The organism is Paeniglutamicibacter sp. NPDC091659 (assembly GCF_044756805.1).
Classification (GTDB): Bacteria; Actinomycetota; Actinomycetes; order Actinomycetales; family Micrococcaceae; genus Paeniglutamicibacter.
The window spans coordinates 1-55,679 of the sequence record NZ_JBIVTO010000013.1 but is presented as its reverse complement, the minus strand read 5'-3'; the positions used below and the strand labels follow the sequence as shown (position 1 = coordinate 55,679).

The 55,679-nt window shown below is 66.5% G+C and carries 52 protein-coding genes and 1 pseudogene (1 of these 53 running past the window's edge); 35 read left to right on the top strand and 18 right to left on the bottom strand.

Translation table 11 applies throughout. From position 1 onward, the window contains the following. Positions 1-271 carry the 5' end (the start) of a transcriptional repressor LexA gene (gene lexA / locus ACIQLF_RS19170; protein ID WP_400302053.1) on the bottom strand. Its footprint begins 449 nt before the window's first position, so 271 of the gene's 720 nt are visible here — the first part of the coding sequence; the start codon lies at positions 269-271; the stop codon falls past the left edge of the window. A gap of 285 nt (positions 272-556) precedes the next feature. On the opposite strand from lexA, the gene ACIQLF_RS19165 reads away from it, so the two are divergent. The 8 genes from ACIQLF_RS19165 (at position 557) to ACIQLF_RS19130 (ending at position 6,887) form a co-directional block, all read left to right on the top strand. Then, positions 557-937, top strand: coding sequence for a LysM peptidoglycan-binding domain-containing protein (locus tag ACIQLF_RS19165; protein WP_400302051.1), 381 nt, complete (start codon positions 557-559; stop codon positions 935-937). A gap of 111 nt (positions 938-1,048) precedes the next feature. Then, a complete protein-coding gene (locus tag ACIQLF_RS19160) occupies positions 1,049-2,164 on the top strand; it encodes a histidinol-phosphate transaminase (RefSeq protein ID WP_400302048.1) in 1,116 nt (371 codons plus the stop codon). Positions 2,165-2,261: 97 nt separating this feature from the next. Then, positions 2,262-2,882: an imidazoleglycerol-phosphate dehydratase HisB gene (gene hisB / locus ACIQLF_RS19155; RefSeq protein ID WP_387533554.1), complete on the top strand. Its 621-nt coding sequence runs from the start codon at positions 2,262-2,264 to the stop codon at positions 2,880-2,882. Further along, on the top strand, positions 2,883-3,521 hold the full coding sequence (gene hisH / locus ACIQLF_RS19150; protein ID WP_400302045.1) for an imidazole glycerol phosphate synthase subunit HisH: 639 nt from the start codon (positions 2,883-2,885) through the stop codon (positions 3,519-3,521). Next, positions 3,522-3,671, top strand: coding sequence for a hypothetical protein (locus tag ACIQLF_RS19145; protein WP_400302042.1), 150 nt, complete (start codon positions 3,522-3,524; stop codon positions 3,669-3,671). A 67-nt stretch (positions 3,672-3,738) separates the two neighbouring features. Then, entirely contained in the window at positions 3,739-4,482 is a 744-nt protein-coding gene (priA, locus tag ACIQLF_RS19140) for a bifunctional 1-(5-phosphoribosyl)-5-((5-phosphoribosylamino)methylideneamino)imidazole-4-carboxamide isomerase/phosphoribosylanthranilate isomerase PriA (protein ID WP_400302040.1), read from the top strand. 153 nt (positions 4,483-4,635) lie between these two features. Continuing rightward, complete coding sequence (locus tag ACIQLF_RS19135) at positions 4,636-5,550, top strand: SseB family protein (RefSeq protein WP_400302037.1); 915 nt, start codon at positions 4,636-4,638, stop codon at positions 5,548-5,550. Continuing rightward, on the top strand, positions 5,547-6,887 hold the full coding sequence (locus tag ACIQLF_RS19130; protein WP_400302035.1) for an MFS transporter: 1,341 nt from the start codon (positions 5,547-5,549) through the stop codon (positions 6,885-6,887). Before ACIQLF_RS19135 ends, ACIQLF_RS19130 begins: the two co-directional genes overlap by 4 nt. A 99-nt stretch (positions 6,888-6,986) precedes the next feature. Here ACIQLF_RS19130 and ACIQLF_RS19125 read toward each other — a convergent pair whose 3' ends face one another. Continuing rightward, positions 6,987-7,343 (bottom strand): DUF1844 domain-containing protein, encoded by a 357-nt coding sequence (locus tag ACIQLF_RS19125; protein ID WP_400302032.1) that lies wholly within the window; start codon positions 7,341-7,343, stop codon positions 6,987-6,989. Positions 7,344-7,666: 323 nt separating this feature from the next. On the opposite strand from ACIQLF_RS19125, the gene infC reads away from it, so the two are divergent. The 7 genes from infC (at position 7,667) to ACIQLF_RS19090 (ending at position 12,969) form a co-directional block, all read left to right on the top strand. Continuing rightward, positions 7,667-8,626 (top strand): translation initiation factor IF-3, encoded by a 960-nt coding sequence (infC, locus tag ACIQLF_RS19120; protein WP_400302029.1) that lies wholly within the window; start codon positions 7,667-7,669, stop codon positions 8,624-8,626. Between the two features lie 123 nt (positions 8,627-8,749). Next, the gene (rpmI, locus tag ACIQLF_RS19115; RefSeq protein ID WP_400302026.1) at positions 8,750-8,944 is read left to right on the top strand and encodes a 50S ribosomal protein L35; all 195 of its coding nucleotides are present in this window, start codon (positions 8,750-8,752) and stop codon (positions 8,942-8,944) included. Positions 8,945-9,050: 106 nt separating this feature from the next. Then, positions 9,051-9,737: a 50S ribosomal protein L20 gene (rplT, locus tag ACIQLF_RS19110; RefSeq protein WP_400302024.1), complete on the top strand. Its 687-nt coding sequence runs from the start codon at positions 9,051-9,053 to the stop codon at positions 9,735-9,737. An 85-nt stretch (positions 9,738-9,822) separates the two neighbouring features. Further along, the gene (locus ACIQLF_RS19105) at positions 9,823-10,731 is read left to right on the top strand and encodes a TrmH family RNA methyltransferase (protein ID WP_400302022.1); all 909 of its coding nucleotides are present in this window, start codon (positions 9,823-9,825) and stop codon (positions 10,729-10,731) included. A gap of 212 nt (positions 10,732-10,943) precedes the next feature. After that, positions 10,944-11,891: a cation diffusion facilitator family transporter gene (locus ACIQLF_RS19100; RefSeq protein ID WP_400302020.1), complete on the top strand. Its 948-nt coding sequence runs from the start codon at positions 10,944-10,946 to the stop codon at positions 11,889-11,891. Positions 11,892-11,893: 2 nt separating this feature from the next. After that, positions 11,894-12,328, top strand: coding sequence for a (deoxy)nucleoside triphosphate pyrophosphohydrolase (locus ACIQLF_RS19095; RefSeq protein WP_400302017.1), 435 nt, complete (start codon positions 11,894-11,896; stop codon positions 12,326-12,328). Next, positions 12,325-12,969 carry a pyroglutamyl-peptidase I gene (locus tag ACIQLF_RS19090; protein WP_400302014.1) on the top strand — a complete coding sequence of 215 codons (645 nt, stop codon included), beginning with the start codon at positions 12,325-12,327 and terminating at the stop codon, positions 12,967-12,969. Before ACIQLF_RS19095 ends, ACIQLF_RS19090 begins: the two co-directional genes overlap by 4 nt. Here the strand turns inward: ACIQLF_RS19090 and ACIQLF_RS19085 are convergent. Next, positions 12,966-13,613, bottom strand: a complete 648-nt coding sequence (locus ACIQLF_RS19085) for an SIMPL domain-containing protein (RefSeq protein ID WP_400302011.1) — start codon at positions 13,611-13,613, stop codon at positions 12,966-12,968. The genes ACIQLF_RS19090 and ACIQLF_RS19085 overlap by 4 nt on opposite strands. Continuing rightward, complete coding sequence (locus ACIQLF_RS19080; protein ID WP_400302008.1) at positions 13,610-14,107, bottom strand: hypothetical protein; 498 nt, start codon at positions 14,105-14,107, stop codon at positions 13,610-13,612. Before ACIQLF_RS19080 ends, ACIQLF_RS19085 begins: the two co-directional genes overlap by 4 nt. A gap of 149 nt (positions 14,108-14,256) precedes the next feature. Here ACIQLF_RS19080 and ACIQLF_RS19075 point away from each other — a divergent pair, with 149 nt between their 5' ends. Beyond that, the gene (locus ACIQLF_RS19075) at positions 14,257-14,919 is read left to right on the top strand and encodes an LppM family (lipo)protein (RefSeq protein WP_400302005.1); all 663 of its coding nucleotides are present in this window, start codon (positions 14,257-14,259) and stop codon (positions 14,917-14,919) included. 130 nt (positions 14,920-15,049) lie between these two features. Here the strand turns inward: ACIQLF_RS19075 and ACIQLF_RS19070 are convergent, their stop codons facing one another. Next, on the bottom strand, positions 15,050-16,954 hold the full coding sequence (locus ACIQLF_RS19070) for a penicillin-binding transpeptidase domain-containing protein (RefSeq protein WP_400302002.1): 1,905 nt from the start codon (positions 16,952-16,954) through the stop codon (positions 15,050-15,052). A 152-nt stretch (positions 16,955-17,106) separates the two neighbouring features. Between ACIQLF_RS19070 and pheS the strand changes: the two genes are divergently transcribed. Then, a complete protein-coding gene (gene pheS / locus ACIQLF_RS19065) occupies positions 17,107-18,195 on the top strand; it encodes a phenylalanine--tRNA ligase subunit alpha (RefSeq protein ID WP_400301999.1) in 1,089 nt (362 codons plus the stop codon). 3 nt (positions 18,196-18,198) lie between these two features. Continuing rightward, positions 18,199-20,739 carry a phenylalanine--tRNA ligase subunit beta gene (pheT, locus tag ACIQLF_RS19060; protein WP_400301997.1) on the top strand — a complete coding sequence of 847 codons (2,541 nt, stop codon included), beginning with the start codon at positions 18,199-18,201 and terminating at the stop codon, positions 20,737-20,739. Positions 20,740-20,824: 85 nt separating this feature from the next. On the opposite strand, the gene ACIQLF_RS19055 is transcribed toward pheT, so the two are convergent. The 4 genes from ACIQLF_RS19055 to ACIQLF_RS19040 all read right to left on the bottom strand — a co-directional run bounded on the left by ACIQLF_RS19055 (position 20,825) and on the right by ACIQLF_RS19040 (position 27,675). Beyond that, positions 20,825-21,361 carry an OsmC family protein gene (locus ACIQLF_RS19055; RefSeq protein WP_400301994.1) on the bottom strand — a complete coding sequence of 179 codons (537 nt, stop codon included), beginning with the start codon at positions 21,359-21,361 and terminating at the stop codon, positions 20,825-20,827. A gap of 115 nt (positions 21,362-21,476) precedes the next feature. Then, on the bottom strand, positions 21,477-22,361 hold the full coding sequence (ppk2, locus tag ACIQLF_RS19050) for a polyphosphate kinase 2 (protein ID WP_400301991.1): 885 nt from the start codon (positions 22,359-22,361) through the stop codon (positions 21,477-21,479). A 92-nt stretch (positions 22,362-22,453) separates the two neighbouring features. Continuing rightward, entirely contained in the window at positions 22,454-23,875 is a 1,422-nt protein-coding gene (locus ACIQLF_RS19045; protein ID WP_400301988.1) for a M1 family metallopeptidase, read from the bottom strand. Next, entirely contained in the window at positions 23,872-27,675 is a 3,804-nt protein-coding gene (locus ACIQLF_RS19040; protein ID WP_400302215.1) for a Pls/PosA family non-ribosomal peptide synthetase, read from the bottom strand. The genes ACIQLF_RS19045 and ACIQLF_RS19040 overlap by 4 nt, the downstream gene beginning before the upstream one ends. 475 nt (positions 27,676-28,150) lie before the next feature. On the opposite strand from ACIQLF_RS19040, the gene ACIQLF_RS19035 reads away from it, so the two are divergent. Then, positions 28,151-28,912 (top strand): 4'-phosphopantetheinyl transferase family protein, encoded by a 762-nt coding sequence (locus ACIQLF_RS19035; protein WP_400301985.1) that lies wholly within the window; start codon positions 28,151-28,153, stop codon positions 28,910-28,912. Between the two features lie 51 nt (positions 28,913-28,963). Then, entirely contained in the window at positions 28,964-30,172 is a 1,209-nt protein-coding gene (locus ACIQLF_RS19030) for an IS1249 family transposase (protein WP_400302212.1), read from the top strand. Between the two features lie 148 nt (positions 30,173-30,320). Here the strand turns inward: ACIQLF_RS19030 and ACIQLF_RS19025 are convergent, their stop codons facing one another. From ACIQLF_RS19025 to ACIQLF_RS19010, 4 genes are all read right to left on the bottom strand, one after another. Next, complete coding sequence (locus ACIQLF_RS19025; protein WP_400301982.1) at positions 30,321-31,211, bottom strand: carbohydrate ABC transporter permease; 891 nt, start codon at positions 31,209-31,211, stop codon at positions 30,321-30,323. After that, the gene (locus tag ACIQLF_RS19020; protein WP_400301979.1) at positions 31,211-32,116 is read right to left on the bottom strand and encodes a carbohydrate ABC transporter permease; all 906 of its coding nucleotides are present in this window, start codon (positions 32,114-32,116) and stop codon (positions 31,211-31,213) included. The genes ACIQLF_RS19025 and ACIQLF_RS19020 overlap by 1 nt, the downstream gene beginning before the upstream one ends. Positions 32,117-32,209: 93 nt before the next feature. Beyond that, positions 32,210-33,502, bottom strand: a complete 1,293-nt coding sequence (locus tag ACIQLF_RS19015) for an ABC transporter substrate-binding protein (RefSeq protein ID WP_400301976.1) — start codon at positions 33,500-33,502, stop codon at positions 32,210-32,212. Positions 33,503-33,632: 130 nt separating this feature from the next. Next, a complete protein-coding gene (locus ACIQLF_RS19010) occupies positions 33,633-34,829 on the bottom strand; it encodes an ROK family protein (protein ID WP_400301973.1) in 1,197 nt (398 codons plus the stop codon). A gap of 261 nt (positions 34,830-35,090) precedes the next feature. On the opposite strand from ACIQLF_RS19010, the pseudogene ACIQLF_RS19005 reads away from it, so the two are divergent. Next, positions 35,091-35,359: pseudogene (locus ACIQLF_RS19005) on the top strand (IS110 family transposase); the annotation flags it as partial. A 304-nt stretch (positions 35,360-35,663) separates the two neighbouring features. On the opposite strand, the gene ACIQLF_RS19000 reads toward ACIQLF_RS19005, so the two are convergent. Both ACIQLF_RS19000 and ACIQLF_RS18995 read right to left on the bottom strand, forming a co-directional pair. After that, complete coding sequence (locus ACIQLF_RS19000) at positions 35,664-37,004, bottom strand: hypothetical protein (RefSeq protein WP_400301970.1); 1,341 nt, start codon at positions 37,002-37,004, stop codon at positions 35,664-35,666. Positions 37,005-37,463: 459 nt separating this feature from the next. Continuing rightward, on the bottom strand, positions 37,464-38,432 hold the full coding sequence (locus ACIQLF_RS18995) for a quinone oxidoreductase family protein (protein ID WP_400301968.1): 969 nt from the start codon (positions 38,430-38,432) through the stop codon (positions 37,464-37,466). Between the two features lie 149 nt (positions 38,433-38,581). On the opposite strand from ACIQLF_RS18995, the gene argC reads away from it, so the two are divergent. The 8 genes from argC to ACIQLF_RS18955 all read left to right on the top strand — a co-directional run bounded on the left by argC (position 38,582) and on the right by ACIQLF_RS18955 (position 45,490). Further along, positions 38,582-39,613 carry an N-acetyl-gamma-glutamyl-phosphate reductase gene (argC, locus tag ACIQLF_RS18990; protein ID WP_400301966.1) on the top strand — a complete coding sequence of 344 codons (1,032 nt, stop codon included), beginning with the start codon at positions 38,582-38,584 and terminating at the stop codon, positions 39,611-39,613. 11 nt (positions 39,614-39,624) lie between these two features. Then, positions 39,625-40,788 (top strand): bifunctional glutamate N-acetyltransferase/amino-acid acetyltransferase ArgJ, encoded by a 1,164-nt coding sequence (argJ, locus tag ACIQLF_RS18985; RefSeq protein ID WP_400302210.1) that lies wholly within the window; start codon positions 39,625-39,627, stop codon positions 40,786-40,788. A 95-nt stretch (positions 40,789-40,883) separates the two neighbouring features. After that, positions 40,884-41,804, top strand: a complete 921-nt coding sequence (gene argB, locus ACIQLF_RS18980) for an acetylglutamate kinase (RefSeq protein ID WP_400301964.1) — start codon at positions 40,884-40,886, stop codon at positions 41,802-41,804. After that, on the top strand, positions 41,801-43,045 hold the full coding sequence (locus tag ACIQLF_RS18975; protein ID WP_400301962.1) for an acetylornithine transaminase: 1,245 nt from the start codon (positions 41,801-41,803) through the stop codon (positions 43,043-43,045). The genes argB and ACIQLF_RS18975 overlap by 4 nt, the downstream gene beginning before the upstream one ends. A gap of 5 nt (positions 43,046-43,050) precedes the next feature. Further along, on the top strand, positions 43,051-44,019 hold the full coding sequence (gene argF / locus ACIQLF_RS18970; RefSeq protein WP_400301960.1) for an ornithine carbamoyltransferase: 969 nt from the start codon (positions 43,051-43,053) through the stop codon (positions 44,017-44,019). Continuing rightward, entirely contained in the window at positions 44,016-44,531 is a 516-nt protein-coding gene (locus ACIQLF_RS18965) for an arginine repressor (protein ID WP_400301958.1), read from the top strand. Before argF ends, ACIQLF_RS18965 begins: the two co-directional genes overlap by 4 nt. Positions 44,532-44,693: 162 nt before the next feature. Then, positions 44,694-45,134, top strand: a complete 441-nt coding sequence (locus ACIQLF_RS18960; protein ID WP_400301955.1) for an ATPase — start codon at positions 44,694-44,696, stop codon at positions 45,132-45,134. Continuing rightward, positions 45,131-45,490 (top strand): ArsR/SmtB family transcription factor, encoded by a 360-nt coding sequence (locus ACIQLF_RS18955; RefSeq protein ID WP_400301952.1) that lies wholly within the window; start codon positions 45,131-45,133, stop codon positions 45,488-45,490. Before ACIQLF_RS18960 ends, ACIQLF_RS18955 begins: the two co-directional genes overlap by 4 nt. 137 nt (positions 45,491-45,627) lie before the next feature. On the opposite strand, the gene ACIQLF_RS18950 is transcribed toward ACIQLF_RS18955, so the two are convergent. From ACIQLF_RS18950 to ACIQLF_RS18940, 3 genes are all read right to left on the bottom strand, one after another. Continuing rightward, positions 45,628-46,188 (bottom strand): O-acetyl-ADP-ribose deacetylase, encoded by a 561-nt coding sequence (locus ACIQLF_RS18950; protein ID WP_400301949.1) that lies wholly within the window; start codon positions 46,186-46,188, stop codon positions 45,628-45,630. Positions 46,189-46,437: 249 nt separating this feature from the next. Then, positions 46,438-47,112, bottom strand: a complete 675-nt coding sequence (locus ACIQLF_RS18945) for a hypothetical protein (RefSeq protein ID WP_400301946.1) — start codon at positions 47,110-47,112, stop codon at positions 46,438-46,440. A 248-nt stretch (positions 47,113-47,360) separates the two neighbouring features. After that, on the bottom strand, positions 47,361-47,771 hold the full coding sequence (locus ACIQLF_RS18940) for an ankyrin repeat domain-containing protein (protein ID WP_400301943.1): 411 nt from the start codon (positions 47,769-47,771) through the stop codon (positions 47,361-47,363). Positions 47,772-47,964: 193 nt separating this feature from the next. On the opposite strand from ACIQLF_RS18940, the gene argH reads away from it, so the two are divergent. From argH to tyrS, 6 genes are all read left to right on the top strand, one after another. Continuing rightward, positions 47,965-49,380 (top strand): argininosuccinate lyase, encoded by a 1,416-nt coding sequence (gene argH / locus ACIQLF_RS18935; RefSeq protein ID WP_400301940.1) that lies wholly within the window; start codon positions 47,965-47,967, stop codon positions 49,378-49,380. A 93-nt stretch (positions 49,381-49,473) separates the two neighbouring features. Beyond that, positions 49,474-50,211 carry a maleylpyruvate isomerase family mycothiol-dependent enzyme gene (locus tag ACIQLF_RS18930; protein WP_400301937.1) on the top strand — a complete coding sequence of 246 codons (738 nt, stop codon included), beginning with the start codon at positions 49,474-49,476 and terminating at the stop codon, positions 50,209-50,211. Between the two features lie 30 nt (positions 50,212-50,241). Further along, positions 50,242-50,886 carry a DNA-3-methyladenine glycosylase gene (locus ACIQLF_RS18925; protein ID WP_400301935.1) on the top strand — a complete coding sequence of 215 codons (645 nt, stop codon included), beginning with the start codon at positions 50,242-50,244 and terminating at the stop codon, positions 50,884-50,886. 49 nt (positions 50,887-50,935) lie between these two features. After that, complete coding sequence (locus ACIQLF_RS18920) at positions 50,936-51,442, top strand: adenine phosphoribosyltransferase (protein ID WP_400302207.1); 507 nt, start codon at positions 50,936-50,938, stop codon at positions 51,440-51,442. A gap of 85 nt (positions 51,443-51,527) precedes the next feature. Beyond that, on the top strand, positions 51,528-53,810 hold the full coding sequence (locus ACIQLF_RS18915; RefSeq protein WP_400301932.1) for a HelD family protein: 2,283 nt from the start codon (positions 51,528-51,530) through the stop codon (positions 53,808-53,810). Positions 53,811-53,845: 35 nt separating this feature from the next. After that, positions 53,846-55,162, top strand: coding sequence for a tyrosine--tRNA ligase (gene tyrS, locus ACIQLF_RS18910; protein WP_400301929.1), 1,317 nt, complete (start codon positions 53,846-53,848; stop codon positions 55,160-55,162). The last annotated feature ends 517 nt before the right edge of the window (positions 55,163-55,679 follow it).

Genomic DNA, 55,679 nt, shown 5'->3' with positions numbered 1-55,679 from the left:
GTTTCGTGTCGGTCTTGAGCTGCAATGGCAGCAGGATTTCCATGGCGCGCGGACGGCGGGGGTCGCGGCGGATGTAGCCAAGCTTTTCCAGCTGGCTCAACTGATGGGTCACGCTCGAGAGGCTGGCCAGGCCCACCGCGTCACCGATCTCTCGCATGGAAGGCGGGTAGCCGTTGGCACTGACCGAGCGCTGGATTGTTTCGAGAACCTTTTTCTGGCGAATTGTCAGGCTCTTCGCGTCACGTCGAGGGGTTCGTTGTTCGGTCGTCATTCTTTGTGCCTCATCCCGATCGTCGGCGGTTGGCCCGCGCGTTCCGCAATTTGTCGGTGCGGAGTGATGAAGTGAATTCACCGTTCCACATCACTCATGTTAGTGGACGGAAGCGGCGCTTTCAAAGATTTGTTCGAACCGATCTGGACACGTGTCGTTGAAAAGTGCTAGAAATAACTTACGAACTACGAACACATATTCGAAAGACGTGTTCGAACAATAGAAGCTTGTTCGACTCGCGGCCCGCTTGCATCGGCCCGTCGTACTCAAAGGAAAGGCAAAGACATGGCAAACGCTGCTCTCTCGGCCCCGCTCCACCTCGTTCCAGACCCCATCGCTTACCACGCCCCGCAGGAAGCTCCGCTGCGGTTGACTCGCCGGGGGAAATTCGTTTTGATCGCCATGCCGATCTTCCTGGCCAGCGTGGGCGTGCTCATGATTCTGGGCTTGTTCCTGTCGCCGGCCAAGGCCTCGGCCGATGTGCCACTGGGTGTAGAAGCCGTCAGCGTCACCGTCATCGAGGGCGACACCCTTTGGGGTCTGGCTCGCGAGTTCGCGCCCCAGTTGGACCCCCGCGAGGCCGTGCGCCAGATCACCGAGATCAACAACCTTGAGGGAAGCGTCCTGTTCCCGGGAACCGAGATATACGTTCCATCGGCACGGTAACTGCCGCGTTGCTGACGGCGGGTGTGACCCCCGCTTCATTGCGAACCGATTGTTACCCCGTTCCACATTGCTGATTCTGATGCCTTGCACCGAGCGCCCTAGACTTATGGGGTGAATGAACGGCTAAATCGCCTGGCAAAATTGCCCCTGCGAGAGAATCTTCAAGGTCTTGAACCATACGGCGCACCCCAGATCGACGTTCCAATCCAGCTGAACGTCAACGAAAACACCCATCCGCTGCCCGAGGCCGTTCATCGCGCAATCGTCGAAGAGGTATCCGCCGCTGCGCTGGGACTCAACCGCTATCCGGACCGTGAATTCACCGAGTTGCGCGAGCGCCTGGCGGCCTATCTCGGCCACGGCCTGAACGCCGAGAACATCTGGGCGGCAAACGGATCCAACGAAGTGCTCCAACAAATCCTGCAGGCATTCGGCGGACCGGGTCGAACGGTCATGGGATTCCCTCCCACCTATTCGATGTACCCGCTGCTGGCCAGCGGAACCGACACCGCCTACATCGCGGGTGTTCGCTCAGAGGGCTATGCCCTGTCCGCGGCCGACGCCGCGGAACAGGTGCGGGCCGCGGCGCCCAACATCGTTTTCCTTTGCTCACCCAACAACCCGACGGGCACCGCCTTGGGCCTGGACGTCGTCGAAGCGGTCTACGAGGCCGGTGCTGCAAGCAACGCCATCGTCATCGTGGATGAGGCCTACGCCGAATTCGCCCACAACGGGACCCCGTCCGCGTTGTCCCTGTTGCCGGGCCGTGAGCGCTTGATCGTCTCGCGCACCATGTCCAAGGCCTTCGCCCTGGCCGGTGCCAGGGTCGGTTACCTCGCCGCCGCTCCGGAGGTCACCGATGCCATCCGTTTGGTCCGCCTGCCGTACCACCTTTCGGCGGTGACCCAGGCAACGGCCAACGCCGCGCTCAAGCATGTCGAGGCGTTGCTGGCCAACGTCGAGGACATCAAGTCCCAGCGCGATCGGATCGTCAACGAGCTGACCCGCATGGGCTTGAACCCTGCGTCGTCGGACTCGAACTTCGTGTTCTTCGGCGGACTGGAAAACCCCCGGTACATCTGGGAAGGCCTGCTGGAAGCGGGAGTCATCATCCGCGATGTAGGCATCCCGGGCCACCTGCGCGTCACGGCAGGCACCGAAGCCGAAACCACGGCATTCCTGGTCCGCCTGGAAGAGCTGCTCAATCAGGGTCCGCACGGGCACTAACGCTAAACTCATAGGTGCGGGGTTGTGGCCGACACATCCGTGTCCCCATCCCCGTGCTTCACATCCTCGTCTAAACGCCTGATCAAAAGGAATGTGCATGTCTGCCGAAAAACTCACGGGTCGTCGCGCTCGCCTCGAACGCACCACCAGCGAGTCCTCCGTCTTTGTCGAACTCGATTTGGACGGCACCGGCCGCTCCGAAATCAGCACCAGTGTTCCGTTCTACGACCACATGCTGACTGCACTTTCCAAGCATTCGCTGATCGACCTGACGGTCCGCGCCACCGGCGACACCCACATCGACGTGCACCACACCGTCGAGGACGTTGCCATCACCATCGGCGAGGTCCTGCGCACCGCGCTGGGCAACAAGGCAGGCATCCGCCGCTTCGGCGAAGCCACCGTTCCGCTGGACGAGGCACTGGCAAACGCCGTTGTCGACATCTCCGGGCGCCCCTACCTGGTGCACACCGGCGAGCCCGCGGGCCAGGAATACCACCTGATCGGCGGCCACTTCACCGGTTCGCTGACCCGCCACATCTTCGAGGCACTCACCCTGCACGCGCAGATCTGCCTGCACATGACGGTGATCGGCGGCCGGGACCCGCACCACATCGTCGAGGCCCAGTTCAAGGCCTTCGCCCGCGCACTGCGCGAAGCAGTGGAGCCCGATGCCCGCATCGGCAACGCCATCCCTTCCACCAAGGGTGCGCTGTAAATGGCCGAGCGCAAGAAAGTCACGGTTCTTGACTACGGATCCGGCAACGTCCGCTCCGCCGTGCGCGCTCTCGAGGCGGCCGGGGCCGAGGTAACGCTCTCTGCCAAGCCCGACGACATCCTCAACTGCGACGGGCTTTTTGTCCCGGGCGTCGGCGCCTACGCCGCCGTCATGAAGCAGCTCAACGAGGTAGGGGCCATCCGCTGGATCGGACGCCGCATCGCCGGCGGCCGCCCGGTCCTGGGCATCTGCGTCGGACACCAGATCTTCTTTGAAGAGGGCGTCGAACACGGCGTGCGAACCCCGGGCATGGGCGAATGGCCCGGCACCGTGGAACTGCTCAAGGCACCGGTCGTCCCGCACATGGGATGGAACACCGTCACGCCTCCTGAAGGCAGCAAGCTCTTCAAGGGAATCGAAAACGAACGCTTCTACTTCGTGCACTCCTACGCGGTGCAGGAATGGAACTTCGACGTGGCCCAGCCCAAGATGCTCCCGCCGCAGGTGACCTGGTCCGAACACGGGGTCCCCTTCGTGGCAGGCGTGGAAAACGGCCCGCTGTGCGCCCTGCAGTTCCACCCAGAGAAGTCCGGAGAAGCCGGTGCGCAATTGCTGCGCAACTGGTTGGAGACCCTCTAAATGTGGACGATCCTGCTCATGCTGTTGGCCGGGCTTCTGGCCGGCGGCGCAATTTCCCTGCGCCAGCAACGGGCACACGTCTCCTGGATCATCGCCTGCTGGATCATCGCCGGCATGGCCCTGCTCGCCGGATACCTACTGACCTTCTGAGAACCCCGAGCCGGCACCCACGCGGTGCCGGCAGGGCCAACGGCCCGGAAAAACCTAAGGATTGATCATGACCAACACGCAAAACCCCATCCTCGAACTGCTCCCGGCCGTCGACGTGGCGGACGGCCAGGCGGTTCGCCTGGTCCAGGGTGAAGCCGGCTCCGAAACCGGTTACGGCGACCCGTTGGAAGCCGCACTTGCCTGGCAGAACGCCGGCGCCGAATGGGTCCACCTGGTGGACCTGGACGCAGCCTTCGGCCGCGGCCACAACACCGAGATCCTTCGCCGCGTTGCCGAGGAGCTGACCATCAAGGTCGAGCTTTCCGGGGGCATCCGCGACGACGAGTCGCTTGAACGGGCGCTTGAATTCGGCGCCACCCGCGTGAACCTGGGCACCGCCGCCCTCGAGAACCCGGAGTGGACCGCCCGCGCCATCGCCCGCCACGGCGACAAGATCGCCGTGGGCCTGGATGTTCGCGGAACCACCCTGGCCGGCCGAGGCTGGACCAAGGAAGGCGGCGACATCTGGGAGGTCCTGGCGCGCCTTGAGGACGCCGGGTGCGCCCGATACGTCGTCACCGACGTGACGAAGGACGGAACCCTGCGCGGCCCGAACGTGGAATTGCTGCGCGAAATGTGCGCACACACCTCCAAGCCCGTCATCGCCTCCGGCGGCATCTCCAGCCTCGAGGACCTTCGCGTGCTGCGCGAACTGGTCCCGTTGGGCGTTGAGGGAGCCATCGTGGGCAAGGCGCTCTACGCGGGCAAGTTCACCATGCCCGAGGCGCTGGACGTTGCGGGCCGCCGCTAGCATCCACCCGCGAGCCCGTCATGTGCGGGCGAGTTGCACCACACTACCCACCCCGCCGCCCGCGCCAAGTTCTGCGCGGCAGTAGGGAATCAGGGCCGGTCACCATGCGAATGGCGACCGGCCCTTGTGCGTGCCGCACGATAGCATTTGGCTATGAGCGCGAATTCACCTTCTTCCCACGGGGCACCCGAAAGCCCCCGACACCTGCCCGGACACATCGCCGCGGCGCTGGCCCGGGCCGGATCGCAGACCGATTCCGCCGGGCAAAGTTGGGAAGGCCGCGACCTCAGCGGGGAGGGCAACCCCCTGCATAATTTCGACAACGACAACGGGCTCATCGACGAAAAGCTCGCGGCCGCCATCGACGCACTCGTTGCCGGGACCGGCAGCGAGCAGGGCGTCCACGCGGCACTTGCCGAATCGCGCATCTACATTGCCGTGGTGGCCCAGCTGGCCGAGGGCGGGCTCGGCGAACACGGCTTCACCGAGGACAAGGAAGCCGACATGGCCCTGGTGACGCTCAACGCGCCCGACGGCCGCAAGGCGCTGCCGGTCTTCAGCAGCGTCGAACGCCTGCAGGCCTGGCACGGCGAGGCCCGCCCGGTTGCCGTGTACGCCCCGCGCGCGGCGCTTTCCGCAGTCGCCGAGGAGGCCCAGATGCTGGTCCTGGATCCCGGGGCCGACTTCACCTTCGTGCTGCGCCGTCCCGGAATGTGGGCCCTGGCCCAGCAGAAGGACTGGACCCCCAGCTACCTCAACGAGGAACTCGCGGCCATCGTCGCACGGCAGGCGGGAACCGAATCGGCCCTGGCCTCGATCCGAATTGCCCCGGGCCAGGGCGTGGGAAGCCGCACCGCGCAGGGGACCAGTGTGCCCGGCGGGGGATCGGGCCCGGAACTGCGCCTGGAGTTCACCTTCCAACCGGGGGTCGACGAGGCTTCGGCACGTGCCTGCGTGACGCGCATCCACGCGGCGCTGGCCGCAAACGCGGACTTCGCCGAAAACGTCGATTCGCTGGAAGTCGCGCTGAAGGCCGGCGCGCCGACGCAGGCGGGCCCGAACGCATGAAATTCGGGCGCTACGGCGAACTGCTCCGGCAACCCGGGGTGGCGCCGCTGCTGCTGGTCGGCATGGTGGCCAGGCTGCCGCACGCGGCCGTCGGCATGCTGTTGCTGCTGCACCTGGTCAACGTGCTTGACCGTGACTGGGGATCGGCCGGACTGGTCGTGGCGCTGATGACCATCGGCATCGCCCTGGGCGCACCCTGGCGCGGCCGCGTGGTCGACATGTACGGGCTGCGCCGCGCGCTGCTGCCCTCGATCATCGTCGAGGCGGTGGTGTGGAGCATCGTGCCGCAGGTTTCGTTCGCGTGGGTGCTGCCGTTGGTGTTCCTCGGCGGGCTGTTCTCGTTGCCCGTCTTCTCCGTGGTGCGCACCGCCCTGGGCGTGATGACCACGGGGGAGACCCGGCGTTCGGCCTTCGCGCTCGACGCGATGGCCACCGAGCTGGTGTTCATCGTCGGGCCGGCCACGGCCGGGATCGTTGCCACCAGCCTGAACACCACCATCGGCATGATCGGGATCGCGGTTGCGGCATCGCTCAGCGGCCTGGTGCTGATGATCCTGAACCCGCCCACGCGCAGCGGCCAGCCGGGCGCCGTCGCCAAGAAGGCGAACCCGCACGAGGAACGCCTGGCCGCCGAGGCGTCGCTGATCGCCTCCGGCCCCGGCGGGCTGGCAAACGTCGAGGGTGAACTGATCCTGGCCGGCAGCAAGTCGACCCAGGCCCGCATCGCGGCACGCGGCAAGGCCTTCCGCAACAAGTTCGGCTGGGTCAGCGCCTCGGTGGTCGCCGTGTTCATCGCCGCGTCCGGTGCCGGGCTCGTGCTCTCGGGCACCGAGGTGGGCATGCTCTCGCTGCTTGACGAGAAGGACAGCTCGGGCCAGTTGGGCATCGTGTTCTTCTTCTGGTGCGGCGCCTCGCTGGTCGGCGGCCTGATCTACGGAAGCCTCAGCCGGCGCATCTCGCCGATCGTGCTGCTGCTGGCGATGGCCGTGTTGACCCTGCCGATGGCCTTTGCCACGGACACCTGGTCGCTGGCGCTGCTCTCGATCCCGCCGGGCATGCTCTGCGCCCCGGTGCTCTCGGCCGCCTCGGAATGGCTCACCGACCTCGTGGCCGAGAAGCGCCGCGGCGAGGCCATGGGCTGGTACGGCTCGGCACTGACCAGCGGCACCGCGTTGGGTTCCCCGGTCACCGGCGCAACGGTCGATGCGCTGGGATCTGCTGCCGCCTTCATCGCTGTGGGCTGCATCGGCGCTGCCGTCAGCGTTGCCGCTTTGGTCGCGCAACAGGTGCGCCGGCGTCGCCGCGCGCGGGTGCGCACGCTCATCAGCGAGGCCTGAACACGCCGTGGCTTAGGCGCAAAAGAGCAACAAAAAAGTGCGGGTCCCGTTTCGCTTGAAACGGGACCCGCACTCCTTCTTGAGGATGGAGCTGAAGTGTTAGTTCACCGGGCCGGTGAGCTTTTCGCCCGGGCCCTTGCCCGGTTCGTCCTGGATGAAGGACGCTTCGCGGAAGGCCAGCTGCAGCGAGCGCAGGCCGTCGCGCAACGGCCCTGCGTGCTGGGATCCGATCTCGGGTGCTGCGGAGACGACCAGGCCGGCCAGCGCGGTGATCAACTTGCGTGCCTCGTCGAGGTCTTTCAGTTCTTCGGCGTCTTCGCCGGCGGCAAGGCCGCACTTGACGGCGGCGGCGCTCATCAGGTGAACGGCGGCGGTGGTGATGATTTCAACGGCTGCCACTTCGGCGATGTCGCGAATTTCGTTGGTGGCGTCCGGATTGGTTTCAGGAGTACTCATGATGCTAAGCTTTCCATAGACCGACTGAATCTGTGTATTTGGTAGCGTCACCCAAGCGGTGAATGTGACCAACCAGCCTGGATCCAGTAAGCAAGTGGAGGCCACTCCCACCCGCAGCAGCCGAATCAGGCGGCCGGGTACATTCGGTACCTGTCACCTCGTGTGGCGGGTTTAGATGAGCAATCATCGATCGAATATCGAGGCCTTCGCCTGCACCCGCAGCCGAGGGCCTTTCTCTTTGCTGTGGTGGCCTGAAACTACGAACTACTCAGGAGCTACACATCAGCGATCCACGCATTAATGATCGAATCCGCGTCCCAGAGGTGCGGCTCGTCGGCCCAGCCGGTGAACAGGTTGGCATTGTCCGTATTGAGGATGCTCTTCGTCTTGCCGTGGAGTCCGATCTTGATCTCGTTGAGGTTGCGCCTACCGCAAAGCCTCCCGTGTGCAAACTGATGGACTTCGGAAAGTACAAGTACGAGGCTGCGGTCAAGGCGCGCGAAGCGCGTAAGAACCAGACCAACACGGTCCTCAAGGAAATTCGTTTCCGCCTGAAGATCGACACCCACGACTACGAAACCAAGGTCGGCCACGCGCTGCGCTTCCTCGGAGCGGGCGACAAGGTCAAGGCCATGATTCAGTTCCGCGGCCGTGAGCAGCAGCGTCCAGAGATGGGCATCCGTCTGCTGGAGAAGTTTGCAGCAGCAGTTGCAGAGGTCGGCGTTATTGAGTCCAGCCCCCGCATCGATGGCCGCAACATGGTCATGGTTGTTGGACCGCTCAAGAACAAGGCAGAAGCCAAGGCTGAAGCCCGCCGCCTGGAACAGCGTGAAAACGACAAGGCCAAGGCAGCCGACTCCAAGAACCGGATCGACACCTCGGAACCCCAGGGCGACCTGGGCGGCTCCGTTGCAGACGTCATCGAATCCGACATCATGGAGAAGCTTGCCAAGGTTCGTGCCGAAGCCGCAGCCGAAGAGGCAGCCGCTTTGCTCGCTCCCAAGGTTGCCCCGGTAAAGACCGCTCCGGTCGTCACCAGGGCTCCGGCCAAGGCAGCGCCGGCACGCGACACCGCTCGCCCGGCAACGGCGAAGGCCCCGGTTCGTCCGGCCGCCGCTTCCAAGCCGGCCGTAGCAGCACAGGCCCCGAAGCCTGTTGTTGCCAAGCCTGTTGCAGCACCTAAGCCAGTGGCCATGCCGAAGCCGATGGCCGCTCCCAAGCCTGCGGGCAAGCCGGGTCCAAAGCCCGCAACCCGCGCAGCCAAGCCCGGGACGACCAAGTAAGGTCGCTCCGAGCATGGCACGCTCGCAAGAGCAACACTAGAACAACGGATTCCCTCAAACGCGGGAGTGCGCAAGATCCCCGGCCCGAAAGGACCCCGGGAGCAAGTAAGGAGAACGGCGGATATGCCGAAGTTCAAGACCCATAGTGGCGCCAAGAAGCGCTTCAAGCTCACCGGTAGCGGCAAGCTCAAGCGCCAGCAGGCTAACCGCCGCCACTACCTGGAGCACAAGTCCTCCCGCATCACCCGTCGCCTGGCCTCTGACCAGTTGGTCGCCAAGGCGGACGTCAAGACCATCAAGCGGATGCTCGGTATCTAACACCACTCCGTCTTGGGAATCCAGTCTTGGAGTCCCGACCACTTAAAGCATTTTTGCCTGGCCCAATATTTGAGGCCAGGTGGAACAGAACCAAAGGAGTACACACGTGGCACGTGTGAAGCGGGCAGTAAACGCCCATAAGAAGCGTCGCGTTATTCTTGAACGCGCCAAGGGCTACCGCGGTCAGCGTTCGCGCCTGTACCGTAAGGCCAAGGAGCAGCTGCTCCACTCGTACGTTTACAGCTTCAACGACCGTCGCAAGCGCAAGGGTGACTTCCGTCGCCTTTGGATCCAGCGCATCAACGCTGCATCCCGCGCCAACGGCATGACCTACAACCGCATGATCCAGGGCCTGAAGGCTGCCGCGGTCGAGGTTGACCGCCGCATGCTGGCCGAGTTGGCAGTGTCCGACTCCAAGGCTTTCGCCGCACTGGTCCAGATTGCAAAGGGTGCCCTTCCGGCTGACGTCAACGCCCCAAAAGCATCTGAGGCAGTAGCAGCCGCACCTAAGGCAAAGGCCCCTAAGGCCGCTGCCAAGGCTACTGTCGTTGAAGGCTCCACCCCCGCCGAAAAGGCAGTGGCAGCCGGTGCTTACAAGGTTGTAGATGGCGAAGCGGCTCCGGCCGACTTCATTGTCAAGGGCAACGCTCAGTCCAACAAGTACCACGTACCGGGTTCGACCTGGTACGAGCAGACTGTTGCTGAGTTCTGGTTCAAGGGCATCGAAGATGCCAAGGCTGCAGGCTTCGAGCCTGCAGGTGGCGAAGCCCGCCAGCAGATCAAGGACGCCTAGTCTTTGAGCCGCTAATGCTCTAAGTCAATGGGACGGAATCCTCGCGATTCCGTCCCATTGCCGTATCCCCGGTAAAGTCATAGGCATGAATCTCCCCGCAGACAACGAAGAAACCATGACAAACGTGCGTGCCGAGAAGGTTCGCGAGGTCGCCCGGTTGGCAACCCGCACCGGTCGTGCCCGCAGCGGAGAGTTCCTGGCCGAGGGCCCGCAAGCGGTCCGCGAAGCAATGAAGGCTCACATCTCGCGCGAAGCCGAAGGCAAGGAAGCCGTGGTGCGTCAGATCTTCGCGACAGACGACTGCCTTGACCGCTACCCGGAATTCGAGGAAATGGTGGCCAAGGCCCCCGGCGTCCACGCCCGGCTGGTGAGCCCCGAGGTGTTGGCGGCAATGGCCGACACCGTAACTCCCCAGGGCATCGTCGCGGTGTGCGTGATCCCCGAGGTGAAGATCGAGGAAGTCCTCGCCAGCAAGCCGCGCCTGGTGGCCGTGCTGTGCCGCGTGCAGGATCCGGGCAATGCCGGAACCATCCTGCGCGCCGCCGACGCAGCAGGCGCCGATGCGGTGGTCATCACCAACGGCAGCGTCGACATCTACAACCCCAAGGCGGTTCGTTCCACCGTCGGTTCGCTCTTCCACCTGCCGATCGTCGCCAACGTCGAGCTCTCGGAAGCCATTGCGGCCCTCAAGGGACAGGGCAGCACCATCCTGGCCGCGGACGGTTACGGCACCGCCGACCTTGACGCACTGCAGGACGCCAGCGCGGCGCGCCGCACCGGCGGTACGTTCGAGTCGACCGAGGGCGATCCGGTCCTTGAGGAGCCGACGGCCTGGCTGTTCGGCAACGAGGGCCAGGGCCTGAACGAGGACGAGCTTTCCCGTGCCGACCACCGGGTGGCAGTGCCGCTCTACGGAATTGCCGAATCGCTGAACGTCAGCACCGCCGCGACCGTTTGCATGTACGCCTCGGCGCGCGCCCAGCGACGCGGCTAGCAACCGGATTGCCCGGCGGGCGGTGGCAACGCACCGCCCGCCGGGGACTCGGCACGATTTCGAACACGGGCCAAGCCTGCCCGGACCTCCCCAAAAAGAGACCGCGACAACGCCTTTTGATGCGTCGCCGTGCCCCTGCACGCGATAACGTTGGAACCGAATCCACGGTCCGGCCACTGCCGGGCCGTGCGCACGAGGAAAGGGGCAGGTCCATGGCGGCCTCCGGAGGAACGAAAGCGGTAGTTGCCGCATTGGCGGCAAATCTCACCATTGCGGTGTTCAAGTTCATCGCCTGGGCGGTCACGGCATCGTCATCGATGCTTGCCGAAGCGATCCACTCGGTCGCCGACTCGGGCAACCAGGTCCTGCTCCTGGTGGGCGGCAAGAAGGCGCGCCGCGAGGCCGACGAACAACACCCCTTCGGGTACGGGCGCGAGCGCTACGTCTACTCGTTCATCGTCTCAATCGTCCTCTTCAGCGTCGGCGGCCTCTTCGCCCTCTACGAGGCGTGGCAGAAGTTCCAACACCCGCACGGCATCGAAGGCAAATGGTGGTGGGTGCCGCTGGCCGTGCTGATCGGTGCAATCATCGCCGAATCATTCTCTTTCCGCACCGCGATCATCGAATCGAACCACGTGCGCGGCAAGCAGTCCTGGTCCAAGTTCATCCGCACCGCCAAGGCGCCCGAACTTCCGGTGATCCTCCTGGAGGACCTCGGGGCACTCGTCGGCCTGGTGCTGGCGCTGGCCGGCGTCAGCCTGACGCTCGTCACCGGCAACGGCATCTTCGACGCCCTCGGCACCGCATGCATCGGCGTGCTGCTGGTGCTCATCGCCATCGTGCTGGCCATGGAGACCAAGTCCCTGCTGCTCGGTGAATCGGCCACGGCCGAACACGTCGAGGCCATCGGCAAAGCCATCACGCGCGACGGCGCCAAGCTGATCCACCTCAAGACCCTGCACCTGGGCCCCGAGGAGATCCTTGTTGCCGCGAAGGTGTCAGTGGCGGAAAACTCGACAGGCGAACAGATCGCCGCAGCCATCGACGACATCGAGGTGCGGATCCGCGCCGCGGTCGACCTCAAGTGCGTGGTCTACATTGAGCCGGACGTTTTCTCCCAGACCCAGGCTGGTAACCCGAGCGAGAGCGTCGAAAAGTAACCATGGCATTGAAGCAAATCGTTGCGGCCGCAATCCTTGACTCGCTGGAGAAGCCAACGAAGTTGCTCTCCGCACGACGCACCGCCCCCGAGTCGGTGGCAGGGATGTGGGAGTTTCCCGGCGGAAAACTGGAACCCGGCGAAGACTGCCGTGATGCGGTCCACCGCGAGATCCTCGAGGAACTCGGGGTCAAGGTGCGACTGGGCAGCGAGGTCTTCGGCCCGCTCGACCAGGGATGGGAACTGAACGAACAGGCCGCGATGCGGGTGTGGTTCGCCGAGATCACCGACGGCACGCCGCAGGCACTCGAGGACCACGACCTCCTTGAATGGGTCGACCTGGACGGCCCCTCGCTCGAGTCCCTGGCCTGGATCCCGGCAGACCTGCCGATCGTGCGCGCGGTGCTGGCCGAGGTCGAGGCAGACGCAACCCGATGATCCTGCTGACCGGATTCGAACCCTTCGGCGGAGACACCTTCAACCCGTCCCGGGCGATAGCATTCCGTGCGGCAGAGGTGCTCGCGGAACGCTCGATCCCGGCACGGGCCGCGGAATTGCCGTGCGTTTTTGCCCTGGCGCCGGGGCGGCTCAACGAGCTGGTCGACGAACACGAACCGGACGTGGTGATCAGCCTGGGGCTGGCGGCGGGCCGGGACACCCTCAGCCTGGAAAAAGTGGCAATCAACCACGTGGACGCCCGGATCCCTGATAACGCGGGCGAGCAGCCCATCGACCGGCAGGTGTTTCCCGGGGGAGCGAACGCCTACTTCTCCACCCTGCCGCTGAAGGGCGCATTGCGGGCGCTTCAACGTCCAGCGGAGCCCGGGGGCCAGGCCGGCAGCCACTTGCGGGCGGAGATCTCCTACTCCGCAGGCACCTTCGTCTGCAACCAGGTGTTCTACGCCCTGATGCACAGGCTCGAGGGGAGCCCCGGCGCACACGGCGGATTCATCCACGTGCCGTGGCTGGAGGCGAACGATCCCCGGATCGAGCACCATGCGCGGGCCGTGGCGGACATCGCCGTGTTGGCGCAGGGCGCCGAACCGGAACCCGTCTTCAGTGCAGGCCGGGAGTCCTAGGGCCGGCCCTGGATCCGGTCCAGGAGCTCCCAGCACACCTCCATGTTGGCGGAAAGCTCCTGCTCCCCGGCAGCCACCGGCATCGAGGACGCGGCCATGTCCGCTGCCTTGACGCGGAGTATCGGCAACGGGGAGCCCTGAGTGGTTTCCTTCACGCGCAGTGCCTTGCCCAGGGTGCAGCCGGCGAGGGTCGCAACCTGCTCGGCCTTGGCCCTTGCGTCGGCGAATGCCAGTTCGCGGGCCTTGGCGTAGGCGATCGAGGGATCGGAGACCTCCGCCTGCACCGAGTGGATGCGCAGGGCGTCGCCGCCGGCAGCCACGGCGGCACCGAGCACCTCGGAAACCTGCTCGATGCCGACATGCGTGAGGCGCAGCATCGTATCCGCCTCGTAGCCGGCCAGGACGTTCTCGTCGTTGCGCCACACCGTGCGGGCGCGCAGCCCGATGCCGGTGGTCGAGAGCTTTGCCCCGGGCACGGCTTGGCCCAACGCTTCAACCAGGTCCCGCGCCCGGGAGGCGGCAAGCGAGTATGCGCCCTCGGCCCGGTCGTGCCGGGCCTCGATGCCCAGGGAAACGCTCATCGTGTCGGGCACCGCGCCGGCCGTTGCCGAGCCAAACATGGTGATGCTGTTCTTCTTGCTCATGCGGGGGTTCTCCTCGAGGGGCTTGGCTGCTGCTTCGGGTGGTGGGTGGCGCGGGCCAGGCCGCGGGCCAGCCGCGGCATGATCTTTTCGGCGGGACGCTCCGTGTAGCCGCCGGCCAGCAGGTCGGCCCGCCGCTCGAACACATTCCGGGAGGCCGGGTCCCCGGTGCGAAGCCACGAATAGCCGGCGGCCAGGAAATACAGCGGTATGAACGGCAGCCCCAGGCACAGCGCGTACTGGGTGGCGTGCACGGCCTCGTGTTCCAGCAGGCACGGGTGGTTGCCGGGATCGGAATAATGCTTGCGAAAGAAGACCACGTTGCCTACGGTGAATGCACCGGCAACGGGCAACCTGGGCCGGTAGTTCGACGCATAGATGAGACCTTGTTGCCCGGGTTCTATCCGGCACCCGGTGCAACGGGCCAGTGCCAGGCCGCTCAGCGTACTGAGGTTCAGCCAGTTCAGCCCCGCCCGGAGGCTTTCCCACTTGCCCATGGGCACCAGTGTAGCCAGAGGCCCCCGCGCAGCAAGAGTGCAGGTGGGCGGCTGGTCGGAATTATTTTGCTCACAGCTCCAACCGATAGAGTTGAAACTCAATCGGGGGAAACACTTTCCAGATCGGACCCCCACATCGAGGAGAACTTATGAAGAAGATCGTATCCGTCATTGGTGTCATGGTGGCATTGGTGCTGAGCCTGACCGGTTGCGTGAAGATGGATGTGGATCTCGCCGTTTCCAGCCCGGAAAAGGCAACGCTGAACATGGTCGTCGCAGTGGACAAGAACGCACTGGGCGGGCGCACCTTTGAGCAGGCCCTGGAACAGATGGGCGCGTCCGAGGAAGCGCTCTTCCAGGGGTTCCCGGAGGGAGTCGCCCGCGCGCCCTATGACAAGGACGGCTTCCAGGGCTTCACCTTCACGGCAGCCGACAAGTCACTGATCGACATCAGCGACACTTCCGGCAAGCTTGGCCCGAAGGTCGACATCGAGTACCGCGACGGCCTGTACTACTTCTCGGCCCAGGGTCTGGGCGGCAACGACACCGCCGCGCTGACCGAAGCCAACATGACCGTCACCTTCCCGGGCAAGGTCACCGAGGCAAGCACGGGCGGCACTATCGAGGGCAACACCGTGACCTGGGACATGCGCACGGCAACCGGAACCATGACCGCCATCGCCAAGGAGGCGGACCACAGCGCGATCTACCTGTCGCTGCTGTTCGGCGGCCTGGCGCTGCTGGGTGCCGTCGTCGCCGTCGGCATGATGCGCAAGCCGGAGAAGGCAGTGGCGCACACCGACCACGCCTAATACGGCAATCCTGCCCCAGCGCCGACCGGGGGAGCGGCGGGCGCTGAGGGCAGGCAACGCAAAAGGGACAAACGTTTTCAAACGTTTGTCCCTTTTGCATTGGCACCGGAACCCGGACTTAGCGGAGCATCTACCGGAGCCCGGTCAGGAACTTGGCGACGATCGGGCCCGCCGTCTCCGCGCCGCCGCTCCCGTCTGCCACAAAGACCGCGACGGCCAGGTCGCCCTGGGCCACGATGGTCCACGCGTGGGCATTGCGCTCGGAATCGTATTCGGCGGTGCCGCTCTTGCCGATGAGCGGCTTGCCCGGGATCTTCTTCAGGTCCTTGAGCGTCCCGTGGTCGATGACCTCCGCCATCATGGACGCCAGGGCCTTGGCCTCCGCGGCGCCCAGCGGGGTCTTCGGTGCCGGTGCCGCGGCGGGCTTGGGCATGTTCACCAGGCGCGGGTTCACGGTGGCCCCGTTGGCGACCGAGGCCGCGACCGTGGCCATGCCCAGGGGAGAAGCCTGGACCACGCCCTGGCCGATGCCGTTGGCCGCCTGTTCGGTGCCCGTGGAGGTGTCGGGAACCGACCCGAGGAACGACGCCGCGCCGGTTGCGGCATCCAGGTTGAGTCCCAGCGATGCGGCGGCCTCGGCGAGGGCAGGCGCCTTCACGTCCTGGGCCCCCTGGAGGAAGACGGTGTTGCAGGACTGGGCGAGGGCCTCGGACAGCGGGATCTTGCCCAGCGCCGCGGCGGGGTAGCCGTCGTAGTTCTTGAAGCTCTTGCCGTCGACGCTCATGGTGGCGGGGCAGTCGACGGTCGTCTTGGGGGTGTCCCCGGAACGCAGCATGGCCAGCGCGGTGGCCACCTTGAACGTGGAGCCCGGCGCGTACTTGCCCAGCAGCGCCGTGTTCTGTGCGTTTGTTGCGGGTCCGCTGGCCGCGGCGAGGATGGCGCCGTCGGAAGGGCGCACGGCAACCAGCGCGCTGTCGCTGGCCGAATCCACCAGCAGCGACTCGGCAAGGGTCTGGGTGTCCCTGTCGAGCGTGGTTTCCACGTCGGCCCCGTCGACGGGCTCGGCCTCAAGCAGGGTGGAGACCTGCTTCTTCTGCTGGTCGTAGATGCCGATGGAGTAGCCGGGGGTTCCGGCGAGCGTCTCCTGGTATTCCTTCTGCAGGCCCGAGAGCCCGACTGTGTCCCCTGCCTTGAGGAGGCCGTTGGAGTCCTGGACCATTTCGGCGGTTGCCTCGCCGACGCTTCCGAGTATCGGTCGGGCAAAGGAGCGCGTGGGGGCCAGCGGAAGCGAACCCGGCTGGACCAGGACGCCCGGGATCGCCTCGAACTGCGCGTCGGTGATCTTTTGGTCCTTGTCGTTGCGCAAGGTGATGGCCTGGACGAAGGCCCGGGGCCCGGCGGCCGCAACGCGCTTGGCGTAGGCATCGGCGTCGATGTCCACGAGCTTGGCCAGGGCCTTGGCGGAGGAAGCCCACGCCGACTCGTCGAGGCCTTCCTTGTTGATGCCCACGTTGATGACTGGGCGTTCGGTGACCAGCGTCTGCCCCTCGTTGCCCATGATGTCGCCGCGCTTGCCTGCCACGGTCTTTCGCGCCACGTACTCTCCGGTCTTCAGCCCGGGAACCGCGATCGCCGGATCGTAGCGGACCAGCCAGGTCTTGGTCTTCTCGTCGAGTTCCAGCTTTGCCGTGGTCTTGTACGTCCAGTCGGTGTCGGTGGCGTCGATGTCCCACACGGTGCTCATGGTCGCCGTGGCGGTCTTCGGGTTGGCCGAGTCCGCGTCCACGGCGACGGAGTCCAGCGACACCGTGCGGGCTACCTTTCCCATCGGCTCCAGGGCCTGGCCAAGGTCGGCCGCGGCGGTGTCGGAACCCGGGCCGGTGAGCGGAACCATGGAGAGATCCAGGGAACCCAGCCCGCTGGCCAGGAGGCCGGCAGCGGCGTCGGGGGAGGGCGGTGCCGTACATGCACTCAGGGACCCCAGAAGCAGGAGGGCGGCGGCGGGCAGGGCATAGGTTCTTGCAACACGAGACATGGGAACCACTATTGCCTACGGCCGACGGCGATGTCCACGACCCGCGCCGCCGACGCCACCGCGCCGCGATTCAGTCCCACCGCATTCCAGCACCTAGAATGGACAGAGAAAACCAGAGACGCAAACAACAGTGAAAAGGGCCATAGAACCCCATGTCTGAACCCACGAGTCCGGAAGAGGGCGTCAACGACGGCCAATCACCGGTCGTCCCGCATCCCACCGACGAGGCTGGCATCGATATCGCGGTGCAAGCGGCACTGGCCGCTTTTGCCGCAGCGACCAACCTGGACGAGCTGAAGACCGCACGCCTGGCCCACACCGGGGAAAAGTCCCCGCTCTCGCTGGCCAACCGCGAGATCGGCCGCCTGGACAAGAGCGAGAAGGCAGTCGCCGGCAAGCTCATGGGCGCCTCCCGCGGACGCGTCAACAAGGCGCTCGCCGAACGCACCGCGGTCCTCGAGGAAGAGGACGCCGCACGCATCCTCGTCGAGGAGACCGTCGACGTCACCGCGGCCCCGCGCCGCCGCCGCGCCGGTGCCCGCCACCCGCTCTCCACCTTGCAGGACCGCGTGTCCGACATCTTCGTGGGCATGGGCTGGGAAATCGCCGAGGGCCCCGAGGTCGAGTCCGAGTGGTTCAACTTCGACGCACTGAACTTCGCCCCGGACCACCCGGCGCGCGAAATGCAGGACACCTTCTTCATCGACCCGGTGGATTCCCACCTGGTGCTGCGCACACACACCTCCCCGGTGCAGGTCCGCTCCATGCTCGAGCGCGAGGTGCCGATCTACGTGCTGTGCCCGGGCCGCGTGTACCGCACCGACGAGCTCGACGCCACGCACACCCCGGTCTTCCACCAGTTCGAGGGCCTGGCCATCGACAAGGGCCTGACCATGGCCGACCTGCGCGGAACCCTGGAGCACTTCGCCCGGCAGATGTTCGGCGAGGACGCCTCCATCCGCCTGCGCCCCAACTACTTCCCGTTCACCGAGCCCTCGGCCGAACTGGACATCTGGCACCCCGGCGCCAAGGGCGGCCCGCGCTGGATCGAATGGGGCGGCTGCGGCATGGTCAACCCCAACGTCCTGCGTGCCGCGGGCATCGACCCGGAGGAATACTCCGGCTTTGCCTTCGGCATGGGCATCGAGCGCACGCTGATGTTCCGCAACGAGGTCCCCGACATGCGCGACATGATCGAGGGCGATATCCGCTTCAGCGAGCACTTCGGGATGGAGATCTAAGACATGCGTATTCCACTTTCATGGCTGCGCGAGTTCGCGCAGGTACCTGCCGATGCAACGGCCGAAGACGTCATGGCAGAACTGGTCAAGGTCGGCCTCGAGGAAGAGGACGTGCACCGTCCCGCCGACGAGCTCTCCGGCCCGATCGTCGTGGGCCAGGTGCTCTCCATCGTCAAGGAGGAGCAGACCAACGGCAAGACCATCAACTGGTGCCAGGTCCGCGTGGTGCCCGAGGGCACCGAGCAGACCCTGACCAACGAGGGCATCGACCCCTCCGGTGTGCAGGGCATCATCTGCGGTGCGCACAACTTCGTGGAGGGCGACAAGGTCGTCGTCACGCTTCCCGGCGCCGTGCTCCCGGGCGACTTCAAGATCAGCGCCCGCCAGACCTACGGCCACCTCTCGGCCGGCATGATCGCCTCCTCCCGCGAGCTGGGCATCGGGGATGACCACGACGGCATCATCGTGCTCTCCCGCCTGGGCCTCGACCCGGAGATCGGCACCGACGCGATGGAGCTGCTGGGTCTCTACGACCAGGCCGCGGAAATCAACGTCACCCCGGACCGCTCCTACGCGTTCTCGATCCGCGGCGTCGCCCGCGAATTCGCGCACGCCACGGGCACCGCATACACCGACCCGGCCTCGCTGGTCACCGTGGACGCGGCAACCGGCGCCGGGCACCCGGTCAAGCTGGCCGACACCGCGGGCATCTACGGCAAGGACGGCTGCGACCGCTTTGTCACCCGCAGCGTCACCGGCGTCGACCCCTCGCTGCCGACCCCGCCGTGGATGGCCAGCCGCCTGAGCCTCGCGGGCATGCGTTCGATCTCGCTGGTCGTCGACGTGTCCAACTACGTCATGCTCGAGCTCGGCCAGCCGCTGCACTTCTACGACGCGGACAAGCTCACCGGCGAGATCGTTGTCCGCCGTGCCAACCCGGGGGAGACCCTGAAGACCCTGGACGGCAAGGAACGCAAGCTGCACGTCGAGGACCTGCTGATCACCGACGAATCGGGCGCCATCGGCATCGCCGGCGTCATGGGCGGCGGGACCACCGAGGTCTCCGACGGCACCGTCAACGTGCTGATCGAGGCCGCGCACTTCGAGCCGATCTCGATCGCCCGCTCGCGCCGCCGCCACAAGCTGCCCTCCGAGGCGTCCAAGCGCTTCGAGCGCGGCGTGGACTGGGAGATCGCCGACGTGGCCGCCCAGCGCGCGGTCGACCTGCTGGTCGAGCTCGCCGACGGCACCGCCACCACGCTCATCACCGACGTGGGAACCGCGCCGGCCGGCGTCGTCATCGAGCTGCCGGGGCACTTCGCCTCGCAGCTGATCGGCGTGGACTACACCCCGGAGCAGATCACCTGGGCGCTGACCGAGATCGGCGCACAGGTCGAGGTCGTCGACGGCGGCTACAAGGTGACGGCCCCGTCGTGGCGCCCGGACCTGGCCACCAAGCAGGACCTGACCGAGGAGATCGCCCGCCTGGTGGGCTACCACCTGATCCCGGCGACGCTTCCGACGGCCCCTCCGGGCCGCGGCCTGACCCGCACCCAGGCCCAGCGCCGCCGCGTCATGGCGGCCCTGGCCGATTCGGGCCTCACCGAGGTGTTGTCCTACCCGTTCGTTTCCGCGGTGCAGAACAACACCTTCGGCGCGGCAACGGCCGGCGAGGTTCCGGCCGTGAAGCTGTCCAACCCGCTCTCCAGCGAGTTCGGCTTCATGCGGACCTCGATCCTGCCGGGCCTGCTGGGCATCGCCCGCCGCAACCACGGCCGCGGCTTCCGCGACCTGGCCCTGTACGAGGCCGGCCTGGTGTTCCTGCCGGGCGAAACCCTGGGCACCGCAACGATCCCGCCGCTGGGCGTCAAGCCCTCCGACGCGGAACTGGACGCGCTCTACGGCGGCCTGCCGCACCAGCCGATGCACATCGCCGCCGTGCTCACCGGGCACGATTCGCCGGTTGCCGCCGCACACGTCCCGCGCGTCTACGACTGGGCGGACGCGCTGGATGTCGCCAAGCTCGTTTCCGACGTGCTGGGCGTCGAGGTCGTCGTCTCGCAGGGCGCCCACCAGGCGTTCCACCCGGGCCGCACCGCGGCGCTGGCGCTGCGCAACGGCACCCCCGTGGGCTACGCCGGAGAGCTGCACCCGAAGCTGCTGGCCGAGCTGGACCTGCCGGAGCGCACCGTCGCCATGGAGATCGACGCGGACACGCTCTTCGAGGCATCCGCCGACGTGATCGTGGCCAAGGAGATCTCCACCTTCCCGATCTCCACGCAGGACGTCGCCCTGGTGGTCGACGCCGACGTGGTCGCCGCGGACGTGCTGGAGACCCTGCGCGAGGGCGCCGGCGAGCTGCTCGAGGACATTGCGCTCTTCGACGTGTACTCCGGCACCGGCATCGAGGACGGCAAGAAGTCGCTGGCCTTCGGCCTGCGCTTCCGCGCCGCCGACCGCACGCTGACCGCCGACGAGGCCTCGGAGGCGCGTGCCGCCGCCGTGGCCCTGGCAGCCGAGCGGTTCGCGGCCGTGCAGCGCTAGCAGACACCGAACGCCGAAGGCCGGCCGCTCGCCCCGCATGGGGGAGCGGCCGGCCTTCGCCGTTTTGTCAGGCTAGTGCTCGGGTTCAGGCTTGGGCCTGCGCCTCGGGGCCCGCCGTCGTGGCGTGGGCCGTGACGGCGACGGACACCGGGCCCAGCAGCGTCTGCAGGACCACGCAGTACTTTTCCGTGGTGGCGACCAGGTCGGCCACCTCCCGGTCGCCGGCATCGGTCTGCAGCTCGAAGGAGAGGCGGATGTTCCGGAAGCCCACCGGCGCCCCGGGATCCATGCCCAGGGTGCCGCGCACGTCCAGCTCGCCCTCGGCCCGCACCGTCCCGGACACCGCGATCGAGCGGTTGGTGGCCACCGCCGCCAGCGTGACCCCGGCGCAGGCCACCAGGGCCTGCAGCAGCAGGTCGCCCGAGCAGGCCAGCGACCCGTCGCCGCCGGTGGCCGGGTGGAGGCCCGCCTCCACCATGGCCCTGCCCGTCTGCACGGAGCAGGACAGTCCCTCTTCGCCCAGGGTGCCGCTGGCCTCCAGCAGGATGGTCCCCGCTTCCGGCCGTTCGCGATAGAGCTGTTTCAGCGGCTGCTGCACGCCGCGCAAAGTTTCCCGGTCCATGTCCCCGTTTCCCGTCTCGTGGGTTCCGTGCGGGGACTGGCCCCCGTGCAACGATTATGCGCCGGGGATTGGCTGTCGGCCAGAGGCGGGTCGGGCGCCGGGACGGTGGACCGGGCTAGAATTCCTCGCCGTCGGCGATGACGGCGGCGGCCGGTCCGACGATGTGCGGGTCAGGGGTCCCAACGAGCTCATGGTCCTTGCCCTCGTAGTCGAAGAGGCTCAGCACGTGGCGCATGGCCCCGAGCCGGGCGCGCTTCTTGTCGTTGGACTTCACCACGGTCCACGGGGCCCAGTCGGTGTCGGTGCTGCGGAAGGTCTCCTCCTTGGCCGCCGTGTAGGCGTCCCACTTGTCCAGCGAGGCCAGGTCGGTGGGGGAGAGCTTCCATTGCCGCACCGGGTCGATCTGGCGGATGGTGAAGCGGGTGAGCTGTTCGCGGCGGGACACTGAGAACCAGAACTTCACCAGGGTGATGCCGTCGTCGACCAGCTGTTCTTCGAAGGCCGGGGCCTGGTGCATGAAGCGGTCGAACTGCTCCTCGGTGCAAAAGCGCATGACGCGTTCGACGCCTGAGCGGTTGTACCAGGAGCGGTCGAAGAGGACCATTTCCCCGGCCGCGGGCAGGTGGGCGATGTAGCGCTGGAAGAACCACTGGGTGGATTCGCGTTCGCTGGGCTTGCCGAGTGCCACGGTGCGTGCCCCGCGCGGGTTCAGGTGCTCGGTGAAGCGCTTGATGGTCCCGCCCTTGCCGGCGGCGTCGCGGCCCTCGAAGAGCACGACGAGCCGGTGCCCGGTCGCCTTGATCCAGACCTGGAGCTTCAGCAGCTCGATCTGCAGCAGCCGCTTTTCCATGTCGTATTGGGCGCGGTCCATCCGCGTGGGATACGGGTAGTCCTCCCGCCAGGTGTCCACGGGTTCCCCGGAGGCGGTGAGCAGCACCGGGTCGTCATCGTCGTCGTCGCGGACGGAGTAGCCGTGGGCGGCCAAATCAAGCAGTTGCATGGCCCGAAGCTACAGCGGCGCGGTGAACGGAAGGTGAACGGAAGGTGCCCGTCCGGGGCCTGACATGGCACGGCGGTGTTTTCAGCCGTTATTCAGCCGGCGCGCGGGGTGCGCTCCGGCAACGCAGGCAGGGCCTTCTCAAAGAGCCAGGGCGCCAGGAACTCCCCGGCGGGGCGGCCGAGGGGCAGCTGCGCATCGACGTGGTCGCGGAACCCGGCGTAGGTGACGGTCCCGTGGCGCCGCGCCGCGCTCCAGGAGCGCAGCATCGCAAAGAAGGCCCGGTCCCCGGCCTCCAGGCGCAGGGCGTGCAGCGCCAGGGCTCCGCGCTTGTAGACCCTGTCGTCGAACATGTCAGCGGCACCGGGCTGCCCGATCGCGAGGTCCTGGGGCAGTGCGGCCAGGCCAGACCAGGCCTCCCTGGCGCGCGCATCGGCGCCCAGCGAGCCGGAGGCCTCGGACCAGATCCACTCGGCGTAACAGGCGAAGCCCTCGTGCAGCCAGATGTCCTCCCACGCGCCGACGGTCAGCGAATTGCCGAACCACTGGTGCGACAGCTCGTGGGCGATCAGCCGCTGCTGCTCCCATCCCGGCGCCAGGTGGTTCTTGCCCAGGATGCAGATCCCGTGCGCCTCCAGCGGGATTTCCAGGTCGTCCTCGGTGACAACCACGGTGTACTCGGCGAACGGGTAGGGGCCGAAGGCCTCGACGAAGGTCTCGATCATCCGCGGCTGGTCCGCCAGCGCGACCCCCGCGGCCTGCAGCTGCCCGGCGCTCGCGGCAACCCACTGGGGGACCTCGTGAGGGGAATCGGCGTGCCGTCCGCCCGCCGGGACCTCGCCGGCTTCGGAACCTGCGTCGGTGCCGGCCAGGGCGCGGAGCTCGTAGCGGCCGATCTGCAGGGTTGCCAGGTAGCTGGCCATGGGCTCGTCGACCTCGTAGGTCCACGTCTCGCGGGTGGCGCGCCGGTGCCGGTCGACAAGCCGGCCGTTGGCCACCGGGCGGTAGCCGGCGTCGGTGGCAATCGCGATGCGGTAGGTCGCCTTCTGGCTGGGGTGGTCGTTGCAGGGGAACCAGGTGGCGGCCCCGTTGGGTTGGCCTGCCACGAGCACCCCGTCGGTCAGTTCCTCCCAGCCGACCTCTCCCCAGGTTCCCTGGCGCACTCCCGGATTCCCGCTGTACCGGATCTCCACCGTGACCTGCTCCCCGGCGGGCACGCGGGAGGACAGGTGGAGCTCCAGCTTGCCGGCCTTCTGCGTGAACCTGGCAACCTTGGCGCCGTTGACGTGGCAGCGGGAGGCCCGCAGCCCGGACAGGTCCAGGCTGATGCGGTGCAGCTCGGTCGTCGCCACGGCGGTGATCACCGCACGCCCGTCCAGGCGGTTGCCGCCGAGCTTGCAGTCCAGGTCCAGGTCGTAGTGCAGGACCCGGTAATCCGCGCTCCCGGAGCGGGGCACATAGGCATCCGGCAGGAAGGAGGCCTGCGTGCCGGGGAGGTGTTGTGGGGATTGGCTCATGAAAGCGGACGGCTCCAGGGTTGGACGGGGTTTCCCATCCAGTAGCTCGACGGGGGGACGGAGTCTCCGCGCATCACCAGCGAACCCGGGCCCACGGTGGCGCCCTCCGCCAGCGAGGCGGCGGGCAGGATGACCCCGTGCGGGCCCATGGTGGATCCCGCGGAGAGTTCCACCGTATCAATAGCCATGACCCGATCGTGGAAGAGGTGGGTCTGGACGACGGTGCCGCGGTTGACGGTCGCGGAGTCCCCGAGGGTGACCAGGTCGGCCTCCGGCAGCCAGTAGCTTTCGCACCACACGCCGTGGCCGATCTTGGCGCCCAGCGCGCGCAGCCACCAGACCAGGGCCGGGGACCCCGCCGCCGAGTGGGCGAACCATGGGGCGCAGACCATCTCGATGAACGTGTCGACGACCTCGTTGCGCCAGATGAAGGAGCTCCACAGGGCGTGTTCGCCCGGCCGGATGGGGCCGACCAGCAGCCACTTCGCGGTCACCGCGGAGGCTGCGGCGACGGCCCCGGCGGCCAGCATCACGGCGCCGCTCAGCAACGCCGCCACCGGGTAGCCGTAGCCGGCTGCCAGGGCGTCCAGCAGCACCAGCACCAGGGCGGCGACGCCCACGGTGACCACGACGGGCACGAACCGGCACAGCTCCCAGAGGGCGCGGGCGACCTTCAAGCGCAGCGGCGGTGCGTAGGTCACCGAGTCGTCGGCGGCCACCGCCGTGCGGCGCAGGCGCACCGGCGGGCTGCCCAGCCAGGAGGTCCCTGCCTTCGCCTTGGCGGGGGTGGCCGAGAGCACCGCGACCAGGCCGTTGCGCGGCACGCGGCGCCCGGCCCCGGCGATGCCGGAGTTGCCCAGGAAGGCGCGCTTGCCGATCTTGGCCCGGCCCACCTTCATCCAGCCGCCGCCGAGCTCGTAGGTGGCGACCATGGTGTCGTCGGCAAGGAAGGCGCCGGAGGCAATGGTGGTCATCTTGGGGATCAGCAGCACCGTGGAGGCCTCGACGTTGCGCCCGACCTTGGCGCCGAGCAAGCGCAGCCACACGGGGGTGAAGAGCGAGGCATAGAGGGGGAAGAGCAGGTCGCGTGCCATGTCCAGCAGGCGTTCGGTGGCCCAGACCTGCCAGCCGATCCTGCTGTCGACCCGGTGCCAGCCCTCGCGCAGGCCGAGGCCCAGCAGCCTGGTTGCCGCGAGCACCAGCAGCATGTTGAGCCCGAACCAGACCAGTGCGGCCAGGGGAACCGCCACCGCAAGCCTGCCCAGGGATCCGTGCAGGGATTCCTGGCCGCGCAGCAGCAGGGCAGCCACGCACAGGGCGCCCAGGATCGAGAGCAGCGGGAGCGCGCCGAGCGCCGCGGAGGCGACGGCGGACATGGCGCCGCGGCCCTTGCCGGGGCGGCGGACAACGGGTTCCCGGGGCCATTCCGGCTTGGCCTTGCCGGTGCGGGTGGCCGGGGAACCCGAATAGGCGGAGAACGCCCTGGTGCTTCCGGCCAGGGCCGAGCCCGCCGCCAGCACGACGCCGTCGGCGACCACCGAGCCCGGCATCAGGGTGCTGCGCGCCCCGACGCTCGCCTCGGCGCCGACCTCGATGGCGCCGACGTGGACCCGGTCCCCGTCGATCCAGTAGCCGGTGAGGTCGACCTCGGGCTCGATGTTGGCGCCGCGGCCGACGGTGAGCAGCCCGGTGACCGGCGGGACCGAGTGCAGCTGCACGTCGCTTCCCACCTTTGCGCCCAGGGCGCGGGCGTAGAACTGGATCCAGTGGGCGCTGGCCAGCGACACGGGGTCGGCCAGGTCGGCGATCTGCTGGGCCATCCACAGCCGCAGGTGCACCCTGCCCGATCGCGGGTAGATCCCGGGCTCCAGGTTGCGCAGCAGCGCCCGGGCAGCGACGACGGAAATCGCCATGCGCCCCGGGGACGACACAAAGACCAGCCAGAGCGCGCCGACCGCCCACCAGGAGAGCCGTGGCGCGTCGGTGAACACGCCCAGGGCGCCGAGCACGTTGTTGCCGGCCGCCAAGTACACGAGCCAGCGCATGCCCACCAGGATGAACGTGGGGATGCCCATGAGCGTCTGGAAGACCTGGGCCTTGCGGGTGGTGCGTGCCACCGTGCGTGCCTCGACAGGCTCGTCGGACCCGGCGCCGAGCGCCTCGATCAGCGAACCGATGCGCGGGTGTGAATAGATGTCGGCGACGGCGACCGTGCGGTGGCGCACGCGCAGGGCGGAGACCAGCTGCGCGGCGGAGAGCGAACCGCCGCCGGAGGCGAAGAAGTCCGCGTCCAGGGACCCGACCTCCGTTCCCAGCACCGCCGTCCACTGGTCGACGACCCACCGGGCGTCCTCGCCGAGATCCGGGAGGACCCCGCCGGTGTCGGTGGCGCCGGCCAGCGGCCAGGGCAGGGCGTGGCGGTCGACCTTGCCGCTGGTCTTGGTGGGCAGCGTGTCCACGACGGCCAGCAGCGGGATCAGCGGGGCCGGAAGCATGCCGGCCAGCCGCTCGCGGGCCGCGGCCGTGTCGAAGCCGGGATCCGCGGCCAGATAGCCGACGAGGATCTGGTTTCCGGCGGCAGTGGTTTTCACGGCCGCCGCGGCGCCGGAGACGCCGGGCAGCGACTGCAGTGCGGCATCGATCTCTCCCAGTTCGATGCGCCGTCCGCCGAGCTTGACCTGCTCGTCCATCCGGCCCAGGAAGACCAGCCCGTCGGGGTCCGCCTGCACCAGGTCGCCGGAGCGGTAGGCGCGCTCCCAGCCCAGGGTCTCGAAGGGCGCGTACTTTTCGGCGTCCTTGTCCGGGTCCAGGTAGCGCCCGAGTCCGACGCCGCCGATGATCAACTCACCGCTTTGCCCCGGGGCCACCGGCACGCCCTCTGCGTCGACGACGGCCAGGTCCCATCCGTCGAGCGGCAAGCCGATGCGCACCGGGTCGGTGCCGTCCATTTGCGAGGCGCAGGCCACGACCGTTGCCTCGGTCGGGCCGTAGGTGTTCCAGACCTCGCGACCGGGGACGGCGAGCCGGGCAGCAAGCTCGGGCGGGCAGGCCTCGCCTCCGAAGATCAGCAGGCGCACGTTTTCCAGGGCCTCGGCGGGCCAGAGGGCGGCGAGCGTGGGGACGGTGGAGACCACCGTGACGCCGCGGGTCACCAGCCAGGGCCCCAGGTCCATGCCCGAGCGGACCAGTGCGCGCGGGGCGGGCACCAGGCACGCGGCGTGGCCCCAGGCCAGCCACATTTCCTCGCAGGAGGCGTCGAAGGCGACCGAGAGGCCTGCCAGCACGCGGTCCCCGGGGCCCAGCGGTTCGAGTGTGAGGAAGATACGCGCCTCCGCGTCGACGAAGGCTGCGGCGGAGCGCTGGGTGATGGCAACGCCCTTGGGGGTGCCGGTGGAACCGGAGGTGAAGATGATCCAGGCATCGTCGCCAAGCGCGGCTTCCCGTGCGGGCGCCGGGTTCGGCTCGTTGCGCAGGACGGTGATCTTTCCCTTTTCGCCCAGCACCGCAGCGACCTTGGCCTCGGAAAAAACGAGCCGGGCGCGTTCCTCGGGGTCGTCGGCATCGACGGGGACGTAGGCGGCACCGATCTTCAGGGTCGCCAGGATGCCGATGTACAGCTCGCGGGTGCCCGAGGGGATGCGGATGCCGATGCGGTCCCCGGCGCCCAGGCCGGCGGCACGCAGGCGCTCGGCCGTCTCGCCGATCGCCAGAAGCAGTTCCGCGTAGGTCAGCGAGCGCTCGCCGTCATCCAGGGCGGGGGCGTCGGGGTTGGCCGCCGCGCTTGCCTCGAGGATGTCCATGAGGGTGCGGGGCTCCGGGGCCCAGTCGCTGCCCGGGTATTGCGGCAGGAAGCCGGGGGTGGGGGCTTCCTGGCGGGAAATGCTGGGGATCGATTCCACTGTGGCTTTCTTGGAGTGGTGCACGGCCTTCCCCCCTGCGGGGCGGCCCGGGACGTTGGCGCCCGGCTCTGAGCAGATGGCACACCGATCGGGTGTCCGGCACCGCTCGGCCGGCACGTACGGGTTCACCGTAGCCATGGAAGGTTAACGGAAGGTGTCCAAGCGGTGATGACCACACGTTTTTCGAACATCATGCGTCACAATCGCGGCCATGTCCATGCCGCGTCCGCCGTGCACGCGAGATACCCTTGGCACTGAAGCCGCCCGGAACCCCGCCGGCCTGGCGTTCGCGGCCGCGGTGGCGTGGGCGATGATCGGACAGGATGATCGGACAGAGGGCACGGAAACCGAAACGTTTCCGGAAGGAGGCAGTGGCATGGCCCAAGGGCAAGGAATGGCGTCCGGCACGGATGCGCAGGCAGACGGGCCCTGGTTGGCCTTTTCCCCGTTGGCCATGGCCTCCCGACACCCGGACATCCGGCTGGCTCCCGGTGAGATCGACCGCGCCGGTGGATACCTTCCCGGGCGCCCGCGCGAAGACTTCGTGGCGGGACGGATCCTGGTTCGGGCGTTGTCTGCGGAACTGTTGGCTCGTGCAAGGCCACTGGCCCGCGAGGTACGCCCCGACGAGCTCGAGCTGACCCAATACTGCCCCAAGTGCGCTTCTTCCCGGCACGGCGTCCCGCGGCTCCGGGTGCCGATGACCGGGCAGTCCTTTTCCCTGTCCTACGCGCGCACCGCGGGCTGGCTGCTGCTGGGTCTGGCCCCCGCGAAATGGCGGATCGGCGTGGACCTGGCCGACGTGAACGATCCGGTCTTTGCGCCGGCGGAGGGCGACGGCCCGTTCGATGGCTATGCCTACGCGCCGGGGGAACGCCAGGAACTGGCTGCGCTGCCTGCGGACCAGCGGCGATTCCGCAGGGCCCAGTGGTGGGCCCTGAAGGAAGCCGTGGCGAAGGCGGCCGGCGAGGGGATTGCCGGCGCCGGGGGAATCCCGGTGGTCGTTGGACCCAAACGCCACCTGTTGTTGCGCAGCCCGGGCGCCCGGGCCGTGGACCTGGTTCCGGGAACCACCGACACGCTGGGCAACGTGCTGCCCGATGGCTTGATCGGCAGCATCGTCTGGGCGCCGATCTGACGACCTGATTAAAGGCCTATAGGACAGAAAGTGTGTCCGTGACCGACTTGCATCCCAACGCCGGCGCGGCAGGACGGGGTTACTTATACCTTTGAGCCATTAACCGTGAATGGTTCTGGAAATTCGAAGCGCTGTGAAGTATGCGGGTCCCGTCTGAAACGCAATGGAAAAACGACCGCCGGAACCCAACGCTGGAGGTGTGTTGACTGCGGTTCCAGCAGCGTGCGCAGGCGCCCGGACCTGGCCCGGAGGGCCGAGCTGGACAGGTTCCTCAGGTGGATGATGGGCAAGGATTCCCAGGCCTCGTTCGGGCCCGGCCAGGGCCGCACCTTCCGCAGGACCACAGCGTGGTGCTGGAACATCGAGCCCACCCTCCCGGTCACCGGCGAGATCCACGACCAGATCCAGATGGACGGGATCTACCTGGGCCGCGGCTGGTGCTGCCTGATCGCGATCGCCAACGGCTATGTCATCGGCTGGCAATGGTGCGACACCGAGAAGAAGGCGGCCTGGCTGGCACTGCTGGACCAATTCCCGGCGCCCCGGGTCGTGATCATCGACGGCGGATCCGGCCTGGCCTCCGCACTGGCCCAGGCATGGCCCGAAACCAGGATCCAGCGCTGCCTGGTCCACGTCCAGCGCAACGTGCGCACCCACCTGACCCTGCGGCCGCGCACCGAGGCGGGCAGGGCCCTGCGCCGGATTTCCCTGGCCCTGACACGGATCCGCACCCGGGAGGAGGCCAGCGGGTGGATGCAGGCGTTGAACCGGTGGCACGCCGAGCACGGGGACATGATCAAGGAACGCACCTACCCCTACGGCCCCCGGCAGGCCGGGGCGGGAACAGCACCAACCTGGTGGTACACCCACGACCGGCTCCGCAAGGCCTACCGGCTCATGGAACGCCTCACCAAGCACGGGCACCTGTTCACCTACCTGCACCCGGAGCTCGAGGAGCACGGGATCGAATCAACGACCAACCGGATCGAGGGCGGGGTGAACACCCAGTTGCTCGCCCTGCTGCGGGACCACCGGGGAATGCCGCCGGCGCATGCGAAGCGGGCGATCGAGTGGTGGCTGCACACGCACGGTGAAAACCCGGCGCCGCCGCACACCCTCATCCGCCCCGAACACCACACCCGGGAACCTACACAAAAGGAAATCGCAGAGGAAAAGATCGGGCCGGACATGCTGGGCACCGCACTGAGCGAGACCGAAGGACTCTGGGTCAGAAAAGGATGGGCCGGAAGGCCCTGCTAAACCTAGCCCTGGCATGGCGAAGCCCCGGGTGACACACTCGGGGCAGACACACTTTTTGTCCTATAAGCCTGATTAAAAGCGCGGTGGCGCCGGCCTGATCGGCCGGCGCCACCGCGCTCCTTCTGTCCAACTTCGATCCAACTCCGGATCAGCCCTTGACCGAGCCGCTCATCAGGCCGCCGACGAAGTACTTGCCGAGCAGGATGTAGACGATCAGCGTCGGAACCGAGGCGATCAGCGCGCCGGCCATCGACGCCGCGTAGTCGGTGAGCTGGCCGCCGGCCAGGAAGCTCAGCGCGATGGTCACCGGGCCGTTGCGTCCCGAGGAGAAGAACGCCGCGAACAGGTAGTCGTTCCAGGCGGAGGTGAACTGCCAGATCAGCACGACCACGAAGCCCGGGGCGGAGACCGGGAAGATCACCGAGGCGTAGGTGCGCAGGATGCCGGCGCCGTCCATGCGGGCGGCCTCGATCAGTTCGCTGGGGACCGACTCGTAGTAGTTCCTGAAGATCAGCGTGCAGATCGGCAGGCCGTAGACGATGTGCAGCAGCAGCAGCGACGGAATGCCCTGCGGCACGCCCAGGTTGCTCATCAGCTGGGTCAGCGGGATCATCACCGCCTGGTAGGGGATGAACATGCCGAAGAGGATCAGCGTGAACACGACGTTCGCGCCGGGGAACCGCCACTTGGACAATACGTAGCCGTTGATGGAACCCAGCGTGGCGGAAATGATGGCAGCCGGGATCACCAACAGGAAGGTGCGCCCCAGAGCCGGGGCCAGCGTGGTCCAGGCCTTGGCCCAGCCCGCGGTTTCCCAGCTTTGCGGCATGAGCCAGGCGCGCGACGGATCGGCGTCGGAGGGCCCTTTGAAGCTGGTGATGAACAGGACGTAGGCCGGGATCAGGATGACGATCACGAAGAACAGCAGCAGTGCGTACTTCAGCGTCCGGTTGATCCGGCGCCTGCCCTTGTTCGGGGCGCCGGCAGGCAGCTCGTCGGTGCTGCCCGGGATGGCGCCGTCGATGATAGAGGTGGCCATTAGCGCTTCTCCGCTCGCGAGGTGTACATGAGGTAGGGGACCACCACGAGTGCGACCAGTACCAGCAGGATCATGCCGATCGCCGCGGCGTCCGCGTAGTCGCTGCCGATGTACTTGACCCACATCATGGTCGCCGGGACCTGCACGTCATACGTGTTGGCATCCGGGACGATCGCGCGGATCAGGTCGAAGAGCTTCAGGGACATATGGCCGATGATGATGACCGCCGAAAGCATGACGGGGTTCAGTTGCGGGAAGATCACGTGGCGGTACAGCTTCCATTCGCTGCAGCCGTCGATGCGTGCGGCCTCGCGCAGCTCCTCGGGGATGCCGCGGAAGCCTGCAAGGAACAGGGCCATGACGTAGCCGGACAGCTGCCAGATGGCCGGGACCGCGATCGCGGCGATGCCCCAGGTGGGGTTGGACCACCAGTCGTTTTGCATGAAGCCCAGTCCCACCGAGTCCAGCAGGCGGTTCAGGCCGGTGGTGCGTTCGCCGCCGGGCTGGTCGGTCTGCAGACTGGAGAGCAGCCAGCGCCAGACCACGCCGGAGGCGATGAAGGACACCGACATCGGGAAGAGGTAGACGGCGCGGAAGAAGCCCTCGCCCTTGGCCGGCTTGTCCAGCAGCCAGGCCCAGAGGAAGCCGAAGATCAGCGTGCCGGAGAGGAACACGACGGTGAGGATCAGCAGGTTGGACAGTGCGTGCTGGAAGTTCGGGTCGGCCAGCAGGTTGGTGTAGTTCTCGAACCCGACGTACTTGTTGCTGGGCTTGGCCGTGTGCTGGTTGGTCAGGCTGACGCGGAAGTTCTCGAAGATGAGCCAGTAGACGAATACGCCGACCAGGATGATGGTCGGAGCCAGGAGCAGCAGCCCCGGACCCCAGTGCTTTACACGCCTGAACATGGTTTCCTCCCGGAAGAAGTTGGCGCCACAAACATGTGGGGGCGGATGCGTACCGTGCCGGCTACGACCGCCCCCACATGCATGATGGGTGAATTACTGGGCGAACTTGGCTGCGGTTGCCGCGGCCGATTCCTGCAGGGCCGCCACGTCGCCGTCGCCACCAAACTTGCTGACCGCGGTGCTCAAGTCGTTGAGCCAGGCCACGGGAACTGCGGCACCGTGGGCGAGCGAGGAAACGATCTTGTCCTGTGAGAAGTCCTTGATGGCGCTCTTCTGGTACTCGGAGAAGTCGTCGGTCTTGGCCGTGATGTTGGCCGGGATGGAACCCTTGGCCTTGTTGAAGGCGCTCTGGCCCTCGGCGGAACCGATGGTCGTCAGCCATGCCTTGGCGCCGTCGGGGTTCGGGGCGCCGACCGGCAGGGTGAAGGAGTCGGCCAGGAAGTTGAAGACGCCCTGGGTTCCGGGCATCGGGAAGTAGGTGTAGTCGACGCCGGCCTTGTCGCCGTCCTGTGCGAACTTGGCCTCCGCCCAGTCGCCCATGAGGTTGTAGGCGGCCGCGCCATCCTGGACCAGCTGCGTGGCCGGTGCCCAGTCGCTGAGCGAGTCGCGATCGGAGTTGGTGTAGCTCAGGGCCTTCTTGTAGGCCTCGATGGCCTTGGTGACGTCGGCGCCCTTCCAATCGGTCTTGCCGTCCCAGAGGCCGTTGTAGCCGTCGACGCCCAGGCTGGAAAGCAGCACGTTCTCAAAGAGCTGGACCTGGGTCCAGGAACCGGCAACGGCCAACGGGGTCTTGCCCGTCGCCTTGATCTTGTCCATGTCGGCAAACCAGGCGTCGAGGTTCTCGGCCGGCTTCGCCGGGTCAAGCCCGGCCTTCTTGAGGACCTCCACGTTTGCCCACACGACGTTGGAGCGGTGGATGTTTGAGGGAACCGAGTAGATCTTGCCGTCGACGGTGAGGCGGTCCACGAGGTCCTTGGGGAACTGGTCGGCCAGCTTGTTGTCGGCGTAGAAGCTGCTCAGATCCTCGAGCTGTTCGGCGTCGATGTAGTCCTGCAGTTCGGCTCCGGCGTGTGCCTGGAACGAATCCGGCGGATTGCCGGCCTTGAGCTGTGCGGCTAGCACGCTCTTGGCCTGCGAGCCGGCGCCGCCGGCGACGGCGAGGTTGTCGAAGGTCAGGTTCGGGTAGTCCTTGTTGAAGACGCCGACAAGGGCATCAAGACCGACCTTCTCGGAGCCGTCGGCCCACCAGGTGAACACACCGACCTTGCCCGTGGCTTCACTTGGCAGAGCTGCCGACTCGGCGGGCTTTTCCGCGGCACCGCCACAGCCGGCAAGGGTCAACCCCAGTGTTGCGGCCGCTGCAACCAGCGTAAGACGACGACGCATAATCTACCTCCACGAGTGTTTGAAAATGTGTGATTCTGTCGAGTTGTGTGTTTGCAACCCCGTCAATAGTTACCCCGGTCACATATTGCAGTCAACTACTTAACGCAAATTGTTATAACTATCGTGATGCCTAGTCAGGCTTCGGAAGTGCCGCGCTCTGCCGCAGCACCAGGGCCGCCGCTCCCAGGGCCTCGGCGCGGTCGCCCAGCAGCGACATGCACAGCGTGGTGTTTTCCCCGACGACGGGAATGGCGTGCCGCACGAGGCCCCGGCGGATCGGGGCAAGCAGTATTTCGCCCAGCGGGGCCAGCGGGCCGCCGAGGACAATGACCTCCGGATTGATCAGGTTGGCGACATTCGCCAGCGCGTGGCCAACCGCCACGCCGACGTCGTCGATGACCCGCAGGGTCGCCGAGTCCCCGGCCTTGGCCTGTTCGATGATGCTCTTGATGCTCACGGGTGCGCTTTCGGTGCGGCTGAGCAATTCGACCATGATGCCGGTGGATGCCACGGTTTCCAGGCAGCCGCGATTGCCGCAGCGGCAGATCAGGCCCTGGTCGAAGATTGTCGAATGCCCGATCTCGCCGGTGACGCCGAGGTTCCCGTAGTACAGCGACCCGTTGAGGATCAGCCCGGTTCCGATTCCGCTGCCGATCTTCAGGAAGCAAAGGTCCGCGCATTCCTGGTGTTCGCCCCAGGTGATTTGGGCCAGGGCTCCCAGATTGGAGTCGTTGTCTATGAATACGGGCAGGTCAAGTGCCCGGCGCAGGCGCGCGTCGATGTCGAGGTCCACCCAGTCGGGCAGGATCGCGCCGCGGATCACCATGTTGGTGCGGTGGTCGATTGGCCCGGGGATGCCGATGCCAGCGCCGATGAGTTGGCTCCGGCTTGTGCCAGTGCGCTCACAGAGGCTTTCGAGCATACGGGCGGCGACGTCGATGCTGGCTGCCACGCGGTGACCGACTTCCAATGCCGCGAATTCCTCGTCGAGCAGCCGGAACCCCGCCTGGGCCAGGACGACCCTGACGTGGCTGCGGCCGAAATCGATGCCCACCGCCACGTCGGCCTCGTCGAGGACGGTGACGCCCAGTGCGCGGCGTCCCGAACTGGTGGTCGGCGATGTGGCCACGCGCCCGGTGGACGCCAGTGACTTGACGATGTTGGAGATCGTCGCGGTCGAGAGGCCCGTTGCGCGCGCCAAGGCCGCCTGGGTGAGCGTTCCTTGGGTCCGCAGCGTGGCGAGAACGCGTTGTTCGTTGAGCACGCGCAGGGCCGACTGCGACCCGGGGTTCTGGTTGCGGGCCCTGACATGTTGATCTGCGGTCATGCTTAGAAGCGTGTGTGATCATGCCTCTTGGCGTCAAGAACTTAACGCAAATTCGTTTGATGGAAGATGTTCTTGAACGCAAAATTGACACTTGAAAGTGGGAATTTGTTTGAAGGATCCGCTGCTGGCTGCGAATCGCAACAGAAAATGGCCAGTTTCCTTCAGCGTTCAGTGCCCTGCTGCGCAAACACGCGCCCCGGCTTGGAGCGGTTGAAGGAGATCGACAGGGCGCTGGGTGCCCGAAACCGTGGTGGTCTCGGGCACCTGGCCACCTACGCCGGCTTGGCCCAGGTGACGGGCGCTCGGGAATCTCCATCCGCGGGAGCAGTACTCCATGAAGAGCAACAAGATTCTCGAACGCGCCCTGTTCCTCCGTGGTCGCGTCGCTCAAATGCAAGGACCGCATCTCATGGGCCTACTGCGAGAAGAAACGCACCAACGGCAGGAAGCCTGACCAGGCGGTCATCGCCCTCGCCCGCCGGCGCTGCAACGTGTTGTTCGCGATGCTGCGCGATGGCGCCATCCACCAGAGGCTTTTGTGTCCCCCTGGGCCGAAAGCCCAAACGGCGCCCGTGGTCCGGTCCGGAGCAGCAGGCCCGGATCGCACCGTCATGCCCAAAACCCGGCCAAGGGATATTCCGTGAACCTCGAAATGGACTTGCGAACACGATGGGCCCCGCGTTGCCGGAAAAGCATTCCGACCATGCCCAGAGTTTTTCGCTTTGATGTGGGAGGTTCACAAGATTGACCCGGGCTCCGCCAGCAAACGGGTCGACCGCGGCACGGACAGCTGCCCAACATAACCGGAGCCGACACCGTCAACCCGCCGGGAAGCTAGTTCTTCCAGCGGACAACGACGTCGCTTGAATCGGCTTCGGGGTCCTGGGGGTCGCTCGTGGGCCAACTCATGTAGTCCCCGGAGCAATAGTCCATGCCCCCTGCCCGCGAAACCGACACCACCGACAGGTCCTTGGAATCGCGGTCGTACACGTAGCGATTGATGACGGGATCTTCGAACTCACCCTCCTGATACATCCACGAAACCCGGCTTCCGCATTGGCTAAGCCCCCCAATCTCAGCGCCTTCGGGGTGTTGGAACATTTCTGTTTCGCGGGTGCGGGGGTCAACGAGGTAAAGGTTCTTGTCATAATCCAACGCGAACCCACGCTCATCAGAGCCCAGAAACCCCATGCCATATTCCGCGGTGGAGTCCTCTGCCACGCGAAGGATTTCATCCCGCTTTCCTCCCGGCACGTAGGAACTGATCGTTTCCGTATAGCCCTTTTCGCTGTCGTCCGGGACATCGACCGCAGCCAGTACCTTGTCTTCCCACATATTCACATACAGGAGATTTTTCGGCAGTTTCTCATCGGTGAGGGTCGGATCGAATTCGTCCCGCACGGTCGCGGGGTCTTCAAAGTCCACAGAGAACAATTTCTCTTCTGAGAAGTCATCCTCGGTGTTACTGCGCTCGAAGCTCCAATAGACCCTGCCGTCCGCCAATACTGGAGAGCTGAGCATCGTGTGTTCAAAGATATCGTTGGGACCCTTTTTCCATGAACGCTTTGCCAGCACCCGGACCTCGGTGCTCCCGGGAGAGACACTGAGGATTTTCCATCCCCTGCTCGAGGCATTCTCGGAATAGATTTCGCCCCAAATTATCCCTGCATCGGTAACCGTCATACCCTCAACTTTTTGCGGCAGATAATCCTTCTTTGAAGTTCCCGCGACGGTGAACGGCTCAAGGGCCCCCTCAACGTAGCGCCCGAGGCGCTGGGATTCCGGATCGATGCCATATTCGGTGCTCTCCCGCTCCTGCTCCTGATCCGATAGGCGAGGTCCGTAGAGTCCCACCAGCGTTCCGGAGGAGTCCACCGCCTCGGCGAAGAACACCATTTTCGAGTTCACGAGGCCACGAGTATCGGATTCTATGGTGAAGTCCTCGTCTTTGGTTGCCGCACGGGCACGCTCGATACCTTGGACATGGGCGGTGACCCTGGTGCCATCGGCCCACACCAGCGGAACAGGCGCCGGTGCCGGGGATGCCGCTCCGTTCGAGGGCTGTGCGGTAGTGGTGCCATTTGGCTGGGACAGCGGGGTGCAAGAGGTGAGTCCAAGGGACATCACGGTGCCAGCAACTCCAAGAGCCAACAGCGTCCTGGAAGTACTCTTCATGCTGCTCCTTGGGTTGAAAGGCAATTTCATGTGGGGTGCCCCTAGCGGGTTGGTCAAGTATTTTGAGGAATCTTTCAAGAATCCTAGTCACTGGCCTTAGTCCCTGGTCCTAGGCGTGCCGAAGGGGTTCGGTTTAATGATTTGAGCCGGACCATCGTGTTTCTGGAAGTGGTTTCCGTGTGGTGTTTGGGCGGTGGCCACTTCTGGCGCGTCAGCGTTATGGGACGTTCCGTCGCGCAGCATTGCGAACGGTACGGATTGTTCGGCGGGCACCGAACCCCTGGATCACCAAAGCAACGTGAGATTGAAAGTTCGAATTTGGCCTGCAGCAGGAACCCGTTCACGAAGTAGGAGCGTTCGCTGCGGTGTGAACCGCAACGCAATGCGGCGGCCGGCTCTTACGATCCAAGGATCGTAAGAGCCGGCCGCCGCTAGAAGTTGCCAGTTGCCGGAAAAGGGTCAGGGAACCAGGATCACCTTTCCGGTGGTTGCCCGGGATTCGAGGGCCGTGTGTGCCGCGCCGGCCTCGGCGAGCGGGAAGCTCGCGCCGATCCGGACGTTGAGCTTGCCCTCTGCAACAAGGCCGAAAAGCTCGCCCGAGCGCCAGCGCCGTTCCTCCGCGTCGAGCAGGAAGTCGGAAAGCTTTGGCCGGGTGACGGTCAGCGAGCCGTGCGCGTTCAGGCGCTGCAGATCGAAGGGTGGAACCTGGCCCGAGGCTCCGCCGAAGAGGACGAGGGTGCCGCGGGTCTTCAGTGAATTGAGGGAGTTCTCGAAGGTGTCCTTGCCGATGCCGTCGTAAACGACCTCAACGCCGCGGCCCTGGGTGATTTCACGAACGCGGGCGGGCACCTCGTCGTAGGCCAGTACGTGGTCGGCTCCTGCGTCCCGAGCCAGTGCGGCCTTTTCCTCGGTCGAGGTCGTGGTGATGACGGTTGCGCCGCGAAGCTTGAGGAGCTGGATCAGCAGCAAGCCCACCCCGCCGGCCCCGGCGTAGGTCAACACGGTGTCGCCGGGCTTGACGTCGTAGCTGGAATTGATCAGGTAGTGGGCTGTCATTCCCTGCAGCGGCAGTGCGCCGGCTTCCTCGAGGGAAACCCCGTCCGCAACCGGCAGCGCCTTGTCTGCATCGAGGACGGTGTAGTTGGCGTAGGTTGCGGATCCCTCGGCTGTTGCCACGCGGTCGCCGGGGGTGAAGCCGCTCACGCCGGCACCGACCGCCTCGACGGTTCCGGAGCATTCCGAGCCTGGGATGAAGGGGTAGCGGACCCTGTAGACGCCCGAACGCTGGTAGGTCTCGATGAAGTTCACTCCGGCGGCAGCAACCTTGACGAGCAGCTGGCCGGGTCCCGGCACGGGCAGTTCGGTCGAAACATACTCAAAAACTTCGGGTCCGCCGGCCTTGGGGGCGATAATTGCATGGGGACTCATGGGCGAACTCCTTAGGTGACGAGGTGACTCATGGCCACCCTATAGGTTTTGCGCCATCCGCCACCAAGACTTGAAGCGGGATGACGTTCGACATCCGCCGCCTGAATATTTATTAGCCATCATGCATAAATGCGTAGTAGGGTTTCATCATGACGATTTCAGTAGCTGTATCCGGAGCCAGCGGGTATGCGGGTGGCGAAGTCCTGCGCCTGCTTTCCAACCACCCCGACGTGACCATCGGCGCGATCACCGCGCACTCCAACGCCGGACAGCGACTGGGGGAACTCGCCCCGCACCTCCACACGCTCGCGAACCGGGTGCTGGTTGAAACCACCGTTGAACAACTCAGCGGACACGACGTGGTCTTCCTGGCGCTGCCGCACGGGGCAAGCGCGGAAATCGCCGCGCAACTGCCGGCCGAAACCCTAGTCATCGATGCCGGAGCAGACCACCGGCTGGAATCGTCCGAGGCCTGGGAAAAATTCTACGGGTCGGCACATGCCGGCACCTGGCCCTACGGCCTTCCCGAGCTTCCGGGAGCCCGTGAAAAGCTCGTCGGCGCCAAGCGGATCGCGGTTCCCGGGTGCTACCCGACCTCCGTCCAGCTGGCGCTGGTCCCGGGCTTCACGGCCAACCTGCTCGAACCCGACGACGTGGTGATCGTTTCGGCGACCGGCACTTCCGGTGCCGGCAAGACGGCCAAGGTCAACCTCATCGGTTCCGAGATCATGGGCTCGATGAACCCCTACGGCGTCGGCGGCGGGCACCGCCACACCCCCGAAATGGAACAGGGGCTCTCGAAGGCCGCAGGCGTTCCCGTCACGGTCTCCTTCACCCCGATGCTCGCGCCCATGCCGCGCGGCATCCTCACCACGGCCACCGCAAAGGTGAAGCCGGGTGTCGACGAGGCCATGCTGCGCGCCGCCTGGGAAAACGCCTACCGGGACGAGCCGTTCGTGCACGTCCTGCCCGAAGGCCAGTGGCCGGCGACATCCTCGGTCCTGGGATCGAACCACGCCCAGATCCAGCTTGCCTTCGACCCGCACGCCAACCGCGTGATCGTCTCGGCGGTCATCGACAACCTCACCAAGGGCACCGCCGGCGGTGCCGTCCAATCCATGAACATCGCACTTGGCCTGAACGAAACCGCAGGACTGGGTCTTGAAGGAGTAGCACCGTGAGCAACGCACCCCTGGGAATCACCGCACCGGCAGGCTTCAACGCCTCCGGCATCACCGCCGGCCTGAAGGCCTCGGGCAACCCGGACCTGGCAATCGTCAAGAACCTCGGCCCGACCTTCAACGCGGCTGCGGTCTTCACCTCCAACCGCGTGGCGGCGGCGCCCGTGCACTGGTCCCGCCAGGTGATCAGCGACGGCCGCGCCGACGCGGTGGTGCTGAACTCCGGCGGCGCCAACGCCTGCACCGGCCCCGAGGGCTTCGCCAACACCCACGCCACCGCCGAACACGCCGCCAAGGTGCTGGGCGTTTCCAGCGGCGACGTGCTGGTGTGCTCCACCGGGCTCATCGGCGAGCAGCTGCCGATGGACAAGGTCCTTCCCGGCGTCGACGCCGCGGCCGCGGCCCTGGGCACCGGCAACGAGTTCGACGGGGGAGCGGCGGCCGCCACCGCCATCATGACCACCGACACCGTGAGCAAGCAGGTCGGCTTCGCCGGCAACGGCTACACCATCGGCGGCATGGCCAAGGGTGCGGGCATGCTAGCACCGGGCCTGGCGACCATGCTGGTGGTCATCACCACCGACGCCGTGCTGGAATCCGCACAGCTGGATGCCGCATTGCGCGAGGCAACCCGGGTCAGCTTCGACCGCGCCGACTCCGACGGCTGCATGTCGACCAACGACACCGTCATCATCATGGCCTCCGGCGCCAGCGGCACCGTCCCTGACCTCGCCGAGTTCTCCGCGGGCCTGACCGGTATCTGCGTGGACCTGGCCAAGCAGCTGATCGGCGACGCCGAGGGCGCGGCCCACGACATCACCATCCGCACCTTCAACGCCGCCACCGAGGACGACGCCGTCGAGGTCTCGCGCACCGTCTCGCGCTCGAACCTCTTCAAGACCGCCATCTTCGGCCAAGACCCCAACTGGGGCCGCGTGCTCTCCGCGGTCGGCACCACCAAGGCCGCCTTCGAGGCCGACGAACTGAATGTGTCGATCAACGGCGTGCAGGTCTGCCGCAACGGCGGCGTGGGCGACGACCGCAACCTCGTGGACCTCACCGGCCGCCAGGTGCTCGTGGAAATCGACCTGAACGCGGGCGCCGCCGAGGCCAGCCTGTGGACCAACGACCTGACCCACGAGTACGTGCACGAGAACTCGGCCTACAGCAGCTAGCCAGACGGCACACCGGGGTGGGTAACGGGGATTGAACCCGCCACCTTTCCGGACACAACCATCCGGTCCCAAGCTTTTCAGTGAGGAACACCAACATGCCCGACACCCAGCGCACCCAGATGGATGCCGCCCAGCGCAAGGCCGAGGCCCTGATCGAGGCCCTGCCGTGGATCCAGCGTTTCGCGGGAACCACCATGGTCATCAAGTACGGCGGCAACGCCATGATCAACGAGGACCTGCGCCGCGCCTTCGCCGAGGACATCGTCTTCCTCCGCCACGTGGGCATCAACCCCGTGGTGGTGCACGGCGGCGGACCGCAGATCAGCTCGATGCTCAACCGCCTCGGCATCGAATCCGAGTTCAAGGGCGGGCTGCGGGTAACCACCCCGGAAACCATGGACGTGGTCCGCATGGTGCTCACCGGGCAGGTGCAGCGCGAGCTCATCGGCCTGATCAACTCGCACGGCCCCTACGCCGTGGGCCTCTCCGGCGAGGACGGCGCCCTGCTGCGCGCCATGCGCACCGGGACCTACATCGACGGGCACCACGTTGACCTGGGCCTGGTCGGCGAGGTGACGGGCGTGAAGCCCGACCAGATCCTGGACCTGCTGGCCGCCGGCAAGATCCCCGTGGTCTCCACGGTGGCACCGGAGGTCGACGACCACGACGAGCCCACCGGGCAGGTGCTCAACGTCAACGCCGACACCGCCGCGGCGGCCCTGGCCAGCGCGCTCAGCGCCTCCAAGCTGGTCATCCTCACCGACGTCGAGGGCCTCTACGCCGCCTGGCCGGACAAGTCCTCGCTGATCACCTCGCTGGACACCGAGGAGCTGCGCGCGCTGCTCCCGAGCCTGGAATCGGGAATGATCCCGAAGATGGCAGCCTGCCTCAAGGCCGTGGACGAGGGCGTGGAACGCGCCCACATCGTCGACGGACGCCAACCGCATTCCATGCTGCTGGAGGTCTTCACCTCCGCCGGCGTGGGAACCCAAGTCATCCCCAAGGACGCAGCATGAACGAGATCATGGCCGAAGAAATCGGTGAACTGAACACCCTGGCCGGCAGCGAGCTGCTGGCCCGCTACAACAAGTCGCTGCTCGGGGTCTTCGGGACCCCGCAGCAGGTGCTGGTCCGCGGCGCGGGTTGCCTGGTCTGGGACGCCGACGGCAAGGAATACCTCGACCTGCTCGCCGGGATCGCAGTGAACGCGTTGGGCCACGCCCACCCGCTGGTGACCTCCGTGATCTCCTCGCAGCTGGCCACCCTGGGACACATCTCCAACTTCTTCACCAGCCCCACGCAGATCGCGCTGGCCGAAAAGCTGCTGGAACTCAGCGACGCCCCGGCCGGCTCCAAGGTCTTCTTCAGCAACTCCGGCGCGGAGGCCAACGAGGCAGCCTTCAAGCTGGCGCGCCGCAACGCCGGCACCGCCGAGGCGCCGCGCACCAAGATCGTTGCACTGGAGCAGGGATTCCACGGCCGGACCATGGGCGCCCTGGCACTGACCTGGAAGTCCGCCTACCGCGAGCCCTTCGAACCGCTTCCCGGCGGCGTCGAGTGGGTCCCTGCCGGCGACGTCGAGGCCCTCCGCGCGGCCGTCGACGAGAACACCGCCGCCGTCTTCATCGAACCCATCCAGGGCGAGGCAGGCGTCATCGAACTCGGCGCCGAATACCTGAAGGCAGCGCGCGAGATCACCGCCGAGGCCGGCACGCTGCTCATCTTCGACGAGGTGCAGACCGGCATCGGGCGCACCGGTTCCTGGTTCGCCTCCGCTGGCGTCACCCCCGACGCGATGACCCTGGCCAAGGGCCTGGGCGGCGGCTTCCCGATCGGCGCCATGATCGTCTTCGGCGAGGAAAACACGGCACTGCTCACCCCCGGGCAGCACGGGACGACGTTCGGCGGCAACCCCGTGGCAACCGCCGCGGCCCTGGCCACCTTGCACGTCATCGAGGCACAGAACCTCCTGTCGCACGCCAACAAGGTCGGCGAGGATGTACGTGGCAAGCTCGCCGCCCTGGATTTCGTCACCGAGGTCCGCGGCCGCGGCCTGCTGATCGGACTCGACCTTGCGCAGGACGTCGCCCCCGGCGTGGTGAAGGCCGCGCTCGATGCCGGGTTCATCATCAACGCACCGGGTCCGCGCACCCTGCGCCTCGCACCTCCCTTGATCGTCACCACCGAACAGCTCGACACCTTCGTTGCGGCCCTGCCGGCGCTCTACGCCGCGGCCGTTTCCAGCACCAAGGAGTAAGACCCATGACCAACAACGTTCGCCACTTCCTGACCGACCTCGACCTGACCCAGGCCGAGCAGACCGAGGTCCTCGACCTGGCCGTGGCCATGAAGAAGGACAAGTACGGCTACAAGCCCTACGCCGGACCGCAGACCGTGGCCGTGTTCTTCGATAAGACCTCGACCCGCACCCGAGTGTCCTTCGCCGCCGGCATCGCCGAGCTCGGCGGGTCCCCGCTGATCATCAACTCCGGCGAGTCCCAGCTGGGCCACAAGGAGTCGATCTCCGATTCGGCCAAGGTGCTCGAGCGCATGGTCTCCACCATCGTGTGGCGCACCTACGCCCAGTCCGGCCTGGAGGAAATGGCCGAGAACTCAAACGTCCCGGTCATCAACGCGCTCTCGGACGACTACCACCCGTGCCAGCTGCTGGCCGACCTGCTCACCGTGCGCGAGCACAAGGGCACGTTGGCAGGCCTGTCCATGGCCTACCTGGGGGACTCGGCCAACAACATGGCCAACTCCTACCTGCTGGCCGGCGTCACCGCCGGCATGCACGTGCGCATCGCCGGCCCGGAGGGCTACCTGCCGTCCGCGGAGATCGTCGCCGCAGCCGAAAAGCGTGCGGCCGAAACCGGCGGTTCGGTGCTCGTGACCACCGATGCCGCGGCGGCCCTGGCAGGCGCCGACGTGGTGGCCACCGACACCTGGGTCTCCATGGGCCAGGAGGACGAGAAGGCCGAGCGCATGGAGCTCTTCCGCGACTACGCGGTGGATGCACCCGCGATGGCGCAGGCAGCCGACGACGCCATCGTCCTGCACTGCCTGCCGGCCTACCGCGGCTACGAGATCTCCGCCGACGTCATCGACGGCCCGCAGTCGGTCGTCTTCGACGAGGCGGAAAACCGCGTCCACGCTCAGAAGGCCATCATGGCCTGGCTGATGGCGAAGTCGGACCTGGCAGAGGTTGCAGGGGTGGCCGGGAACCGATGAACTCGAGCGCATCCTTCCAGCCCACCACGAAGATCGCCCGCCAGGCGCGGGTGAGCTCCATCCTGTCGACCAGCACCGTCCGTTCCCAGGCCGAACTGGTGGCCCTGCTCGCCGAGGAGGGCATGGCTGTCACCCAGGCAACCTTGTCCCGCGACCTGGTCGAGCTGGGGGCCGTGCGCGTCCGGGGCGTGGACGGCGGACTGGTCTATGCCATGCGACAGGAGGGCGGGGACCGCAGCCCGCGCGCCGGGGTCAGCCAGGAGGTCCACGACGCCAAGCTTGCCAAGCAGTGCGCGGAACTCCTGATCACGGCCGAGGCCTCGGGAAACATCGTGGTCCTGCGGACCCCTCCGGGAGCGGCGAATTTCCTGGCGTTGTCGATCGACCATTCGACGATGCCCCAGATCCTTGGATGCATCGCGGGGGACGACACCGTCATGCTGGTGACCCGCGAGGTGGACGGCGGGGCCGAGGTCGCGGCCCGATTCCTGGCCCTGGCGGATCCGCAGTAGTCAGGTTCCGCAGGCCGGCCAACCAGGTGCCGGTCTGCCTGCGGGGTCTTCCCCCACCGGTTGCTCCGTCCTGCGGGTGGCCGCGAACAAACCTTGAGAAGAGCCGTCCCACGTGCAATCATTCTGTTGCACAGGGGGACGGCTTTTTTTGAGGGGGAACTCGTGGAAACAACACTTCAAGATGCCATCGAGGTTTCGGTGGACATCGATTCCAGCGCGGGCACTGTGTGGGAACTGGTCAGGGAGCCTGGATGGTTCATCAACGGCGGCGAGATCGGGAAACACCGGATAGAAACCAACGGCGCGTTTTCCGTCGTGCACGATGCAATTTACGGGCGGTTCGAATTCGAGGCAATCACCCTGGATTCACCCCGGTACGCCGCTTTTCGTTCTCTTGGGGGGGACGAATGGGACGACCCTGTGCCTAACACGCTCATTGAGTTCTGGATCGAGCGGATCAACGCGGGCGGTGTGCGCCTGCGGGTCATGGAAAGCGGCTTCGCCGGATTCGATGCGGAGGAGCACTCCCGCGTGATTTCCGCCAATACGCTCGGGTGGAAGGTAGAGCTGCAGGCAGCCAAGCGTCACCTGAGCGGAAAATGACCAGCCAATCCGTTGGGGTGTCGCCACAACGGATCTTTGCCGCGCTTGCGGATGCCACGAGATGCGAGCTGTTGGAACTGCTGGGAGGCGGGGCAGCCAGCGCCTCCCGGCTCAGCCCGCCGCTCGGTATCAGCCGCCAAGCGGTGGCCAAGCACCTTGGTGTCCTGAGCGCCGCCGGGCTGGTGCGCCAAAGGCGTGCAGGGCGGGAAATCGTCTTTGAGGTACTGCCGCACGGGTTGTCCCCGGCGAGCGAGTATATCCAAGGCGTCCGGGACTGCTGGGAAAAGCGGGAAACCGGCCAGGAGCCCGCTCCTGCGGCGCAGACGTCGCTGCACCTGCAAACGCGAAACCTTTGAAGCAGGCCCGCGGCAAGGAAACTTGGGGCGTGGTCGGCCTTCGCCATCGGGTCCGGAGCGACGATTGAGGAGTTCAAGGCGTTGTTCCCCGCATGTTGCGGGGAGCGACGCCTTGCCTGGATCGGGCGCGGGACGAATCAGTGGTCGTGGACCAGTTCGCTCTCGGTGCGCGGGGTGTCGAATGCCTTGTGGAAGGCGGCCTCGACATCGGTGTTGTAGGCGACCAGGACCACGCGGTGGATCGATGTCACGTGCTTGTAGGTATCGAACCAGTTCTTGATTGCTTCCGCGGCGACCTCGGCGACCTCGTCCGGATCCCAGCCGTAGGCCCCGGCCCCGATGGCCGGGAACGCGATGCTCGTGGCACCCCGGCGGGATGCGACGTACAGGCTGTTGATGAAGCAATTCGCAAGAACCTTGGTGCTCGTCTGTCCGACATGGCGATTGGGGCCCGGGGTGTGGATCACCCACCGCGCGGGGAGATTGCCGGCGCCGGTGGCCACGGCCAACCCGGAGGCAAGTCCGTCGGGATAGGTGGTTGCCCGGAGCTTGCGGCATTCGGCCAAGAGCTCGGGACCCGCTGCTGCATGAATCGCACCGTCAACGCCGGAGCCGCCGAGAAGCGACGTATTTGCAGCATTGACGATCGCATCAACCTTCAGCGTTGTGATGTCCGCCTGCACGATGTCGATTTGCATTTCGGTGCTCCTGTCAGTGGTCGAAATCTCCTGATAAGCAACACCATACGCCCGCGTTTACCCCTTGGGGAGGGACCTTCAGCCTATTAACAGTTCATGACGCCGGGCCGTCCGGGGCGGCCGGGATCGCTTGCGGACGCGGGCTCGTGCGACCGTGGAAGGCGAGCGGCCCGCACGGCCGGCGGGGACAGGGGCGCCCGCATCCGGCCGACGTCGGAACGCCCGCTTTCAAGACTGCCTCGGTGACGGCTATCGGTAGTAGGGATGTTCCTCGCCGGGGTCGGTGCGAACCAGATCCAGGCTTGGGGTTGTCAGGAGTTGCTCGATCGCTTTTGCACGGGCGGCGATCCCGGCCCAGTGCGGATCGACGTCGTTGGCGATGCACCAGGCGTGGTCGGCGGGCCAGATGAATGCGGGGTTGGGCATGGAAAATCTGGGCTGCCCAGGCCACAGTTCGGCGGCGCCCCAATTGCCGAAGTCCTGGATGCTGCCACGGAACAGGTAGTAGGACCGGTTCGGTATCTCGACCTTGGGGTGGTTCATCACGGAGATTGGAAAGGCCGGGGCGCTTTGCGGGCCTTTGGTGACGGCATGGGTTTCCCCGTCGACGAACCAAGCGCCATCGCCGCCGAAGAGCTCGGAGCCCCATCCCTCCCACAGGGCGAAGTAGCACTCATCGGGTGTGGCAGTGTGGCTTGCCAGTGTCGTGAGGGCGGTGCGCAGCAGATCGGTTTCCGTGGGTGCGTCCTCCGCTGTTTCGGCATCGCCTTCGGACTGGCCCGGGTACGCGGGGTCCGGCAGGAATCGCAGCCTGGCGTGCTCCGGGAAACCGTGCGGGCCGAAGGAAGCCAAGGCCTCCCAAGGGCGCGTGCTGGTTGCGATCCAGTCGGCAGGTGAAATGTCGGAACAGGGAATGAGTGCCATTTGTCGAGTGTGTCATGCGGTCAGTCGCTAGTTGCCGAAGTGGGAAGCGGTATTGACGGCAGGCTGGTCGCGCTCGCGGTCCATGCAGACGGGGCGCATGCCGTCTTGCGGGGGAGAGCGCAAATGGGGAGGGCAGTCGGTCCGTTCAGCGGGGGACCGCGCGCCGGGTAGGTGTGCGGTCACCGCAACAGCGAAGCCGCGCATGCCCTCGGGGGATTGCCCGGGGAATGCGCGGCCGGCGTTTGGGCCTAGAGGTACTCCTCGATGACTGCCTTGAGCTCGGGCAGCCCGAACATGTCGGTGACGGCAAGTGCGTTTTGCGCGCCGAGCTTGGGGTCCGCGCCGTTTTGCAGCAGGAAGCGCGTCAGCGGTTCGTTCTTGCGGAAGACCGCGCAGGTCAGGGCGCCTTGGCCCTTGTCATTCAGGCGGTTGATGTCGGCGCCGCGTTCCAGCAGGCCGGCAACGATTGCGTCGTGCCCCTTGTAGGCGGCAAGGATCATCAGGGTGTCGCCCTTGGAGTCGGTGAGGTCCACGGGGATTCCCTGGTCGATGATGGCCATGAGCTTCTCGGCTTCGCCTTCACGTGCCAGGTCGAAGATGGAATGCAGGAACGCAAGTTCCTCATCGGTCAGTGCGCCGTCGGCGTTCGTTTCAGTCATGGGGAAATCGTACCGGCTTGCGCCGCCGGAAACCCTTGTGTGCACACCGTTGTGAATAGTTATGTAGACTTATGCATAAGTATTAGGAATCTGTGCGGAACTAGATCTGGCTCACATGCGCTGGACTAGGATGGACAGTGGTTTTGGACAGCTAGCGAACCGGCGCCCCTGGCGGCGCTCGGAAGGACAAGATATGGGATCGTCAACTAATGAAGGCGCACTCTGGGGCGGACGATTTGCCGGCGGGCCGGCCGATGCCCTCGCCGGGCTGAGCAAGTCCACCCACTTCGACTGGCGACTGGCACGCTACGACATTGCCGGCTCCCGCGCCCACGCACGCGTTCTCCACGCCGCGGGGCTGCTCGACGCCGAGGAACTCGCCGGGATGATCGCGGCCCTCGACGCCCTCGAGGCGGATGTCGTCTCGGGCGCCTACGTGGCCTCCGACTCCGACGAGGACGTCCACGGCTCCCTCGAACGCGGACTCATCGAACGCGCCGGAACGGCCCTGGGCGGCAAGCTGCGTGCGGGCCGCTCGCGCAACGACCAGATCGCCACCCTGGGACGCATGTTCCTGCGGGACCACGCCCGCATCATCGCCCGCGGCGTGCTGGCAACCATCGACGCCCTGGTTGAACAGGCCGAGGCGCACCCGAACGCCGCGATGCCCGGACGCACCCACCTGCAGCACGCGCAGCCGATCCTGCTGTCCCACCACCTGCTGGCCCACGCCTGGCCGCTGCTGCGCGACCTCCAGCGTCTCGCCGACTGGGACGCCCGCGCCGCGGTCTCCCCGTACGGTTCCGGCGCGCTCGCCGGCTCCTCGCTGGGCCTGGACCCGAACGCCGTTGCTGCGGACCTGGGCTTCAACTCCGCGGCCTGGAACTCCATCGACGGCACCGCCGCGCGCGACGTGTTCGCCGAGTACGCGTGGATCGCCGCCATGATCGGCGTCGACCTCTCCCGCATCTCGGAGGAAATCATCATGTGGGCGACCAAGGAATTCTCCTTCGTCACCCTGGACGACGCTTTCTCCACCGGCTCCTCGATCATGCCGCAGAAGAAGAACCCGGACGTCGCCGAACTGGCCCGTGGCAAGGCGGGGCGCCTGATCGGCAACCTGACCGGCCTGCTGGCCACGCTCAAGGCGCTGCCGCTGGCGTACAACCGCGACCTGCAGGAAGACAAGGAACCGGTCTTCGACGCGACCGACACCTTGGAACTGCTGCTGCCCGCGGTCTCCGGCATGATCGCCACCCTGAAGTTCAACACCCCTCGCATGGCCGAGCTCGCGCCGCTGGGCTTCGCGCTGGCCACGGACATCGCCGAATGGCTGGTCCGCCAGGGCGTTCCGTTCCGCGAGGCCCACGAGCTCTCCGGCGCCGCGGTCAAGCTCGCCGAGTCCAGGGACATCGAGCTGTGGGACCTCTCCGACGAGGACTACGCCGGCATCTCCGTGCACCTCACCCCCGAGGTCCGCACGGTGCTCTCCACCGAGGGTTCGCTGAACTCCCGCTCGGCACAGGGCGGCACCGCCCCGTCGGCCGTCGCCGCCCAGCTCGAGGCGCTCAAGGCGGCACTCGTGCCGGTGCGCGGCTTCGCCGGCTAACAACCTGCAGGTGACGCGGGCGAAGGCGGGGACCGGTTCAACCGGGCCCCGCCTTCGTGATTTCCGGCTTCCGGTGCGGATATGCTGATCGGCATGACTGAGCTTTCGCAACAGGACCTGGCCGCCCGGATCCTCGCCGCCGTATCGACCCTTCGGAAAACGATCTCCTCCGTGGACGGGGCCGCCGCCGCCGAACCCAGCGTGCTGCCCGGCTGGAGCCGTGCCCACGTGCTGGCCCACATCGACGGATTCAGCCGTGCCGCCACGCGCCAGCTGGACACCGCCGGCGCGGAGAAGCCATTCGAGATGTACGACGGCGGAATGGACAGGCGGCACGAAGCCATCGAACTGACCGCGCTGATGCGCGCCGATGCGCTGCTGGCCCGGACTTCCGAGGCCCTCGACGCGCTGGAAGCCAGCATCCGCGGCATCAGCCCGGCGGAGTGGACCCTGCCCACCGGGTTCCGCGACGGCGGCAGCGTGGAGGACCTCTTCTACGCGATCTGGCGCGAGCTGGTCATCCACACCTCGGACCTGGCCCTGGCCTATTCCGTCGCCGACTGGGACCCGGATTTCTGTGCCCACCTCTTCGAGGCCCTCGAGGGCCGGGTTCCCGAAGCCCGCCGCTACATCCTGCAGCCGCACGGCGCCCAGCGCATCGTGCTGGGCGGCGGGGACGACGCCACGGTGCTCAGCGGCACCGCCTTCGACCTGGCCGCCTGGCTGGCCGGCCGGGAGCCGCTGGGGCCCATCCAGGCCACCGCCGGTGCCGACGGCGCCGCCCTGCCCGAACTCGGTCCCTGGTTCGTGAAGCTGAAGGCCAAGAACTAGCACGCCGGGGGAGCTGGAAGGCACGGGCGCATGGGGAGCGGTACCAGGGAGGAGCTGCTGGCGCTGGACTCGGTCCGCCTTGCCCCGCACCTGCTCGGCGCCCTGGTCTCCAGCTTCATCGACGGGGAGCTGGTGGTGGTGCGCCTGACCGAGGTCGAGGCCTACAACGGGTCCAGCGATCCCGGTTCCCATGCCTACCGCGGACGGACGCCGCGCAACGCCGCGCTCTTCGGGCCTCCCGGCACCGCCTACGTCTACTTCACCTACGGCATGCACCACTGCGCCAACGTGGTCTGCGGCAGCGACGGCACGGCCTCGGCGGTGCTGATGCGGGCCGGGGAGGTGCTCGCGGGGGAGGAGGCCGTCCGCGCCAGGCGCGGCAACAGCACCGCGCCGGCGCACGTGCTGCTCAGCGGCCCGGCACGCCTGGCCCAGGGGCTGGGACTCGGCCTGCGCCAGAACGGAACCAGCTACCTGCGGGGCACCGCCGGGGAGCCCGGACCCTCGCTGGGACTGGAGAACCTGGCCGCAATTCCGTTGGCCCACTGCCGCGGCCCGCGCACCGGTGTGTCCGGCGAGGGCGGCGGCGAGGCCTACCCCTACAGGTATTGGCTGCCGGGGGAGCCGAGCGTCTCGCCGTACCGCCGTGCCGCGCCGCGTCGGCGGGGCACATAATCGGCACTAGACTGTACGGGTGAATCCAGAGCCTGAAACCATTACCGAAATGCTTGACCGACTGAGCGAGATCGTTCCCGATTACCCCAGCGCCGGCATTTCCTTCAAGGACCTCACCCCGGTCTTCGCCGATGCCCAGGGCCTGCGCCGCATCGTCGACACGGTGATCGAACCCTTCCGGGGGCAGTTCGACGTCATCGCCGGGCTCGAGGCCCGCGGCTTCGTCCTGGCGGCCGCCGGGGCCTACGCCACCGGAACCGGGATGATCGCGGTCCGCAAGGCCGGCAAGCTGCCGCGCGAGGTTTTCCGCGACGAATACACCCTCGAGTACGGCACCGGCACCCTTGAGATCCACCGCGACGACGTGGCTCCCGGCACCCGCGTGCTGATCCTCGACGACGTGCTGGCCACCGGCGGAACCGTCGGATCGGCGGTGCGCCTGCTCGAGCTGGCCGGCGCCGAGGTCATCGGCGTGGGCGTCGTGCTTGAGCTCGACGGCATGGGCGGGCGCGAGAAGCTCGCCGGCCACACGGTGCATTCCCTCCAGCTGGTCTAGGCGCGCCGCGGCGCGACCGTCATTTGGCGGGCGCGCAAGAGAGTAAACTTGTCTGTCCACGAATTCGTTCCATCAGGAGTGCTGAATGTCAGAGTCCACGACCGTTCACCGGGAGCTAGAAGCTGAGCGCGACTACGTTGCGAAGCTCTACAGCCGGCTCGATGAGTTGCGCGCCGAAAAGAAGGAACAGCTGACCCGCACCCGGGCCACCGGGGCGCAGGGCACCTTGCAGAACGTGTCCGAACGCGACTCCTTCGCTGCCCTCTACGAGGACCGGCTGGCACAGTTGAACGCCGTGGAGGACCGCCTGGTCTTCGGCCGCCTTGATCTTGACGACAACGTGAACCGCGCCGGCGAAGAGCCGGGCGCCCCGCGCTACATCGGCCGCATCGGCATGACCGACGACGAGCTCACCCGCCTGATGGTCGACTGGCGCGCCCCCGAGGCAGCCGCCTTCTACCAGGCCACGGCGCTGCACCGCCAGGGCGTGCGCCGCCGCCGCCACCTGATGCTGCGCGGCCGCACCGTGCTGGGCATCGACGACGAGGTGCTGGACACCGAGCTCTTCGGCGAGGCCCACGACCACCAGGGCGAGGGCGCGCTGATGGCTGCCCTGACGCAGAAGCGCACCGGCCGCATGGGCGACATCGTCGGCACCATCCAAGCCGAACAGGACCGCATCATCCGCGCGCCGCTGGCGGGCGTGTTGGTGGTCCAGGGCGGACCGGGCACCGGCAAGACCGCCGTGGCCCTGCACCGCGCGGCCTTCCTGCTTTACGAGCACCGCGAACGGCTCAAGAGCGCCGGCGTGCTGCTGGTCGGCCCGTCCTCCTCGTTCATGCGCTACATCGAACGCGTGCTGCCCTCCCTCGGCGAGACCGGCGTCGTCATGTCCTCGGTGGGGGAGCTGTACCCGGGCCTGCGCGCCATCCCGGAACACAACCGCGAGACCGCCCGCGTCAAGGGCCGGCAGCTCATGGCCAAGGTCGTGGCCAAGGCCGTGTCCAACCGCCAGCGACTGCTCGCCGAGGACCGCCGCGTCGTGGTCGAGGGCACCCGGCTGACGCTGACCCGCGGCCAGGTCCGCCACGCCCGCGAACGTGCCCGCTCGGCACACAAGCCGCACAACGAGGCCCGGGACATCTTCGTGAAGACCCTGGTGCGCGAGCTGGCCGAACAGCTGCAGCAGAAGCTCGAGGAATCGGCGGGCAACGGCAACGCCGTGGACCGCAGCTACCTGGTGCAGGAGGTGCGCGAGTCCCGCGACGTGCGCATCGCCCTGAACCTGTGCTGGATGCCGCTGACCCCGCAGTCCCTGCTGGAGGAACTCTTCGCGAAGCCGCACCTGCTGGCCGCCGCGGCGCCGCAGCTGCGCGAGGCGGAGCTCAAGGCCCTGTACCGGGCCCCGGGTTCGCCGTGGACCGAGGCCGACGTGCCGCTGCTGGACGAGGCCGCCGAGCTGCTGGGCGAGTTCCACGCGGTGGGCAACAAGGAAGCCGGCGCCGAGGCGCAGATGAAGCGCGACGTCGAAAACGCCGAGGCAACGCTGCGCAACGTCAACGAGATGCTCTTCAACGCGGGCATGGACGGGCTCGTCACCGCGGAGGAGCTGGCCGAGATCAACCAGGAGACCGCGGTCCGCCAGACCGCGGCCGAGCGTGCCATGGCCGACCGCAACTGGGCGTACGGCCACGTGGTGGTCGACGAGGCGCAGGAACTTTCCCCGATGCAGTGGCGCCTGCTGATGCGCCGCTGCCCGCTGAAGTCGTTCACGGTGGTCGGCGACATCGCCCAGACCTCCTCGGCCTCTGGCGCCACCAGCTGGGAGCAGGCCATGCGCCCGTTCGTGGCCGAGCGCTTCACGCTCGAGGAACTGACGGTCAACTACCGCACGCCGATGCAGATCGCCGAGGCTGCGACCCGGGTGGCACACGCTGCGGGCCTGACCATCTCCACGCCCAAGGCCGTGCGCGAGGGCGAATGGCCGCCGATCGTGGACCGACTGGCGCAGGGCACCATGCTGGAGAAGCTCCGCGAGATCCTGCCCGGCGAGGTGGAAATCGCCGACGGCGGCCTGCTGGCCGTGATCGTTCCCGAATCCATGTTGCGCGCGGTGCGTTCGGCGGTCGTCGAGCAGTTCGGGCGCCGCGTGGGCACCGGCTCCGGCGGGTTGAGCCAGGACATCGTGGTGCTTGGCGCGCGCGAATCCAAGGGCCTGGAGTTCGACGTCGTCGTTGTCCTGGAACCCCAGGAACTGGTCGACGAGGTCGAGGGAAGCGTTGGCGACCTGTACGTGGCCATGACGCGTACGACCCAGCGCCTGCGCATCCTTGCCGAGGGATCGCTCCCGGCCGGGATCGACGCCTAAGGGAAAAGATCGCCGGAGACTGCTAATTTAGTAGTGTGTCTGAAATTGAGCAGAATCCCGCACTGTCGGGACAAAGTAATGATCCGTCCTTTGAAAACATCTGGCAGGAGCTGAAGTGGCGTGGCCTGGTCCATGTTTCCACCGATGAAACCGAGCTGGAGAAGGTCCTCTCCGAGGAGAGCATTACCTATTACTGCGGTTTCGACCCCACAGCTCCGTCGCTGCACCTGGGCAACCTGGTCCAGCTGCTGAACATGCGCCGTCTGCAGCTGGCCGGCCACAAGCCCCTCGGCCTGGTTGGCGGGTCCACCGGCCTGATCGGTGACCCGCGCCAGACCGCGGAGCGTGTCCTCAACACCAAGGAAACCGTGGCCGAGTGGGTCGGCAAGTTGCAGGCCCAGGTCGCTCGCTTCCTCTCCTTCGAGGGGGACAACGCCGCACGCATGGTCAACAACCTTGACTGGACCGCGCCGCTGAGCGCGATCGACTTCCTTCGCGAGGTCGGAAAGTACTTCCGCGTCGGCACCATGATCAAGAAGGAAACCGTCGCTGCCCGACTGAACTCGGACGAGGGCATCAGCTACACCGAGTTCAGCTACCAGGTACTGCAGGGTTACGACTACCTGCAGCTGCACAAGCTCTACGGCTGCACCCTGCAGACCGGCGGCTCGGACCAGTGGGGCAACCTCACCAGCGGTACGGACCTCATCCGCAAGGTTGAGGGCAAGAGTGCCTACGCTTACGGCACCCCGCTCATCACCAACTCGGACGGAACCAAGTTCGGCAAGTCCGAGGGCAACGCCATTTGGCTGGACGCTGAGATGTGCAGCCCGTACACGTTCTACCAGTTCTGGCTGAACACCTCCGATGCCGACGTCGCCTCGCGCTTGAAGGTCTTCACTTTCCTGAGCCGCGCAGAGATCGAATCCCTGGAAAAGGAGATCGCAGAGCGCCCGTTTGCCCGCAAGGCCCAAAAGGAACTTGCCTACCTCGTGACCTCGTTGGTTCACGGTGTCGAAGCAACCGAAAAGGTCATTGCCGCTTCCGCTGCACTCTTCGGCCAGGGCGAATTGCGCGATATGGACGAAGCGACTCTGCGCGCAGCCACCGGGGAACTGAAAAGCACCACCGTCGACGGTGAAGAGCTGGACATCATTTCGGTATTGGTTGCTTCCGGGCTTTCCGAATCCAAGTCGGCCGCTCGACGCACGGTTGGTGAAGGCGGCGCCTACATCAACAACGTGAAGTACTCGGATCTGGATGCAGTAGTCAGCCGTGAAGAACTGCTTCACGGCCGGTTCCTTTTGGTTCGCCGAGGCAAGAAGAACCTGGCGGTTGTAGAAGTTGCCTAACTAAGGCTTCGCCACACCGTATATAGGATTTGATGGAAGGCCGGAGTTGGGAAGCGTGGTGATTCACGACACTTCCCAACTCCGGCCCTTCTGGTTTCCGGGCCAATTTGGCCCCGTTTTCCGCGTAAACCCGGGAATCGCGGCGGTGACTTGGGTGGTTACAGGGGATTTGCCGGGAGGTGAAATCGTGTGTATTGTTTTCTAAGTCGCCGCGGCCAAGGCAAGCGAAAAGCTTCTAGCCGCGAAAGACAAACCAGATTTTTACAACGTTGAATCGTTGGAATGAAATTATTTGATTGTTGAAATCAAGTCGATATGAATTCGATTTGACAATAAAACATTTGAATAATAGATTATAAACATCACCCCGGAAGAAACGCCGACCGATTCGTTTGAATCAAGCGGACGCCGAACCGGGAGCTGTCTGTTGTTTGAGAACTCAATAGTGTGCCAAGTTTGTTGATACCAATTTATTTATTTTATTGGTGAATGGTTTCAGGGTCCGCACCCCCGTGTG

What these genes read in the sequence shown, in the direction of transcription:
- argF (WP_400301960.1), top strand. Translation starts at nt 43,051, where the DNA reads ATGACCAACAACGTTCGCCACTTCCTGACCGACCTCGACCTGACCCAG.
- ACIQLF_RS19035 (WP_400301985.1), top strand. Translation starts at nt 28,151, where the DNA reads ATGGCCCAAGGGCAAGGAATGGCGTCCGGCACGGATGCGCAGGCAGAC.
- ACIQLF_RS18975 (WP_400301962.1), top strand. Translation starts at nt 41,801, where the DNA reads ATGAACGAGATCATGGCCGAAGAAATCGGTGAACTGAACACCCTGGCC.
- ACIQLF_RS19165 (WP_400302051.1), top strand. Translation starts at nt 557, where the DNA reads ATGGCAAACGCTGCTCTCTCGGCCCCGCTCCACCTCGTTCCAGACCCC.
- ACIQLF_RS19040 (WP_400302215.1), bottom strand. Translation starts at nt 27,675, where the DNA reads ATGGACATCCTCGAGGCAAGCGCGGCGGCCAACCCCGACGCCCCCGCC.
- argB (WP_400301964.1), top strand. Translation starts at nt 40,884, where the DNA reads ATGCCCGACACCCAGCGCACCCAGATGGATGCCGCCCAGCGCAAGGCC.
- ppk2 (WP_400301991.1), bottom strand. Translation starts at nt 22,361, where the DNA reads ATGCAACTGCTTGATTTGGCCGCCCACGGCTACTCCGTCCGCGACGAC.
- ACIQLF_RS19045 (WP_400301988.1), bottom strand. Translation starts at nt 23,875, where the DNA reads ATGAGCCAATCCCCACAACACCTCCCCGGCACGCAGGCCTCCTTCCTG.
- ACIQLF_RS18940 (WP_400301943.1), bottom strand. Translation starts at nt 47,771, where the DNA reads ATGACTGAAACGAACGCCGACGGCGCACTGACCGATGAGGAACTTGCG.
- pheS (WP_400301999.1), top strand. Translation starts at nt 17,107, where the DNA reads ATGTCTGAACCCACGAGTCCGGAAGAGGGCGTCAACGACGGCCAATCA.
- ACIQLF_RS19130 (WP_400302035.1), top strand. Translation starts at nt 5,547, where the DNA reads ATGAAATTCGGGCGCTACGGCGAACTGCTCCGGCAACCCGGGGTGGCG.
- ACIQLF_RS19080 (WP_400302008.1), bottom strand. Translation starts at nt 14,107, where the DNA reads ATGGGCAAGTGGGAAAGCCTCCGGGCGGGGCTGAACTGGCTGAACCTC.
- ACIQLF_RS18950 (WP_400301949.1), bottom strand. Translation starts at nt 46,188, where the DNA reads ATGCAAATCGACATCGTGCAGGCGGACATCACAACGCTGAAGGTTGAT.
- ACIQLF_RS19095 (WP_400302017.1), top strand. Translation starts at nt 11,894, where the DNA reads ATGGCATTGAAGCAAATCGTTGCGGCCGCAATCCTTGACTCGCTGGAG.
- ACIQLF_RS18995 (WP_400301968.1), bottom strand. Translation starts at nt 38,432, where the DNA reads ATGAGTCCCCATGCAATTATCGCCCCCAAGGCCGGCGGACCCGAAGTT.
- ACIQLF_RS19085 (WP_400302011.1), bottom strand. Translation starts at nt 13,613, where the DNA reads ATGAGCAAGAAGAACAGCATCACCATGTTTGGCTCGGCAACGGCCGGC.
- ACIQLF_RS18915 (WP_400301932.1), top strand. Translation starts at nt 51,528, where the DNA reads ATGTCAGAGTCCACGACCGTTCACCGGGAGCTAGAAGCTGAGCGCGAC.
- ACIQLF_RS19010 (WP_400301973.1), bottom strand. Translation starts at nt 34,829, where the DNA reads ATGACCGCAGATCAACATGTCAGGGCCCGCAACCAGAACCCCGGGTCG.
- ACIQLF_RS19090 (WP_400302014.1), top strand. Translation starts at nt 12,325, where the DNA reads ATGATCCTGCTGACCGGATTCGAACCCTTCGGCGGAGACACCTTCAAC.
- rpmI (WP_400302026.1), top strand. Translation starts at nt 8,750, where the DNA reads ATGCCGAAGTTCAAGACCCATAGTGGCGCCAAGAAGCGCTTCAAGCTC.
- ACIQLF_RS19125 (WP_400302032.1), bottom strand. Translation starts at nt 7,343, where the DNA reads ATGAGTACTCCTGAAACCAATCCGGACGCCACCAACGAAATTCGCGAC.
- ACIQLF_RS19075 (WP_400302005.1), top strand. Translation starts at nt 14,257, where the DNA reads ATGAAGAAGATCGTATCCGTCATTGGTGTCATGGTGGCATTGGTGCTG.
- ACIQLF_RS19000 (WP_400301970.1), bottom strand. Translation starts at nt 37,004, where the DNA reads ATGAAGAGTACTTCCAGGACGCTGTTGGCTCTTGGAGTTGCTGGCACC.
- ACIQLF_RS19055 (WP_400301994.1), bottom strand. Translation starts at nt 21,361, where the DNA reads ATGGACCGGGAAACTTTGCGCGGCGTGCAGCAGCCGCTGAAACAGCTC.
- ACIQLF_RS18920 (WP_400302207.1), top strand. Translation starts at nt 50,936, where the DNA reads ATGCTTGACCGACTGAGCGAGATCGTTCCCGATTACCCCAGCGCCGGC.
- ACIQLF_RS19100 (WP_400302020.1), top strand. Translation starts at nt 10,944, where the DNA reads ATGGCGGCCTCCGGAGGAACGAAAGCGGTAGTTGCCGCATTGGCGGCA.
- argH (WP_400301940.1), top strand. Translation starts at nt 47,965, where the DNA reads ATGGGATCGTCAACTAATGAAGGCGCACTCTGGGGCGGACGATTTGCC.
- ACIQLF_RS18945 (WP_400301946.1), bottom strand. Translation starts at nt 47,112, where the DNA reads ATGGCACTCATTCCCTGTTCCGACATTTCACCTGCCGACTGGATCGCA.
- priA (WP_400302040.1), top strand. Translation starts at nt 3,739, where the DNA reads ATGACCAACACGCAAAACCCCATCCTCGAACTGCTCCCGGCCGTCGAC.
- hisB (WP_387533554.1), top strand. Translation starts at nt 2,262, where the DNA reads ATGTCTGCCGAAAAACTCACGGGTCGTCGCGCTCGCCTCGAACGCACC.
- ACIQLF_RS19020 (WP_400301979.1), bottom strand. Translation starts at nt 32,116, where the DNA reads ATGTTCAGGCGTGTAAAGCACTGGGGTCCGGGGCTGCTGCTCCTGGCT.
- pheT (WP_400301997.1), top strand. Translation starts at nt 18,199, where the DNA reads ATGCGTATTCCACTTTCATGGCTGCGCGAGTTCGCGCAGGTACCTGCC.
- ACIQLF_RS19135 (WP_400302037.1), top strand. Translation starts at nt 4,636, where the DNA reads ATGAGCGCGAATTCACCTTCTTCCCACGGGGCACCCGAAAGCCCCCGA.
- ACIQLF_RS18930 (WP_400301937.1), top strand. Translation starts at nt 49,474, where the DNA reads ATGACTGAGCTTTCGCAACAGGACCTGGCCGCCCGGATCCTCGCCGCC.
- argC (WP_400301966.1), top strand. Translation starts at nt 38,582, where the DNA reads ATGACGATTTCAGTAGCTGTATCCGGAGCCAGCGGGTATGCGGGTGGC.
- ACIQLF_RS19015 (WP_400301976.1), bottom strand. Translation starts at nt 33,502, where the DNA reads ATGCGTCGTCGTCTTACGCTGGTTGCAGCGGCCGCAACACTGGGGTTG.
- ACIQLF_RS19105 (WP_400302022.1), top strand. Translation starts at nt 9,823, where the DNA reads ATGAATCTCCCCGCAGACAACGAAGAAACCATGACAAACGTGCGTGCC.
- hisH (WP_400302045.1), top strand. Translation starts at nt 2,883, where the DNA reads ATGGCCGAGCGCAAGAAAGTCACGGTTCTTGACTACGGATCCGGCAAC.
- ACIQLF_RS18925 (WP_400301935.1), top strand. Translation starts at nt 50,242, where the DNA reads ATGGGGAGCGGTACCAGGGAGGAGCTGCTGGCGCTGGACTCGGTCCGC.
- ACIQLF_RS19070 (WP_400302002.1), bottom strand. Translation starts at nt 16,954, where the DNA reads ATGTCTCGTGTTGCAAGAACCTATGCCCTGCCCGCCGCCGCCCTCCTG.
- ACIQLF_RS18965 (WP_400301958.1), top strand. Translation starts at nt 44,016, where the DNA reads ATGAACTCGAGCGCATCCTTCCAGCCCACCACGAAGATCGCCCGCCAG.
- ACIQLF_RS18955 (WP_400301952.1), top strand. Translation starts at nt 45,131, where the DNA reads ATGACCAGCCAATCCGTTGGGGTGTCGCCACAACGGATCTTTGCCGCG.
- ACIQLF_RS19025 (WP_400301982.1), bottom strand. Translation starts at nt 31,211, where the DNA reads ATGGCCACCTCTATCATCGACGGCGCCATCCCGGGCAGCACCGACGAG.
- ACIQLF_RS19145 (WP_400302042.1), top strand. Translation starts at nt 3,522, where the DNA reads ATGTGGACGATCCTGCTCATGCTGTTGGCCGGGCTTCTGGCCGGCGGC.